42 protein-coding genes and 1 pseudogene are annotated in these 46,480 nt (G+C 72.9%); 17 read left to right on the forward strand and 26 right to left on the reverse strand.

Features of this window, described 5'->3' with window-relative positions:
• Positions 1–85: 85 nt before the first annotated feature.
• The 7 genes from HYE82_RS06320 to HYE82_RS06350 form a co-directional block, all read right to left on the reverse strand.
• A complete protein-coding gene (locus HYE82_RS06320) occupies positions 86–1,309 on the reverse strand; it encodes an arginine deiminase (protein ID WP_179172933.1) in 1,224 nt (407 codons plus the stop codon).
• A 772-nt stretch (positions 1,310–2,081) separates the two neighbouring features.
• Positions 2,082–2,828 (reverse strand): pyruvate formate-lyase-activating protein, encoded by a 747-nt coding sequence (pflA, locus tag HYE82_RS06325; protein ID WP_179172934.1) that lies wholly within the window; start codon positions 2,826–2,828, stop codon positions 2,082–2,084.
• Entirely contained in the window at positions 2,825–5,086 is a 2,262-nt protein-coding gene (gene pflB / locus HYE82_RS06330; protein WP_179172935.1) for a formate C-acetyltransferase, read from the reverse strand. Before pflB ends, pflA begins: the two co-directional genes overlap by 4 nt.
• 345 nt (positions 5,087–5,431) lie before the next feature.
• Entirely contained in the window at positions 5,432–6,412 is a 981-nt protein-coding gene (locus HYE82_RS06335) for a nitroreductase family protein (protein ID WP_179172936.1), read from the reverse strand.
• 610 nt (positions 6,413–7,022) lie between these two features.
• Positions 7,023–7,982 carry a sigma-70 family RNA polymerase sigma factor gene (locus HYE82_RS06340; RefSeq protein WP_179172937.1) on the reverse strand — a complete coding sequence of 320 codons (960 nt, stop codon included), beginning with the start codon at positions 7,980–7,982 and terminating at the stop codon, positions 7,023–7,025.
• A 125-nt stretch (positions 7,983–8,107) separates the two neighbouring features.
• Positions 8,108–9,127: a hypothetical protein gene (locus tag HYE82_RS06345; RefSeq protein ID WP_179172938.1), complete on the reverse strand. Its 1,020-nt coding sequence runs from the start codon at positions 9,125–9,127 to the stop codon at positions 8,108–8,110.
• Between the two features lie 186 nt (positions 9,128–9,313).
• On the reverse strand, positions 9,314–10,516 hold the full coding sequence (locus tag HYE82_RS06350) for an NAD(P)/FAD-dependent oxidoreductase (RefSeq protein WP_179172939.1): 1,203 nt from the start codon (positions 10,514–10,516) through the stop codon (positions 9,314–9,316).
• Positions 10,517–11,127: 611 nt separating this feature from the next.
• Here HYE82_RS06350 and HYE82_RS06355 point away from each other — a divergent pair.
• From HYE82_RS06355 to HYE82_RS06375, 5 genes and pseudogenes are all read left to right on the forward strand, one after another.
• A complete protein-coding gene (locus tag HYE82_RS06355; RefSeq protein WP_179172940.1) occupies positions 11,128–11,610 on the forward strand; it encodes a VTT domain-containing protein in 483 nt (160 codons plus the stop codon).
• An 18-nt stretch (positions 11,611–11,628) separates the two neighbouring features.
• A complete protein-coding gene (locus tag HYE82_RS06360) occupies positions 11,629–11,838 on the forward strand; it encodes a hypothetical protein (RefSeq protein WP_179172941.1) in 210 nt (69 codons plus the stop codon).
• Between the two features lie 171 nt (positions 11,839–12,009).
• Positions 12,010–12,393, forward strand: coding sequence for a VOC family protein (locus HYE82_RS06365; protein WP_179172942.1), 384 nt, complete (start codon positions 12,010–12,012; stop codon positions 12,391–12,393).
• Between the two features lie 163 nt (positions 12,394–12,556).
• Positions 12,557–13,048: pseudogene (locus HYE82_RS06370) on the forward strand (flotillin domain-containing protein); the annotation flags it as partial.
• 168 nt (positions 13,049–13,216) lie between these two features.
• Positions 13,217–13,861: a CBS domain-containing protein gene (locus tag HYE82_RS06375; protein WP_179172943.1), complete on the forward strand. Its 645-nt coding sequence runs from the start codon at positions 13,217–13,219 to the stop codon at positions 13,859–13,861.
• Between the two features lie 26 nt (positions 13,862–13,887).
• On the opposite strand, the gene HYE82_RS06380 is transcribed toward HYE82_RS06375, so the two are convergent.
• The 4 genes from HYE82_RS06380 to HYE82_RS06395 all read right to left on the reverse strand — a co-directional run bounded on the left by HYE82_RS06380 (position 13,888) and on the right by HYE82_RS06395 (position 19,244).
• A complete protein-coding gene (locus HYE82_RS06380) occupies positions 13,888–16,554 on the reverse strand; it encodes a cation-transporting P-type ATPase (protein ID WP_179172944.1) in 2,667 nt (888 codons plus the stop codon).
• Positions 16,547–17,146, reverse strand: coding sequence for a hypothetical protein (locus HYE82_RS06385; protein WP_179172945.1), 600 nt, complete (start codon positions 17,144–17,146; stop codon positions 16,547–16,549). The genes HYE82_RS06380 and HYE82_RS06385 overlap by 8 nt, the downstream gene beginning before the upstream one ends.
• A gap of 44 nt (positions 17,147–17,190) precedes the next feature.
• Entirely contained in the window at positions 17,191–17,691 is a 501-nt protein-coding gene (locus tag HYE82_RS06390; RefSeq protein WP_179172946.1) for a flavodoxin domain-containing protein, read from the reverse strand.
• A 1,133-nt stretch (positions 17,692–18,824) separates the two neighbouring features.
• Positions 18,825–19,244: a CBS domain-containing protein gene (locus tag HYE82_RS06395; RefSeq protein ID WP_179172947.1), complete on the reverse strand. Its 420-nt coding sequence runs from the start codon at positions 19,242–19,244 to the stop codon at positions 18,825–18,827.
• Positions 19,245–20,304: 1,060 nt separating this feature from the next.
• Here HYE82_RS06395 and HYE82_RS06400 point away from each other — a divergent pair.
• Complete coding sequence (locus HYE82_RS06400; RefSeq protein ID WP_179172948.1) at positions 20,305–22,452, forward strand: YbdK family carboxylate-amine ligase; 2,148 nt, start codon at positions 20,305–20,307, stop codon at positions 22,450–22,452.
• Positions 22,453–22,611: 159 nt separating this feature from the next.
• Here HYE82_RS06400 and HYE82_RS06405 read toward each other — a convergent pair whose 3' ends face one another.
• Positions 22,612–24,198 (reverse strand): FMN-binding glutamate synthase family protein, encoded by a 1,587-nt coding sequence (locus tag HYE82_RS06405; protein ID WP_309144218.1) that lies wholly within the window; start codon positions 24,196–24,198, stop codon positions 22,612–22,614.
• Positions 24,199–24,830: 632 nt separating this feature from the next.
• Between HYE82_RS06405 and HYE82_RS06410 the strand changes: the two genes are divergently transcribed.
• Together HYE82_RS06410 and HYE82_RS06415 are read left to right on the forward strand one after the other, a co-directional pair.
• Positions 24,831–25,259, forward strand: coding sequence for an Hsp20/alpha crystallin family protein (locus HYE82_RS06410; RefSeq protein WP_179172950.1), 429 nt, complete (start codon positions 24,831–24,833; stop codon positions 25,257–25,259).
• A 229-nt stretch (positions 25,260–25,488) separates the two neighbouring features.
• Positions 25,489–25,929, forward strand: a complete 441-nt coding sequence (locus tag HYE82_RS06415) for a DUF2267 domain-containing protein (RefSeq protein WP_179172951.1) — start codon at positions 25,489–25,491, stop codon at positions 25,927–25,929.
• A gap of 61 nt (positions 25,930–25,990) precedes the next feature.
• Here the strand turns inward: HYE82_RS06415 and HYE82_RS06420 are convergent, their stop codons facing one another.
• From HYE82_RS06420 to HYE82_RS06435, 4 genes are read right to left on the reverse strand one after another with little or no spacing between them, the layout of a single operon-like run.
• Complete coding sequence (locus tag HYE82_RS06420; protein WP_179172952.1) at positions 25,991–26,989, reverse strand: DUF5914 domain-containing protein; 999 nt, start codon at positions 26,987–26,989, stop codon at positions 25,991–25,993.
• Complete coding sequence (locus HYE82_RS06425; protein ID WP_179172953.1) at positions 26,986–28,029, reverse strand: phytoene/squalene synthase family protein; 1,044 nt, start codon at positions 28,027–28,029, stop codon at positions 26,986–26,988. The genes HYE82_RS06420 and HYE82_RS06425 overlap by 4 nt, the downstream gene beginning before the upstream one ends.
• Positions 28,026–29,567: a phytoene desaturase family protein gene (crtI, locus tag HYE82_RS06430; protein ID WP_179172954.1), complete on the reverse strand. Its 1,542-nt coding sequence runs from the start codon at positions 29,565–29,567 to the stop codon at positions 28,026–28,028. Before crtI ends, HYE82_RS06425 begins: the two co-directional genes overlap by 4 nt.
• On the reverse strand, positions 29,564–30,982 hold the full coding sequence (locus HYE82_RS06435; RefSeq protein WP_256986961.1) for a polyprenyl synthetase family protein: 1,419 nt from the start codon (positions 30,980–30,982) through the stop codon (positions 29,564–29,566). Before HYE82_RS06435 ends, crtI begins: the two co-directional genes overlap by 4 nt.
• Positions 30,983–31,196: 214 nt before the next feature.
• Between HYE82_RS06435 and HYE82_RS06440 the strand changes: the two genes are divergently transcribed.
• The 3 genes from HYE82_RS06440 to HYE82_RS06450 are packed head-to-tail and all read left to right on the forward strand — an operon-like array spanning position 31,197 to position 34,841.
• Entirely contained in the window at positions 31,197–32,393 is a 1,197-nt protein-coding gene (locus HYE82_RS06440) for a lycopene cyclase family protein (protein WP_179172955.1), read from the forward strand.
• A 22-nt stretch (positions 32,394–32,415) separates the two neighbouring features.
• Positions 32,416–33,282, forward strand: a complete 867-nt coding sequence (locus tag HYE82_RS06445) for a methyltransferase domain-containing protein (RefSeq protein ID WP_179172956.1) — start codon at positions 32,416–32,418, stop codon at positions 33,280–33,282.
• Positions 33,279–34,841, forward strand: a complete 1,563-nt coding sequence (locus HYE82_RS06450; RefSeq protein ID WP_179172957.1) for an NAD(P)/FAD-dependent oxidoreductase — start codon at positions 33,279–33,281, stop codon at positions 34,839–34,841. The genes HYE82_RS06445 and HYE82_RS06450 overlap by 4 nt, the downstream gene beginning before the upstream one ends.
• A 99-nt stretch (positions 34,842–34,940) precedes the next feature.
• Here HYE82_RS06450 and HYE82_RS06455 read toward each other — a convergent pair whose 3' ends face one another.
• The 6 genes from HYE82_RS06455 to HYE82_RS06480 form a co-directional block, all read right to left on the reverse strand.
• A complete protein-coding gene (locus HYE82_RS06455; protein WP_179172958.1) occupies positions 34,941–36,491 on the reverse strand; it encodes an FAD-dependent oxidoreductase in 1,551 nt (516 codons plus the stop codon).
• Positions 36,492–36,758: 267 nt separating this feature from the next.
• Positions 36,759–37,361, reverse strand: coding sequence for an alkaline shock response membrane anchor protein AmaP (locus HYE82_RS06460; RefSeq protein WP_179172959.1), 603 nt, complete (start codon positions 37,359–37,361; stop codon positions 36,759–36,761).
• 48 nt (positions 37,362–37,409) lie between these two features.
• Positions 37,410–38,072, reverse strand: coding sequence for a DUF6286 domain-containing protein (locus tag HYE82_RS06465; RefSeq protein WP_179172960.1), 663 nt, complete (start codon positions 38,070–38,072; stop codon positions 37,410–37,412).
• Positions 38,073–38,108: 36 nt separating this feature from the next.
• Positions 38,109–38,411, reverse strand: coding sequence for a hypothetical protein (locus HYE82_RS06470; protein ID WP_218782315.1), 303 nt, complete (start codon positions 38,409–38,411; stop codon positions 38,109–38,111).
• A gap of 107 nt (positions 38,412–38,518) precedes the next feature.
• Positions 38,519–38,698, reverse strand: coding sequence for a hypothetical protein (locus tag HYE82_RS06475; protein ID WP_179172974.1), 180 nt, complete (start codon positions 38,696–38,698; stop codon positions 38,519–38,521).
• A 62-nt stretch (positions 38,699–38,760) separates the two neighbouring features.
• A complete protein-coding gene (locus tag HYE82_RS06480) occupies positions 38,761–39,237 on the reverse strand; it encodes an Asp23/Gls24 family envelope stress response protein (RefSeq protein WP_179172962.1) in 477 nt (158 codons plus the stop codon).
• 166 nt (positions 39,238–39,403) lie between these two features.
• On the opposite strand from HYE82_RS06480, the gene HYE82_RS06485 reads away from it, so the two are divergent.
• From HYE82_RS06485 to HYE82_RS06500, 4 genes are all read left to right on the forward strand, one after another.
• The gene (locus tag HYE82_RS06485) at positions 39,404–40,048 is read left to right on the forward strand and encodes an RNA polymerase sigma factor (RefSeq protein ID WP_179172975.1); all 645 of its coding nucleotides are present in this window, start codon (positions 39,404–39,406) and stop codon (positions 40,046–40,048) included.
• Positions 40,039–40,719: a hypothetical protein gene (locus HYE82_RS06490; RefSeq protein WP_179172963.1), complete on the forward strand. Its 681-nt coding sequence runs from the start codon at positions 40,039–40,041 to the stop codon at positions 40,717–40,719. The genes HYE82_RS06485 and HYE82_RS06490 overlap by 10 nt, the downstream gene beginning before the upstream one ends.
• A complete protein-coding gene (locus HYE82_RS06495) occupies positions 40,716–41,081 on the forward strand; it encodes a hypothetical protein (protein WP_179172964.1) in 366 nt (121 codons plus the stop codon). Before HYE82_RS06490 ends, HYE82_RS06495 begins: the two co-directional genes overlap by 4 nt.
• A gap of 309 nt (positions 41,082–41,390) precedes the next feature.
• Positions 41,391–42,320 carry an SDR family oxidoreductase gene (locus HYE82_RS06500; protein ID WP_179172965.1) on the forward strand — a complete coding sequence of 310 codons (930 nt, stop codon included), beginning with the start codon at positions 41,391–41,393 and terminating at the stop codon, positions 42,318–42,320.
• A gap of 159 nt (positions 42,321–42,479) precedes the next feature.
• On the opposite strand, the gene HYE82_RS06505 is transcribed toward HYE82_RS06500, so the two are convergent.
• From HYE82_RS06505 to HYE82_RS39210, 4 genes are all read right to left on the reverse strand, one after another.
• On the reverse strand, positions 42,480–42,758 hold the full coding sequence (locus tag HYE82_RS06505; RefSeq protein WP_179172966.1) for a GlsB/YeaQ/YmgE family stress response membrane protein: 279 nt from the start codon (positions 42,756–42,758) through the stop codon (positions 42,480–42,482).
• Positions 42,759–43,449: 691 nt separating this feature from the next.
• Entirely contained in the window at positions 43,450–43,638 is a 189-nt protein-coding gene (locus tag HYE82_RS06510; RefSeq protein WP_179172967.1) for a DUF6381 family protein, read from the reverse strand.
• A 664-nt stretch (positions 43,639–44,302) separates the two neighbouring features.
• On the reverse strand, positions 44,303–44,506 hold the full coding sequence (locus HYE82_RS06515; RefSeq protein WP_179172968.1) for a CsbD family protein: 204 nt from the start codon (positions 44,504–44,506) through the stop codon (positions 44,303–44,305).
• Between the two features lie 205 nt (positions 44,507–44,711).
• On the reverse strand, positions 44,712–45,050 hold the full coding sequence (locus HYE82_RS39210; RefSeq protein ID WP_309144219.1) for a WhiB family transcriptional regulator: 339 nt from the start codon (positions 45,048–45,050) through the stop codon (positions 44,712–44,714).
• Positions 45,051–45,642: 592 nt separating this feature from the next.
• Here HYE82_RS39210 and HYE82_RS06525 point away from each other — a divergent pair.
• Both HYE82_RS06525 and HYE82_RS06530 read left to right on the forward strand, forming a co-directional pair.
• Entirely contained in the window at positions 45,643–46,032 is a 390-nt protein-coding gene (locus tag HYE82_RS06525; RefSeq protein ID WP_179172970.1) for an STAS domain-containing protein, read from the forward strand.
• Positions 46,029–46,480, forward strand: a 452-nt coding sequence (locus tag HYE82_RS06530) for an ATP-binding protein (RefSeq protein ID WP_179172971.1), incomplete at its 3' end; no start/stop codon positions are given. The genes HYE82_RS06525 and HYE82_RS06530, both read left to right, overlap by 4 nt.

A 46,480-nucleotide genomic window follows, 5' to 3' on the forward strand; every position in this document is an offset into this window, starting at 1 on the left:
CGGGTGAACAGGTGGTTGGGCAGGTGGGCGGTTGGCGGGCGGGTGGAACGGAGGGATGGAGGGGTGGATGGGCCGTCCTGGGCGGTCAGGCGGCCTCTCGCTCGATGGGGCAGGTCATGCAGCGCGGACCGCCGCGACCGCGGCCGAGTTCGCTGCCGCGCACGGTGATGACCTCGATCCCGCTGCGGCGCAGGTGGGTGTTGGTGGTCACGTTGCGCTCGTAGGCGACGACCACGCCGGGTTCGACCGCCAGTACGTTGCAGCCGTCGTCCCACTGCTCCCGCTCGGCGGAACGGATGTCCTGGGTCGGGGTGAGGACCGTGACGGCGGGCAGCCCCAGGGCGTCGGCGATGACCTCGTCGAGGGAGCCGGGGGCGTGATCGGTGACTTTCAGGCCCTGGCCGCCGGCGCCCGGTTCGATCGTGGAGGACGAGAGCGTGCCGAGGCCGGCGTAGCGGGTGAAGGTGTCCGCACTAACCATGGTCATGACAGTGTCGAGGTGCATGAAGCTGCGGCTCTTCGGGAGGTTGACAGCCACCACCCGCCGGGCGGAACCGGCCGCGAACAGGCGCAGGGCGAGGTTCTCCACGGCCTGCGCAGTGGTGCGCTCGCTCATGCCGACGAGCACCGCGCCGTTCCCGATGACGAGGACGTCACCGCCCTCGATGGTGGCGGGATAGGCGTCCTGCCCGTCCGTCCACCGGTGGAACTCGCCCTTCTCGAAAAGGGGATGGTGCCGGTAGACGGCCTCGAAGTGGACCGTCTCACGGCGGCGTGCCCGCTTGTTCATCGGATTGACGCTCACGCCGTCGTACACCCAGCAGGAGGTGTCACGGGTGAACAGGTGGTTGGGCAGGGGCGCGAGCAGGAAGTCGTCCGGGGCCATGGCGTGGAGCCGTACGCTCGGTATCGTCCCGATGCGTGCGAGCAGCTCCGCCTTGGTGACGCCACCGATGAGGCAGGCGGTCAGAGCCGCCGGCTCCAGGGAGTCGAAGTACGCGCGGAGCCGGTCGGTGCCGAGGACCCCGAACTCCCGCTCGTCGAAGACGCGGTCCAGGACGAGCCGGCGCGCGTCGAGGGCGGCCAGGGTCTCGGTGAGCAGGTCCGCGAGGAGGTGTACGCGGACCCCGCGGTCGCGCAGGGCGTCGGCGAAGGCGTCGTGTTCCTCGCGGGCGCGCTTGACCCACAGCACGTCGTCGAAGAGGAGGACGTCCTTGTTGCTGGGGGTGAGGCGTGTCAGTTCGAGGTCCGGCCGGTGCAGGATGACCTGCTTCAGCCGGCCGGTCTCGGAGTCGACGTGGAAGGGCATGGAGCCACCAGGAGGCGAGAAGGGACGTGCGCGCAGAGGACGGCACGGGGACGGCGCTCGACCGGGCGGCCCAGTGGGGCGCCTCGGGAGCCAGGGAAACTCTGTCACCCGTCTCCCGGCCGCACCGGTCGGCAACGGTCCCTGGCGGCGGGCCGTTCGGCTCCTCGCGGACGGCCCCCTCGGCCGTGCCCCAGGGACTTTCGGCCCCGGCGCACTGGCCGGGGTGCGCCCGAGCGCGTCAGGCGTCCTCGTGCGGCACCACGACCACCGGGGCCGCCCCCCGCTCACGTCGGCCCTGCGGCCGAACCGTGCTCGTCCGCTGCGCCGGGCGTGCTCGGCCAACAGCACGGTGCAGGCGGTGGCCAGGCATACGGCCCCCTGCACGGGACCGAGCGGGAAGGTGCCGGCCACCGCGGAGCGGGTGATCTCGATGCCGGGCGCGACAGCCTGCGCCCGCTCCTCGGCCCGGGCCCGTACGCCTTCCGCCATCTGCTCCGGACCGCGTCCGGCCGCGCTCCACGGTGCGGCACCCGTCGGCAGGTGCGCGGAGGGGCGGCCGAAGGCGTGCACGACACGCAGCGGCGCCCCGCGCGGCCCGTGCCACTCCGTCCCCGGGGCGGCCGCCCACGGCAGGGCCCATCGGGGCGCCCGAGGGCCCGCTCGGTCCTGCCGGCGCGTCTCCGAGCACAGCGGCCCCGGCAGTGGACCGCGGTGCGCGTCGGGTCCGCGGCCCCGCCTCCCGTCGCGGAGGCGCCGGACGGCTCGTCGGCGCTCACAGGGCCCGCAGGCCGTGTTCCCTGAACTGTTCGCGGACGCGTTCGACCAGCTTCGGGCCCGGGGTGGGGTTGTCGCGCAGGCGGAAGGGGATGCCGAGCGCGTCGTACTTGTGGGCGCCGAGCTTGTGGAAGGGCAGGACGTCGACCCGATCGACGTTGCCCAGCCCGGCGAGGAATCCGCCGAGGCCGTCGACGGCGGCCGGGTCGTCGGTCCAGCCGGGGACGAGGACGTAGCGGATCCACACGGGGACGCCGAGGCGGTCCAGGCGGGTGGCGAAGCCGAGGGTGGGGGCGAGGTCTCCGCCGGTCAACCTGCGGTGGGTGCGGCCGTCGAACGACTTGACGTCCAGCAGCACCAGATCGGTGTCGGCGAGCAGGGCGTCGCTCGCGCGGGCGCCGAGGAAGCCGGAGGTGTCCAGGGCGGTGTGCAGACCGAGCTCCTTGCAGCGGCGGAAGACCGCAGCCGTGAAGGCTGGTTGGAGGAGGGCCTCACCGCCGGTGAGGGTGACGCCTCCACCGGCGGTGGTGACGAACGCCCGGTACTTCCCGATCTCGGCCATCACCTCGTCGACGGTGGCCGGTGTCCCGTCGCGCATGTGCCAGGTGTCCGGGTTCGCGCAGTACAGGCAGCGCAGCGGGCAGCCGCTGAGGAACAGGACGAACCGGGTCCCGGGACCGTCCACTCCCGTGGAAAGGTCCCAGGAGTGGACCCGGCCCACCACCGGCTCGACCGTGGTGCTCACAGCGATCCGTGGAAGGTGCGGCTGATCACGTCGAGCTGCTGCTCACGGGTCAGCCGGACGAAGTTGACCGCGTATCCGGAGACGCGGACGGTCAACTCCGGGTACTTCTCGGGGTGTTCCATGGCGTCCTCCAGGGTCGCCCGGTCCAGGACGTTGACGTTCATGTGGAAGCCGCCGGAGGCCGTGTAGGCGTCCAGGATGCCCACGAGGTGGCCGGCGCGCTCCGCCGGGTCGTGGCCCAGCCCCTCGGGTGTGATCGTCGTGGTCAGCGAGATCCCGTCGCGGGCCTGCTCGTACGGCAGCTTGGCCACCGAGAGGGCCGAGGCGGCCACACCGTGCCGGTCACGGCCGTTCATCGGGTTGGCGCCCGGCGCGAACGGGGTTCCGGCTCGGCGCCCGTCGGGCGTGTTCCCGGTGTGCTCGCCGTACACCACGTTCGAGGTGATGGTCAGCACCGATTGCGTGTGCTCGGCGTCGCGGTACGTCGGGTGCTTGCGCAGCTTCGCCATGAACGACTTCACCAGGTCGGCCGCGATGGTGTCCGCGCGGTCGTCGTTGTTGCCGTACGCCGGGTAGTCGCCCTCGGTCTCGTAGTCGACGGCCAGACCGGAGTCGTCCCGGACGACCTTCACGCGGCCGTGCCTGACGGCGGAGAGACTGTCGACGGCGACCGACAGACCGGCGATACCGCATGCCATGAAGCGGTGCACCGGGTGGTCGTGCAGCGCCATCTCGATGCGCTCGTAGGCGTACTTGTCGTGCATGTAGTGGATGACGTTCAGCGCGTCGACGTAGGTGGCCGCCAGCCACTCCAGCATGCGGTCGTACGCCGCGGACAGCTCCTCGTGGTCCAGGTAGTCACCCGTCAGTGCGGGCACCTCCGGGGCGACCTGCTCGCCGGTCATCTCGTCCCGGCCGCCGTTGATCGCGTACAGCAGCGCCTTGGCCAGGTTGACGCGCGCTCCGAAGAACTGCATCTGCCTGCCCACCGCCATCGCCGAGACGCAGCAGGCGATCGCGGTGTCGTCGCCGGTGCGCGGGCGCATCAGGTCGTCGGACTCGTACTGGATGGCACTGGTGTCGATGGACACCTGCGCGCAGAACCGCTTGAAGCCCTCGGGCAGCCGCGGCGACCACAGGACGGTCAGGTTGGGCTCGGGGGCCGGGCCGAGGTTGTAGAGGGTCTGCAGGAAGCGGAAGGAGGTGCGGGTGACCAGCGGGCGGCCGTCGGTACCGATACCTCCGATGGACTCCGTGACCCATGTGGGGTCACCGGAGAACAGGGCGTCGTACTCGGGGGTGCGCAGGAAGCGGACGATCCGCAGCTTGATCACGAAGTCGTCGATCAGCTCCTGGGCGCGCATCTCGTCGATGAGGCCCGCGTCGAGGTCCCGCTGGAGGTAGACGTCCAGGAAGGTGGAGGTGCGGCCCAGCGACATCGCGGCGCCGTTCTGCTCCTTCACCGCGGCCAGGAAGCCCAGGTAGAGCCATTGCACGGCCTCGTGGGCGGTCGCCGCGGGGCGGGTGATGTCGCAGCCGTACGCGGCTGCCATGCCGGCCAGTTCCCCCAGCGCCCGGATCTGCTCGGCGAGCTCCTCGCGGTCCCGGATCGCGTCGGAGGTGGAGGGTTGCGCGTCCAGAAGGGCCCGCTCGGCACGTTTGGCCTCGATGAGCCGGTCGGTGCCGTACAGCGCGACGCGCCGGTAGTCGCCGATGATCCGGCCCCGGCCGTACGCATCGGGCAGGCCGGTGATGACGCCCGCTTTGCGGGCGGCCCGCATCTGCGGGGTGTAGGCGTCGAAGACGCCTTCGTTGTGGGTCTTGCGGTAGGTGCCGAAGACCTTGGTCACGAACGGGTCGGGCTCGTAGCCGTACGCTTTGAGCCCGTTCTCCACCATCCGCAAACCGCCGTTGGGCATGATCGCGCGCCTGAGAGGGGCGTCGGTCTGCAGGCCGACGATCAGCTCGCGGTCACGGTCGATCCAGCCCGGCGCGTGCGAGGTGATGGTGGACGGCGTGGTGGTGTCGACGTCGAGCACCCCCCTGCGCCGCTCCTCCGGGAACAGGGCACTGACCTTGCGCCATACCGTGAGCGTGCGCTCGGTCGGTCCGGCCAGGAACCGCCCGTCGCCCTCGTACGGCGTGTAATTGGCCTGGATGAAGTCGCGCACGTCGATGTGCCCCCGCCAACGTGTGCCGGCGAAGCCCCGCCATGCTCCGGTCGGCGTCCGGGGCCCAGCTGTCACCGTTGCCGTCATCGCCGTCTCTCCCTCGTGGTGCGCGTGAAGTGTCTGCACTTGGATGGTCGCCGCCTGCCATGGCCCCGAAGAGGGTCTGTCGGCGCACCGCCGACGGGCCACCGGTCCCGGTCCGCCCCGGGCCGTTGGGCCCGGTCGAGCCGCCGGGGGAAGGAACGAGGGGGCGCGTCCGGGCAGCCGCTGTGACGCCGCGGCCGCCGGTCCCCGATGTGCAGACCGGCCGGGTGCGGATGTTCGACACCGGCGGAACACCTGCAGCGATGTCGGGAGCGGAATTCCGGGAGTGGGGCCGGCAGCGCACCCGGACGAGGCGTCGCCGGCGCTCCGTGGAAGCCCGCTACCGGCTCACACCACGTCCAGTACGTCGCTCACCGGCCGGCGCGGGGTCGGGGGCACGCCCGGGCCGTAGCCCAGCCGGATCAGCATCTGCGGGTGGCCGGTCGGCGAGAGGGGATCGCGCATCGCCCAGCGCAGTTCCGGCCATTCGAGGGCCTGCGAATTGAGGGACGTGGAGAGCCCGTCCAGCGTCGCCTGCAGCAGCACGCGTTCCATCGCCTGCCCGGCCCGCAGCCAGTCCTGCGGCCCGTCATCGCGGGTGCCGAGAACGGCCAGGCAGGGTGAGTGCTCGAAGACGGCGTAACCGCGCCCTTCGACGGGGCGGTCACCGGCGAAGTCGCGCACGGGCGCCCGGCCGCCGTAGCGGACCGGACCGAACGCCGAGGACGGCACTCCCTGGTGCGTCGTGTCCTCGGTTCCCGTCCCGGTCCACCGGGCGACCTCGGCCCGTGCCTCGGGCGACAGCGTCTCCGCGTACGCGGCGTCCCGCACCAGGTCGAGCATCGCCTGCACCTGCCAGGCACCGGGAAAGCTCAGGTGCGCGCCTTCGATCCGTGCGGCGCCGATCAATCCGTCGAGAACGGCCTGGGGTACCGCCTCCTGTGAGAACGGCTCCCTGCTCGTACGGCGTCTGCTGATCGCCGGGTACAGGGCGCCGAGGCCGTCCCCGGTGTCGGCGAGGGCGAAGGTGACCGCGGCCAGTGCCTTCGGGTCGGCCGGGTCGGGCAAGAGGTCGGCCCGCGCCTCCCAGCCCGCGTGGGCAGCCGCGACGCGCAGGTTGAGCAGCGCGGCGCCACAGCCGACGTGCAGGCCTCGGGTCGAGGGGTCGGTCTGCGGCATGGCCCGCGACAGGTCCATCGTCAGCAGCAGTTCGCCGCTGTCGCGCGTGAAGCGGAACAACCAGGGCTGGGCGTTGTGCATGGACGGCGCCGCGGTGGCATCGGCCACCCAGGACGTCACTGAGTCCGTGTCCGGTGTACGGGTGGACATGGCGGGTCACTTTCCGGGGAGCAGGGCTGCCGGCATCGGGTGGGGGCACCGCGAGGCGAGGTGATCGCCGGCATTCTGCCGCAGCCGGCGCCGCTCGGCGTGGGCGGTGTCCATCCGGTGATGCTGCCCGGGGCGGTCATCGGGTACGCGCATTGGTGAGGGCGGGTGAGGGTCTGCGCCACAGCGCTCCGGAGCCCGGCGGGGAGCAGGATCCGCCGCCACTGTGCGTGACGGGCCACTGCGGTGCGTGGCCTACGTTCCGTTCCCCCTCCCCCGGCTCCGCACAGCGGGCGGCCCACCCCACCGCAGCGATCGGTTCCGCGAGCCGTCGGCCCCGTGGTCGTGGTGGGTCTGCTTGGCATGACCGTCTCCGAAAGGCGAGGGATGCGCCGTGTGCTCCCACGTCCAGCATCCACCCGCCGCAGGGAACCGGCAGGAGCCCGCTGCTCTTCGTCGGGCGCCGAACGCCGCAGACGCGGGGTGCGACCGGTGTCTCGTCATCCCGGCCCGGGCAGTCCTGGCCTGCGACGTATGGGCCGAGGCCGCCACGACCTCCACGACCGCCACGGGACAGCCCGCATGGTGCAGGGCGTGGGCGACCGACCCGGGGTCACCACAGGGGGACGAGCGGCGCGTCCGGTTCCTGCTGCCGCCAGGCTTCGGTGATGCGGGCGAGGCGGGTGGGGGCGGCGACGCCGCGCACGGTTGCGATCTTGCCGCCTGTGATGTCGAACGTCGCCGCGCCGACAACCCGGGCATTGACCACGAAGAGGATGGCGGGGGCTCCGTTGACGAGCGCGTAGTGGATGGCGGGCGTGCCGCCGGCCAGTCGCCGCTTCGCGGGTGTGGGTTTGAAGCCGGCCCGTACGACGGCGGCGATGCGCCGCGGGCCCTCGTACTGCAGCAGCTTCTCGGCCAGGCCGCCGGCGCCGTCGGAGATCGCGGTCGCGTCGTCCGTGAGCAGCGCCACCAGCCGTTCGGTACGGCCCGAGGAGGCAGCGGCGAGGAACTCCTCGACGATCCGGCGGGCGGATGCCGGGGCGACTTCGCCGCCGTCGCCGCGGCGCGCGGCGGCGATGCGGCGCCGGGCCCGGTGGAGGTGCTGCTGGCTCGCGGACTCGGTGATGCCGAGGATCTCGGCGATCTCGGCGTGGCCGTGGGAGAACGCCTCGCGCAGGACGTAGACGGCCCGCTCGAACGGGGACAGGCGCTCCATGAGCATCAGCACGGCCAAGGAGACCGACTCGCGCTGCTCGAAGGTGTCGGCCGGGCCGAGCATCGGGTCGCCGTCGAGGAGCGGTTCGGGCAGCCAGGCGCCGGCGGTGCGTTCGCGGCGGGCCTGCGCCGAACGCAGCCGGTCGAGGCACAGGTTGGTGACGACCTTGGTCAGCCATGCCTCCGGAACCTTGATCCGCTGCCGGTCGGCGGCCTGCCAGTGCAGGAACGCGTCCTGCACGGCGTCTTCGGCGTCGGTGGCGGAGCCCAGCAGTCGGTAGGCCAGCGAGGCCAGCCGGGTCCGACCGGCCTCGAACCGGCTTGTGTCGAAGCGATCGATGGCGGTGCTGTCCACGCGGACCACCCTAAGCGTGTTTCAGAAGAGGATCGAGGGCGGGCTGTACCGAGGTGCCGGCTGTCGTGGGTCGACGACGGAAGAGATCCGGGGGTGATGCCCGCAGGCTCTGTCTCGACCGTTCGTCAAGGACCGGTCGACGGCAGGTCCTCGTGCGGTGGGTGCTGTGGGCGGCGGCGCAGGCCGCCGGCCAGGCACAGCACCATGCCGAGCATGAGCCACGTCGTCAGGACGGTGGCGGAGCCGATGGCGCCGTGACCCTCGAAGAAGGCGGTGGAGCGCAGCAGTTGGCCGCCGGCCCCGGGCGGTAGCAGTCGGCCGAGGGTGCCGGACCAGCCGGGCAGCATCTCGGGGGCGCTCGCGGTGCCCGACAGGGGGTTGCCGATGAGCATCATGGTGGCGGCGCCGAGGCCCAAGCCGACGTACCCGAGCAGTGACTCGAGACCGAGGATGGTCAGGGAGGTGGCCGCGATGGTCAGCGCGACGGCGCCGCTGTTGGCCCAGTAGGAGCCCTCGATTGAGCCGAACCAGAACTGCAGGATCGCCGCCACGGCGAGCCCGCCCGTGAGGGCGAAGGCGTACGCTCCGGTGACGCGGCGGACGCTGCCGCGGACGAGCCTGGTCAGCAGCAGGGCGGCGAGCAGGCCGCCCATGACCAGCGGCAGGGCTCCGGCGGCCAGTCCGGCGCCGCGCGGGTCGTCGGCCGGCAGCGGGACGAGGTCGCGGGTGGCAACCGCGGTTCCGGTCCTCTGCGCCTGGCCGAGGACGGTCGCGATGCCGTTCAGGCTCTGGGCGACGGCCGTGCTTCCGGCGGATGCGGTGATGACCTGTGGAGTTCCCGAGCCGAGGTCTATCGCCCCGTACACCTTGCGGTCGCGGATCAGTCGTTCGGCGGCGGCGTCGGCGACCTCCGTGACCTCGAAGCCATCGGGGATCCGCTGGTCGAGTACGAGCGTCAGCTGTTCGACGGCCGGGCCGGGCCCGGCGACGGCGATCGGCACACCGTGCACCGATGAGCGTACCGATGGCCAGGCGAAGGCGGTGAGCAGCAGGCTGATGCTCACCGTGAGCAAGGCGACCGCCATGGCCACGGTCGGCCAGGGTGAGGGCGACTCGTTGGCTGCGGGCGCGGCCGGAGTGGACATGTCTTCTCCTTCGGAGGAGGAAGTTCGTCGCCGGGTGGACGAGGGGCGGGCTCGGCACGGGCCGCCCTCCCGGATTGGGGACGGAGCGGAAAGCCGCTGATGCCGTCCCCTCCGGGTAAGACCGCCAAGGACGCCGTCGAGTCGGCCGGCGGCCTGGTCGCATGCCCGGTGAGCTGGGAGACCTGGCTACGCGACTGCCTTCTCGGCAGGCGCAACCTGCGCGGCGGCCAGGCGGTGCTTGCGCTTGGGCAGGCCGAAGGTCGGGTGCGAGGTGCCCCACAGCGACATCTTGACGATGCCCGCCTTGATCCGCGCGGCCTTTCGACCACCCACGTACTTCGGCTTTGCCTGCCCTTCGTCGTCGACCATCTGCAGGATCCCGTCCCGCCGCCCGAGACTGATGTGGTTGCCCACGTACTCCAGCTTGGTCTTCGCGATCTTACGGCCGGTCAGGCGCCCCACGATCGCGTCCACGGCCTGCCGGCCGGTGTAGCCCGCCGAAGCACAGGACATGGGCAGCGGCCGGCCGTTGTCGCCGAGGGCGTAGGCGCTGTCGCCGACGGCGTAGACGTCCGGGTGCGAAACCGACCGCATCATGCGGTCGACGACGATCCGGCCGCTCTCCGTGACCTCGAGACCGCCGGCGGCGGCGATGGGGCCGGCCGCGAACCCGGCCGTCCACACGGTCGCGTCGGAGGCCAGAGTGGTGCCGTCGGCACATGTCACCCGGCTCGCTTCGACGGCTTCGACACCGGTGTGCTCCAGGATGGTGATGCCCAGGCGGTGGCATGCCTCGCGCACGTGGCTGCGGGCTCCGGCGGAGAGCGGAGCGCCCAGCTCGCCGCGCGCGATCAGCGTCACCGCCAGGCCGGGCCGGGACTCGGCGATCTCGGCAGCGGTCTCGATGCCGGTCAACCCGTCGCCGACGACCAGCACGTTGCCGCCGCCGTCCCGCGCGCTCAGGCCGTCCAGGCGCTCGCGCAGGCGCAGCGCGGAGGGCCTGGCAGCGACGTCGAAGGCGTGCTCGGCCACGCCGGGAACACCGTGGTCAGCGCCGTGGCTTCCGAGTGCGTAGAGAAGCGTGTCGTAGCCGAGCTCGCCACCACCGCCCTCGGCGTCGGTCACGGCGACGGTCCGGCGCTCGGGGTCGACGGCGTTGACGTGGGCCAGTCGCAGCCGTATTCCCGTGCCCGCGAAGACGTCGGCGAGCTTCGGAGCCTCGATCTCCTGACCGGCCGCGAGCTGGTGCAACCGCAGCCGCTGGACGAAATCCGGCACGGCGTTGACCACGGTGATCTCGGTGTCCGCCGGGGACAGCCGGCGAGCCAGGGTCCCGGCCGCGAAGGCCCCTGCGTAGCCGGCGCCGAGGACGACGATGCGGTGCTTCATGTGATGCTCCTGTGCTCTGGTCGGTTCCCTTGGTCTCGGTGACTTGAGCGGGACAGCGTCCCGATTCCTGACAGGAGTCGTGTGTGACGTGGGTCACGGAGTCGGCGGTGGTGGCGCCCGACGGTGCTCTTGACGCCGAGACGGCCCAGACGCGGGCCGAGCCGAACGAGGTGAGGACGGCGAGCCTCCCGCCCACGCGCAGGCAACGGCCGGATTCGGCCCTGCGCTACGAGGACATCCGCCCGGCCCTCAAGAGGGGGAGAACCGCGAGGGACAGGCGATGGCAGTTCGTCTCAACCACAACGAACGCCTGGCCACCACGTAGCGAGCGGGGACACGCGGATTCACTGACCCGCCTGTCGTTCCTCCGGTGGCCCGGCGCCCTGTATTCCCGTATGCGCGTTCGGTTAGGCTGGCCTTGCTTGACGCGTGGGCGTGCCGGTTCGGGTGCCGGTGCCGCAGGTGGCGACCCATGGGACGGAACGGGCAGAGGCAGGGCGCAGGTGAGAGGTGGTGACCGGGCTTGTGCAGGTCGTGCGCCCGCTGGGGCGGGACGCCCGTGCGGGTGACGGGCACCCCGGATTCCGGCCCGGAACTCGGGACGATGCCCCGTGGATAAGATCGCGCTCGCGGCCGGAGCCCTGTACGTCATCGTCCTGCTCCGTGCCGGAGGGACGTTCGCCGTCGGGTGGCTCGCCGGCGCCGGTGCCCGGCGCAGCAGGTTCGCCGGGCGGATCTCCTCGGCGAAGTTCCGGCGCGCCGAACGGGCGATCCAGCGGTGGGGCGCGCCGGTGGTCGCCGTCTCCTTCCTGACCGTCGGTTTCCAGACCGCCGCCAACTTCCTCGCGGGCAGCATGCGCATGCCGTTGCCGCGCTACCTCCCCGCCCTGTTCGTGGGCGGAGCGGCCTGGGCGCTGATCTACGCGACGGCAGGTCTCGGCGTGCTCGAAGTGCTGGGAAGGCTCTTCGCCGAGCGGACGGCCCTCGGCGTGTCCGCGGTGGCCGTCCTCCTCCTCTCGGTGGGCGGGGTGGTGGTGTACCGCAGAAGAAGGGCGACCCTGCCCTGCGGTGACACCGCGGCCGAGGAACCGTGAGCCGCCGCCCTGCTCGCCGTGGCCGCCGTCGTCCACCGGCTGCAGCCCCGGCTGCGCACCCGCCGCCGGGGACTGGTCGCGGTCGAGGACCTCGGCCCGGCCTTCGGCAGCGCCGGCCTGCACGCCGAGCTGGATGAACGCCCGCGGCGCTGCGGACATACTGAGCCCGGACCGGTGCTCGCCCGGGGCCAGAACCCCAGGAACCGGCTCCGGCCGGTACGGAAGTGATCCGGCGTTCCGTGCCCGGAACAGGCCGCACCTTCACCGCGTCGTCACCCGGGCCTTCGTCCGGTCACCGCCCACCCCCTGTAGGCCGCACGCGCAGCATCGCCGCGAAGCCGCACGAGTCAGTGCTGATGGAGGACAGGAACTGACCTATATGGCGGCCACACTGTCCGCATGACGACGTTCCGTGGCCTCGCCACCATCCGCTACCACGCCGACGACCTGGCCGCCGCCCGCGCCTGGTACACCGAAGTCCTGGGCGTGGAGCCGTACTTCGCACGGCCCGACTACATCGAGTTCCGGCTCGGCGACCACCTGCAGGAGTTGGGCATCTCGCGTACCCCCTCCGCCCCGGCGGGCGTGGTCGCGTACTGGCACGTGGACGATGTCGACGCGGAGATGGCCCGGCTGCTCGGGCTCGGTGCGAAGGAGCACGAGCCGCTGCGCGACTACGGCGGCTTCCGGGCCGGAGCCGTGCTCGACCCGTTCGGCAACGTCCTCGGCGTGATGTACAACCCTCACTACCTGGAGGTCCTGGGCGCCCGCCGCCCCGGATGACCATCCTCGCAGGCGCCGGCACCGTCCGGGCACGGGTGCCGCGCCCCGTCGCATCCGTCCAGGGACCCCACCGACCGGCAGGACTGAGTGGTTCGCCGCCCCTGGCGCGCCGCCGAAGGTTGCGCATCGGGTGCTTGCAAAGCCCGCCGGCGCCCGCGGCTACGAGGCCGAGGCGGAGCGGCTTGCAGCGATCGCCGCCGCAGAGGCGGCAGCCGAGTGGGCTCGTCGGGCCGCCGTCGCCGACGCCGTGCGCCTGGAGGGCGACGCCGAGGCGGCCGCCATCGCCGCCAAGGGCACGGCCGAGGCCGCGGCCATGCAGGAGCGGGCCGACGCCTTCGAGCGGTACGGGGAGGCAGCCACGCTCCAGATGCTGGTCGAGGCACTGCCGCAGATCGTCGCCAAGGCGGCCGAACCACTCGGCGCCATCGACAAGATGACCGTCATCTCCACCGACGGTGCCACGAAGCCCACCCGCACTGTCACCGACAACGTCGCCCAGGGCGTGGAGCCGCTGGGCTCCACCACGGGCATCGACCGCAACAGGATGCTATGCGGGCTGACTGCCGAGAAGGCCGCGGCGAGATATGGACCCCTTGACCGCACGTGTCCTTCGCCGAGGGGCGGCCCGGCGAGCGAAGGTCCGATATCGGGGTAGGGCGGGGCCGGTCGATTTGGGGCCACTCGGTCCTCCGTCCTGGCCCACAGGGCCCTGCGCATGCACCTGCGCGAGTGTTCAGATGGAGGAAGGGTTCGCCCCTGCCTGCACGTCTCCCCGGGGCGGGCGGCAGGACCCATGGCCGAACACACGGCGAAGGAGCCGGTCATGCCCGCATCCCGCTACACCGTCAGCGACGTCATGACACACACCGCCATCGGCATAGGCCGCGAGGCGTCGTACAAGGAAATCGTCGAGCTCATGCAGGAATGGAAGGTGAGTGCGGTCCCCGTGCTGGAGGGTGAGGGCCGCGTGGTCGGCGTGGTCTCCGAGGCCGACCTGCTGCCCAAGGAGGAGTTCCGCCGCAAGGAGCCCCTCCTGCCGGACCAGCTGGAGGAAGCCTCCAAGGCCGGTGGCGTGCTCGCCGAGGACCTGATGTCCAGCCCGGCGGTCACCGTCCACCCGGACGCCACCCTTGCCGAGGCGGCCCGCATCATGGCCCACAAGCACGTCAAGCGCCTGCCGGTGGTGAACGGAATCGGCATGCTGGAAGGCGTCGTCAGCCGCAGTGACCTGCTGAAAGTCTTCCTGCGCCCGGACGGGGAACTGGAGGAGGAGATCCGACAGGACGTGCTGGCCGAACTCGCGCCGGACGTGTCCCTGGACTTCTCCGTGAAGGACGGTGTCGTCACCCTCCGAGGACCCCTGCACGACCGCGCTCTGGTCCCCCTGCTGGCTCGCGCCATCCGCGCCGTCGAGGGCGTCGTCGACGTGCGGATGGAACTCGACGGGGATGCCTCGGCCACTGCATAGGCTGCCGGCGTGGGCCGTCCGTGGGGTCAGGGGCGGTGGCGGCGGGCCCAGCGGCGGAGTTCGTCGGTGCCCCACACCAGCGGCGGGAAGGCCGCGATGAGGAGGACGACGTCCAGGGGGAGGGCCGCGGTGCCGAAGAGGTGCTGGAGCGGGGGCGCGTAGACGAGCGCCGCGGTGAAGGCGAGTTCGAAGGCGATGCCCGCAAGGAGCAGGGGGTTGGTGAACAGGCCGATGTCGTGCAGGGCCGCGTGGTCGGTGCGGGCGGCGAAGGCCGTCCCGACCTGGCAGGTGACGATGCCGGCGAAGGTGGCGGTGGTCGCGGTGAGGTAGGCGTGGTGCAGGGGTGTGCCCGGGCCGGTCGGGTCGCCGGGGTGCCATCCCGCGCGCCAGAGGACGTAGAAGAAGGCCGTCATGACGAGGGCTGCGGAGACGGTGCCGAGCCAGCCCCAGCTTCGGATCAGCATGTCCTTGTTGATCACGCCTTGGGAGCTGGGGCGCGGCGGGCGGCACATCACCCCCGGCTCGGCGCGCTCGCGGCCGAGGGCCAGGGCGGGGAGGGTCTCGGTGCCGAGGTCGATGGCGAGGATCTGGAGCACGGTCAGCGGCAGTGGAACGGCCCCGGCGGAGAGGGCGAAGACGAGGAAGGGAACGACTTCGGGGGTGAGGTGGGCGAAGATGTAGACGATGAACTTGCGGACGTTGTCGTAGACCCGGCGTCCGGATTCGATCGCGGTGACGATGGTGGCGAAGTTGTCGTCCGTCAGGACCATGGTCGAGGCCTCGCGGGCCACGTCCGTGCCCGATCGACCCATGGCCACGCCTATGTGGGCGCGGTGCAGGGCGGGGGCGTCGTTCACCCCGTCGCCGGTCATGGCGACGATCTGTCCGTGAACCCGCAGGGCGTCAGCCACCTTCAGCTTCGTCTCGGGCGAGGAGCGTGCGAAGACGATCTCGGTGTCGCCCTTCCGGAGGAGGCGGTCGAGCTGGTGGTCGTCGACCGCCTCGGACTGGGCGATCACGCGCAGCCCGGGTACGCCGATGCCCACGGCGCGGGCGATCGCGGCGGCCGTGGCGCCGCTGTCGCCGGTGACGATGTGCACGGTCAGGCCCGCCTCGTGGCAGCGCCGTACCGCTGCCGCGACTTCCGGCCGCGGCGGATCGTAGAGGCCGACCAGTCCGAGCAGGTGCAGGTCCCGCTCGGCCTCCTGACGCCGCTCCGGGCCGTCGGCACCGGCCGGCAGGTCCCGTACGGCGACGGCCAGCACCCTCATCCCGTCCGCGGCCAGGACCTCGGCGGCGTCCTGTGCCGGCCGGGCCGGCTCCCCGGCGGCCAGCAGCGACAGGACGGCTTCCGGGGCGCCCTTGACGATGATGCGGAGGCGGCCGTCGTCCGAGGCATGAACCACCGACATCCGGCGCAGGCGCGGGTCGAAGCGGAAGGAGGCCCGTCGGCGGGCGTCCCGGGCGGCCGGGTCCACGGGCGCGGCGTGCTGTGAGGCTCCGTCGCACAAGGCGATCTCGGTCGGGTCGCCGTGCAGCCGGCCGTCGGTCTCACGGGTCACGGTGGTGCACAGGGCGGCTGCACGGATGAGCTCGGCGCTCCAGGGCCCGGTCTCCGTGAGGTGTTCGGGCGTCCACAGGGCGTGCAGTCGCATCTCGTTCTGCGTGAGGGTGCCGGTCTTGTCGGTGCAGATGACGTTGGTGGATCCGAGGGTCTCCACGGCGCTCAGCCGCTTGATCACCGCGCCCTGCCGGGCCAGCACCCGGACGCCGACGGCCAGGGCGAGGGTGATGGTGGGCAGCAGCCCTTCGGGCACGTTGGCGACGAGCAGGCCGATCGCGAACATCAGCGAGTCGGTCAACGGCAGGCCGACCGCCACACCGGTCACGAGGAAGACCGCGCTCATGGCGACGGCGACCGCGGCGATGAGCCAGGCGACCTTCTTGACCTGCTTCTCCAGGGGGCTCGGCTCGCGGCGGGTGCGCTGGCTGAGGGCGGCGATCCGGCCGAGCTCGGTGTGGCTGCCGGTGGCGAAGACGATCGCCTGTGCCTGGCCTTCGGTGGCGGTGGTGCCGCTGAAGACGAGGTTGGGCTCCTGGAGCAGCGGCAGGCCCTGCAGCCCGGGACCGGCGAGGCGTTCCACGGGGGTGGACTCGCCGGTCAGCATGGACAGGTCCGCTTCGATGCCGCCCTCGGTCAGACGGGCGTCTGCAGGGACCCGCCCTCCCTCTTCCAGGACGATGAGGTCGCCGGGCACCAGGTCCCGGGCCGGGACGTGCTGGGGCCGCCCGTCGCGGACCACTTCTGCCTGTGCGGGAAGGTAGCGCGCCAGGGTCTCGACGGCCCTCTCGGCCTGCCGTTCCTGAACGAGGGCGAACCCGGCGTTGACAAGGACGACGGCGATGATCGCCCAGCCGAGCACGTCGACGGCGGCCGCGAACGCGAGGGCGGCGGCAGCCCACAAGAGCAGGGCCAGCGGGTGCACGAGCTGGCGCAGGAGTTCGCGCACGATGCTCGTGCGCGCTGTCCGGCGGACCTCGTTGGGGCCGTAGACGGCCAGGCGGCGTTCCGCCTCCCGGCTCGACAGGCCCAACGGACCGGTGTGCAGTTCGCGGCGGAGCAAGGGGAGGGGCTCCAGGGGGTCCGGCACGGTGTCACGTGCCCGGTCCGGGCCGGCGGCGGCCTCAGTCATCACCGGCTCCCTGACCGGGACGGAGGCGGCCGGACCAGAGGGGTTCGACCTCCTCCCACTCGGCTTCCCAGGCCCGGGCGCTGCGCGCGTCGACGATCCGGAGGCGTGCGAAGACCAGGGCGCCGACCACGAGCACGGTGCCGCAGAGCGCTCCCGTGCCCAGGCCCACCGCGTTCATCGCCAGGTCGTGGCTGCGGGGCGGGGCGGGAGCCATGTCGCCCCTGTCGTCCACCCACACGCGGACGGTGTCGCCCTTGCGCGTTTCGGCCGGGACGGGAACGGTCTGCGTGTGCGGGCGGTGGGCAGGGTAGTCCCAGGTGGCAGGGGCCACCGTGACCGGCGGCCTGCCCGGCTGCCGGGCATCGGCCAGGGAGGTGGTGTCGCCGACCGTGGTCGCCGTCGTGGAGTGCCGGTGGCGGGCGGTCTCCGCAGCGGCGCGGCCGCCGTCGGCCCACACGGCCCGCCCCACCGCGATCCCGCAGATCACGGCCAGCAGGCAGCCCAGCGCGAAGGCGACGTACAGGCGGGTGCGGGTGCGGTCGGCGTCCCGCCTGAGCGGGTTGGCTCCCGTCCCTGTCGTCCGGTGGTGCATGGCGCGCCTCCGCGTGGTCCTGCACGTGCCGGGCCGCCGCCCGTTCAGGCGGCGGCGAGCTCGGCGCTGATGTGGTGGGCCCACCCCTCGATCCGTCGGGGGTTGCGGTAGTCCCCGCCTTTGCCCTGGCGGAGCAGGGATCGGGCGAGCAATCCGGGGGTGCGGGCCGTGACGCTGCCGCCGAAGGTCTTGTGCTCCCGTGCGCCGATGAGCTGCATCTGCCGGGCGACGGCGGGGGTCGGGGGGACCTCCCGCTCCTCGGCGGAGCGGTCGAGCGGGCCGCTGCTGAACAGCCAGACCGGGCGGTGCCGCAGGGAGTCGGCGTTGCGTTCCGCGCAACGCATGGCTTTGCTGCTCCAACGCCCGGCGTAGAGGGCGCCGCCGAGAACGACGGCGTCGTAGTCACGGACGTCGTGGACATCGTTGGCGGGCAGTACGACAGCGTCGAGGCCGTCCTCGCGAAGGGTCCGGCCGATCTGCTCGGCGATGCCCTCGGTGCCTCCGTGCTTGGTGCCGTAGGCGACCAGGACACGCTTGGTGGTCATGACGGGCCTCCTTGTCTCCCCGTGCGGCCTGATGCCACTGTCACGCCGCCGGCGGCGTTTCCGCTTGGGTCGGACGGTTCCCGGCGGGGGCCATTCGGCCCTCCCGTCCCTGCGCTCCTCGGCCGCTTGCCGCTTGCCGCTTGCCGCGCGACGGCCCGTGAGCCGGACAGGAGTCAGCTTCATCCACCGGGTACGCGCGCCGGGTTCCAGCCCGTGGCGGACCCCCGTTACACCTCCGGCTCGATGCCGATCTCCGGCGGTTGCCGAAGCGTGGTGTGGACGGTGCAACGGGCGGCCACGGCCAGGGGGTCGGCCGCGGCGCGGCTCGGGCGGTCCGAGAGGTGGCACGATCACCATGCGCACGGCAGCGACGCGGGCCGGGCGGTCGGCCGCCACGGTGAACTCCGTACGCCCGCGCAGGCCCTTCCGTGGCAGGAAGGCGACGCACCTGGCCAGCGACGCGGCGAACAACTCGGTGGGTGTCGGCGCACGGTCCGTCCCGCCCGCGTCCACAGGCTGGTCGACCAGGAGCCGGTGCCCGCGGATGTCGACGGCGTGCCGGCGACGGGCCAGCGCGCGGTCGATTGCGGTCCGGGCGACGGAGCCCAGGCGTGGTGCCGGAAGCGGACGGTGTTTGCGCCGTCCGACGACCAGGAGTGCGGCTCCGCCGCGGCCCGTGCCGGGACCCTGGCGGGGCTTTCGAGGGCGACGAGCTCGCCGACGGCCGACAGCCCGGGGCAAGTCACCTGGAGCGCTGCCCGCGCTTCGTGCACGAGCTTCTTCGCCCAGTGGTTCTGGTCGAACTCCGAGGGAACGCGTGTCGGTTCGAGAGCCCGCATGGGCCCAGGCATGGAGCGGACGCAGCGTGTGCCGGCCGGTCGGCCTGTCGGCGGCCCAGCGGGCAGCGGGCAGCGGGCAGCGGGCAGCGGGCAGCGGGCAGCGGGCAGGCTCTCCGGCAAGTCGTCGGGCCCCACGGTCACGAAGGGTCCATGGCGCCGGTCTCCTCTCGCGACACCTCTGGAATCACAGTGCACGAATCGCCTGTCCAAGCGGAGCCGGCGCATCGGAACGGCCTGCCTTTGCGCGGCTGTACCCGGCGCCGGCCCAGGGCGATCGAGGAGTGCGCCGCGGGCTCACCGAGTGGCGCAGATCGCCTCCACGAAGTGGCCCACCTGGTCGTCGGAAAGGTGCCGGGCGAGATCGGCTTCGCTGATCATGCCGACGAGGCGGTGGTCTGCGATGACGGGCACACGCCGGATGCGGTGGTCCTGCATCGTGGCCAGGACCTGGTCCGCTCCTGCTTCGGCGTCGACCGTCACGGGCTTGCCCTGCGCGAGCTGCCCGGCCGTCATGTGGGCCGGGTCCTTCCCCTTGGCCAGGCACTTGAGGACGATGTCACGGTCGGTGATGATTCCGTGCAGACGGTCGTCGGGGCCACAGATGGGGAGCGCGCCGACATCCAGCTCGCTCATCCGTCGTGCCGCATCCATGAGCGTCTCGGTCTCCTGCACGCAAGCGGCGCCAGCGTGCATGATCTCCCGCGCGGTTTTCATGTCTGCCTCCTCACATCACCCCCTGTCCAGTCTGGCTTCGGATGCACCCGTCCCGCGCGTCGGGCAGGGTGCTCCTGTGTCCGGACCACCAAGACCGGCCCGAGCGAACGGCGCCCGCGTCTGGCAGGACGGTACGTGGGGCAGCGTCGGCCACGCCTCGCGGTGGAACCGCCTCCCCGCCGGTAACTGAACGGTCCCGACCATCACTTCCTGGTCGTCGGGATCCCCGGCGCGGGGACCCTGCAGCCGAACCCGTAGGCGCGCAGTGACGGGGTGTGTCGGTGGTGCACATCCGGTGATCGAAGGTCTCGTCCGGCATCCGGGCGGCCGTTCGGGCCGGTGAGGAAGCCGAGTTCTGCGACGACGTCCTCGTGGCGCACGTACGGGGCTGACGGGCGACCCGCCATGTTCGGTGTTCCTTCTGCGACGCCGGGACCGGTGGCCCCGAGGGTCTTGTCCGATCGCCGGATCGGACAAGACCCTCGGTGAGCCCGTCACCCTGGCCACCGCACCGGACAGTGCGGCCGAAGCGACCGGCGAGCCCGTCGAGCGTGGGGGCGTTTCCCGGGCCGTCCCGAAGGGCCGAACATCCCGACCCGGCGCGGATCTCGTCGGGGTAGCCGCCGTACCGGGTCCGCGAGGCTGCTCCCGGGCATCCACAGCCGTCGTTCCGTGCCGGCGCGGCGCCCGTGGCGCCCCGGGCCGGATCGCTCGGGGGCCGGTTCCCTGTGGGACCGCCGCGGCAGCGCCCCGAGATGCCGCCGATGCGGCGCTTCGTCGTTCCCGGTCCGGGAACGACGGGCTTCATGGCCGGACCGGCCGGACCGGCGTAGCGTCGTAAGCCCCGCGGTCGCGCAGGCCTCGATCCCTCGCCGAGGCACAGCCACGTGAACCACCGCTGATCGATCGAAGGGCCGGGATGCGATGCCGAGCAGCACGCCCCGCTGCCGCGCGCCGGCAGCCGCTGCGCGGCCGGTCGGCCCGCTGACCGTCGGGGTGGAGGAGGAATTCCTCCTCGTGGACCGCCGGACCAGAGCCCCCGGCAGGACGGGCGCCGGGCGTGCTCGCCGACGCACGGCACGCCCTGGGGGAACGCGCGCATGCCGAGTTCTTCACCGTGCAGGTGGAGGCCTGCACCATGCCGGCGACACGCCTGGCCGACCTGCGCGCCGACCTCGCCCGCTCGCGTCTGGTGACGGCCGACGCCGCAGCCGCCCACGGCTGCCTGCTGATCGCGTCGGGCACCTCACCCCTCGCCCCGCCCACCCCCCTCGTCGTATCGGAGGGTGACCGCTACCGGCGGATCTCCGAGCGCTACGCACCGATGCTCGCGGACCGACCGCAAGCTCTGTGCGGCTGCCACCTGCACGTGGGCGTGGACAGCCGCGGACAGGCCCTGGCGCTCGCCGGCCACATGGGCCCGTGGCTTCCCGTGATCGCCGCCCTCGCCGCGAACTCGCCGTACCTCGACGGCCGCGACACCGGCTACGCCAGCCGGCGTGCCGTGGAGAACACACGATGGCCGACGACGGGTCCCGCACCCCTCCCGGACGAGGCCGGCTACGAACGCACCGTCTCCGATCTGGTACGACGTGGCGTGCTCCTCGACCGCAGAATGCGCTACTGGTACGCCCGCCCCAGCGAGCACGTACCGACGCTGGAGATCCGCGTCGCGGGCTCCAACGCCGAGCTGGACACCGTCGTCCTGCTGGCAGCCCTCGTCCGCGGGCTCGCGGCGACCTTCCTGCCCCGTATCGACGCAGGGTTCCCCCCGCCCCACCCCGACGAGCCGCGGCTGCGGCACGCCTACGACACCGCGGCCCGGTACGGCCTGTCGGAGCCGACCCCGGCCGCCGCGGAGCCGGGCTGGGCCGGACGGTCCCGACTCGGCAGGCTGCTGGCCTCACCGCAACGGCCGAGGCCGCACACGGCGACCTGGCCTGGTGTACGGATGCCGTCGCCCGTTTGCTGGCCGAAGGCCCCGGTGCCGACGGGCAGCGGCGCGCGTACCGGGTCGGCGGCCGGGGTCTGGCCGGCGTCGTGGACCACCTCGCCTCGACCACGGCCGCCGTCGGCGGCTGAGCCGTCCGAGCCACCAGTGGCTCCCCGGTCACCTGGTCCACCCGGACACCGGCGAACCGCGCCCCGAAGGCATGCGGTGCGTACGGTGACCGCTGCTTCGCCGACGCCGTGGTGTCCTCGGAGAGGCCCCACGAACACCTCCCCGACGGCATCGACCACCGCAGCGGGACATGGCCGGCCGACCCACGTCAACGCCGCGACCGACTGCACTCCGACGACTCGCCGCGCTCAGCGACCTGGGAGTGCAATGGGCGCGGTAGGAATGCCAGGGAGGCAAGTCCTCCTCGTACGCCGTGCCATACACCTGCGAAACGACACGAGCCTGCACCGGGTCAAGGACGCGCTCGCAGATTTTCATGGAGTGACATTGACATCCTTCGAAACCCAGACGCCGCCACCTCCTGACGCACCTGCGCCCGCGCCCGCGCGGTGCACCCCGCTCGCCCTGGTCGTCGTCCACGAGTTCACGCTGACCACCGGCATGCTGTTCATCGTGGTCACCGCCGCGCGGTGGATGGCCGGGCCCGGCACGCCGCTGACCGGTCTGCTGCCCACCCTCACGTCCCGGCTGCTGGTGATGGGCCTGCTGGTCGGCGTCATCGTGACAGCCGTGCTCGGCCCGTCCATGCGCCACGAGACCGCCGGTCACCTCAACCCGGCCGTCAGCATCGGCCTGTGGATGCTGCATGTCTTCCCCGGCAAAGCGGTGTTGCCGTTCGTGGTGGCCCAGCTGGCCGGCTCGGTGGCCGGTGTGGCCTTGGCCGATCTGGTGTGGGGCGACGCCGCTGCGAAGGTCGGGTACGCGGCACTGGCGCCTGCCCGAGGATGGGGCTCGGGTGCCGTGTTCGCGCTGGAGGCCTCGGCCATGGCCGTGATCATGCTGATCGTGGCGTTCTTCGGGACCCGCCCCCCGCTCCTGCGGTTCCTGCCGCCGGTGATCGGCGCTTGTGTCACCGCCGTCATCGTCTTCCTCGGACCGCTGTCGGGCGGCGGCGGGAATCCCGCCCGGCAGTTGGGGCCGGCGGTGTTCTCGGGTTCCACCGGTCATCTGTGGGCGTACCTGCTCGCTCCCGTCGCCGGCGCCTCATCCGCAGCGGCGCTCGCCCCCCTCATGCGACGCCGCTGAGCGGCCGTACGCCCCGCGCTGCCCCCTTCGCCCTGCCCCGGCGCCCTCGCGGAGGACAGCCGCCGACGGCCTTGAAGGCGCGTTCCACGCCCGCTCCTTGCCACGCGTCGACGGTGACGGGCGACGGTTCGCGCCCTGGGCACACGCCGTTGGGCGGGTTCAAAGGGTGAAGCGGTCGGGATCGGCCGCTTCCCAGTCGGCTGCCCACGTTTCCGGCGCAGCCGCGAGGAGCTGTCCTGGTGCGAGCCACTCGTGCAGTTCGGCGTAGGAACGGACGGTGTGCGGGTCGACTCGTTGGAGCAGCATGTGGGGGCGCAGTCCCGCCGGGCCGTCAACGCCCATCGCCGCCATGATCTGCAGAGCGCTCCGGAGCGTCGCCTGCTGGTAGCGGCGTACGCGCAGTGCCTTGTCGGCGACGTCGAGGGCCCGGGCGCGCCGCGCGTCCTGGGTGGCGACGCCGACGGGGCAGGTGTTGGTGTGGCAGCGCTGAGCCTGTATGCAGCCGACGGCGAACATCATGGCGCGGGCGGCGTTGGTGTAGTCGGCGCCCTGGACGAGCCGGGAGACGAGATCGCTGCCGGTGGCGACTTTGCCGCTGGCCCCGATACGGATGCGGTCGCGCAGTCCGCTGCCCGAGAGCGCGTTGTGGACGGTCACCAGTCCTTCGCCGAGCGGAAGGCCGACGACGTCAGCGAACTCCAGGGGAGCCGCGCCCGTTCCGCCCTCCGCGCCGTCGACGACGATGAAGTCCGGGGTGGTGTTCTCTTCCAGCATGGCCCGGCACACGGCGAGGAACTCCCGGCGCGAGCCGACGCACAGTTTGAATCCGACGGGCTTGCCCGCGGCCAGTTGCCGCATGCGGGCCAGGAAACGCACCAGCTCGCGCGGCGTGCTGTACACGCGGTGGTAGGGCGGGGAGATGACGGTCCGTCCCCGCGGCACGCCGCGCACCCTCGCGATCTCCGCGTTCACCTTGGCACCCGGCAGGACACCACCGATGCCCGGCTTGGCGCCTTGGCTGATCTTCAGGGACACCGCTTTGACGTGCGGATGTGCGGCCTTCCGGGCGAACTGCCGCTCGTCGAATCCGCCGTTGTGGGTGCGGCAGCCGAAATAGCCGGTGCCGATCTCCCATACGAGATCGCCGCCGGGTCGCAGGTGGTACTCCGACAGGCCGCCCTCGCCGGTGTCGTGGGCGAATCCGCCCAGAGCCGCTCCCGTGTTGAGCGCCAGTATCGCGTTGGCCGACAGGGAGCCGAAGCTCATCGCCGAGATATTGAGCAGAGCCATGTCGTACGGCTGGGCGCAGTCGGGGCCGCCCACGCGGACGCGGGGCGGATCGGTGCGCACCGGCCGCGGCGCCATCGAGGGGGCGAGGTACTCGCTGCCGGGCCGGTACAGGTCGCGTTCCGTGCCGAAGGGCTCCTCGGCGTCGGTGCCCTTGGCCCGCTCGTAGACGATGCTGCGGGTGTCGCGGTCGAAGGGGCGCCCGTCGAAGTTCCGCTCGACGAAGTACTGCTGGATCTCGGGGCGCACTGCCTCCATCGCGAAACGCAGGTGCCCGAGGACGGGGTAGTTGCGCAGTACGGAATGGCGGCGTTGCAGGATGTCGTACCCGGCCGTGAGGAGGGCGAGCACCAGGGGCGGGGCCACGATCCACCAGCCGGGTGAGACCGCGAGAGCGAGGGCGATCGCAGCACAGGCCCCTGCCGCGAGGGCCGACGGCAACAAGGATGTCTTCAGCACGATGCTCGTGTGTCCCCTGTACCGCTCTTTCATGCGACGCGGGCGCCGCGCCGGTCAGGGATGGACCGGTGGGCCGTGCCGGGCCTGACGTCCTTTCAGGGTGAGTGCGGACGTTTGGCGACGGACAGTCGGGTCACACGCGTGGATACGCAAGTACGCCCTCGTGCGGGCCGCTTGCGGAGCGGGCCGCGCCGTACGATGCCGTCCCTTCGGTTTCATGCGGCCGGTACGCGTGTACGACAGGCTGCCGCCCGGGTCCGGAACGGCACCCGAACGCCCCGCTTCCCGGTCTCCTCCCCGGCCGGAATCCGGCAGTGTCCGGCAAGCCCCCGGCGAAGGCGCTCAGACCGTCCTCCCCGGGAAGCGGACCCGCGGCCGCAGCCTGGCGCGCGCGGGCCGTCGACAACGGGGGCGCGCCGGGCTGTCCGGGTCCGGGCGCAGGCGTGTCGGTCACGGTGTCTCCGGTGGGCGGGGGCGGAGGCGGTGCCCCCGCCCATCGTCGGTCCACCAGCATTTCGACCATGTCGTCCATTCGATGCGCGCACGGCTTGTCATCTTCTCGACGACATGTTACAAGAGAGGTACCTGACGCGCACTGGCATCCGCTGCAGACACATCAGGAGGTGTTTTCCATGCTGATGCGCACCGACCCCTTCCGTGAGTTCGACCGCCTCACCCAGCAGCTGCTGGGCTCGGGTACCTGGTCGAAGCCGTCCGCGATGCCGATGGACGCCTACCGCGACGGCGACGCGTACGTGATCGCCTTCGACATCCCCGGCGTCGGCAGGGACGCCATCGACATCGACGTCGAACGGAACATGCTGACCGTCAAGGCCGAACGCCGGCCGGCCCCGAGGTCGGACCAGGCCCAGGTGGAGCTCTCCGAGCGCCCGCTGGGTGTGTTCTCCCGGCAGATCGCGCTGGCCGACACCCTCGACACCGAGCACATCGACGCCGACTACGAAGCCGGCGTGCTGACCCTGCGCATCCCGATCGCCGAGCGCGCCAAGCCCCGCAAGATCGCGATCGGTGACGGCACACGCAAGCAGCTCAGCAGCTGACCGCCCGGCCCCGCCGGATCTGCCTCCTCCCCCAGACGTGCCGAAGGACGGGAGGGCCCCTCTTTGCCTCCCGTCCTTCCCGCCCGTCCGTCGTCTCCGCACCGAGCGCACCGGCGCTGCGATCTGCCGTTCGACCGCCCACGCCCCGTCTGATCGGCCCTTGCAACCCGCCGCCGGCGCCGGCGCACAAGCCCGTCCGTCCTCCCTACCGAAACGAAAGGCACACCCCGTGTTCGACCAGCCCGTCATCCACCGGCCGGCCCCGGACATGACCTACGAGCAGATGCTGCAGGCCGTGCAGTACGAAGGCGCCTACGCCGACCCCGGCCGGACGGCCGAAGCCGTCCGCCGGGTACTCGCCGCCCTCGGCCGCCAGCTGACCGGCCGGGAACGCGCGGACCTGGCCGCCCGCCTCCCCATGGAGGCCGCAGTGTCCCTCACCGCCCAGATCCCCGAGTTCGACCGGCTCACCGGCTGGGGCTTCGTGAAGGACCTCGCCGCCCGCACCGGAACCAGCCCGGCCACCGCCCGCTGGGACACCGGCGCCGTGCTCGCCGTCGTGGCCCGCCTGGCCGGACCCGAACTCCTGGCCCGCATCCTGAAGTCCCTGCCCGACGGGTACGCCCTCCTTTTCGGACAGATCGACCTCACTGCGGCCCGGGCGTCATGACAGGCGGGTGAGGGCCGGGCCGGTCCTTGCCGTCGCCCGCCCGGTTCGGCACGGAGCGCGGTCAGCCCGGAAAGCGGCCCGAGGCGCGCAAGGCCCAGCGGCGTTCGGCGTAGGCCAGGTCGTCACGCCACAGTCGGCCGGCGGCTGCCCGCATCAGGGGCCGCAGGAGAGGGGCGGCTCGGCGGACCGCGGTGAAGCCGGGTCGGTCGGACGTGGCGACGACGGCCTCCACCACCGCCGTGCGGGGCCGGCCCAGGGCATCCGGCCCGAGCGGGGTGGCATGCGTCTCCACGACGGACCCCTCCCCCTCGCCGCCGGCGATCCGCATCACGACCGTGCGCGGCCCGGGCGCCGTGAAGACCGCGCGGACCGGGACGACCAGCCGCCCGGCGACCTTGAAGGAGACGTCCACCCAGAAGGAGTCGTCTTCGTCGGCCTCTTCGGGAGTGCGGACGACGGTGAGGTCCACGAAGGAGTGCGGATGGAACCAGGCCCCGTGCCAGGGGTCGAGGCGGTTGGCCACGACGTCCTCCGGCTCGCAGACGCCCACCGCGGTGTACACGGCGGCAAGCGCCCGGCCCCCCGTCGGACGCTCGGGCACCGGTGGACCCTCGCCGGGCTCCTGCGCGCCGCCGTCCAGGCGTACCCAGAGCAGTACGCCGTCGTCGTGGGCGGGCCAGGGCTCCCAGTCGGCGAACGGCCGTCCGGTCAGGGCCAGTCCGTGCCAGTGGCACACGAGGGTGCCGCAGTGTACGGGGCTGTCGGCCAGGGGGGCTCCCAGGTGGGGGCAGCTGCCCGGCCCGGCCGCGACGCTTCCTGCGGCGTTCCGCCACAGCACCACCTCGCGGCCGGCGACGGTACGGGCCAGCGGCCGGTCGGAGCGCAGGGCGCGGGAGTCCGCCACGGCGTACCAGTCGCCCCCGGGGCGGGCCTGGGCTCGCTTGAGGGCGTCGGCGATCAGGGTGGGCCGGGCCTCACGCCATGTGGGGCGCTGCCGCTCCCAGGCAACCGGGCTGCGGCGCAGGAGGAGCGGCAGGCGGGACCGCCGTGCGGGCTTCACGCCACCTCCCGGTGCGGCGAGGACGGCCGGACGGGGCCGTCGGTCCCCGACGGTTCGGCGGGGAGGGGCGGCCGTGCGGCGGGCGCGGGCGGGCCGCCGCGGGCGCGCCGGGCGGCCGTGCGGGCCGCGGCCGTTCTCAGCACGCCGTCCGCGGCCACGAGGGCGCGGCGCCGCCGGGGGACCACCGCACGCCGGTCGAGCACCGCGTAGCCGGTGGCGGCCACCGCGTCGAGGATGGCGCCGTACAGGACGAACGCCGTACGGATGCAGGGCCGGGAGACCGGGTGGAGCATGGCGAGGCCGGGTGCGGCCCGCCGGTAGGCGGCACGGGTCAGGCTCTCGAACGCCTTCAGCGCGGATGTGACCCGGTTGTCCGTGTGGCCGGTGTCCCGGCAGTGGCGGAGCAGGTCGTGGTGGACGCCGTGGGCTTCGAGGAGGTCCTGTGGAAGGTAGACCCGGCCGCGGTCGAGGTCCTCGCCCACGTCCCGCAGGAAATTGGTGAGCTGGAAGGCGACGCCGAGCTCGGCCGCGTGGGGTGCGGCCTCCTCGCGGAACGTCACGGTGCCGAGCACGGGCAGCATCTGCAGCCCGATCACCGCCGCCGAACCGTGCATGTAGCTGCGCAGGGCCTGGTAGTCCGCATACGAGCTGACGGTGAGGTCGCTGCGCATGGAGGCGAGGAAGTCGGTGAAGAGGCCGGGCTCGATGGCGTGGCAGCGGGCGGTGTGGGCGACTGCCTGCACCACCGGCTCGGTCCCGGCGTCGTCCGCCAGCCCGCGGGCGAGGTCGTCCTCCAGGCGGTCCAGGGCGAGGGCGCGTTCGGCCGGTCCGGCTTCGCTCCCCAGGCCGTCGACGATGTCGTCGGCCCGGCGGGCGAAGCCGTACAGGGCGTGCACTGCGGGCCGCCGGTCGGGGGTGAGCAGGCGGGTGGCGAGGAAGTAGGTGCGGCCGTGCCGGGCATTCAGCTCACGGCAACGGGCGTAGGCGGTCCGCAGTTCCGGATCGGTGATGCCTGCGGCGTCCAGTTCCCTGTGGGTCATGGACAGGCTCCTTGCGGGTGGGGCCGGGGGTTTCGGCCGGGGGACGCGGTCGTGCGGGCCGATCCGGTGATCCGGGCGGCGGCGAGCTTGCCCGAGAGCAGGACGGGAGGCACTCCGACGCCTGGGGTGGTACCGCAGCCGGCGAGAACGGCGTTCGCGGTGCCGCGCACCAGGTTGCGGGGGCGGAACGGGCCGGTCTGGGCGAAGGTGTGGGCCGCGGAGAACGGTGTGCCGGCGGCGTGGCCCCGTGCCGTCCAGTCGGCGGGTGTCACCAGGCATTCCTCCTCGATCGCCGAGGCGATCCCGCCCATTCCCCGGCGGTCCAGTACGCGCAGCAGTTCGTCGCGGTAGCGGGGGCCGAGGGAGTGCCAGTCGGCGGGACCGGGGCCGATGCCGGTGTGGGGGCAGGGCGCCAGGACGTAGTGCAGGTGGCGGCCCGGTGGGGCCAGGGCGGGGTCGGTCGCGGTGGGTCGGGTGATCAGCAGGGAAGGGTCGCGCATCAGCTCGCCGGTGCGGGTGAGCTCGTCGAAGGTGCGCCGCCAGGCATGTCCGAAGGAGAGGGTGTGGTGGGCCAGGTGCGGCCAGGTGCGGTCGCAGCCGGCGTGCAGGACGACGGCCGAAGGGGCGTACCGCAGCCGCACCGGGCGGCGTGGGGTACGGCCCAGGAGGCCGTAGGCCACCGGCAGGTCGGGGGTGAGGACGACGCAGTCACAGGGGATGCGCTCTTCGCCGGTGATGACCGCGGTGATGCGGTCGCCGGTGCGTTCGAGCCGGGTCACCGGGCGGCCGTAGTGGAAGACCGCTCCGGCGGCCTCGGCCGTCTCGGCCATGGCACGCGGCAGGGCGTACATGCCGCCGCGCGGGAAGTGGACGCCGGCGACGGTGTCCATGTAGGCGATCACTGCGTACGCGGCCAGGGCGCGTGCAGGGGGGACGCCCGCGTAGAGGGACTGGAAGGTGAACACGCGGCGCAGCCGCTCGTCGCGCAGGTGGCGGGCGATCTCGGTCTCCCAGCGGCCGAAGCCGCCGAGCAGGGCCAGCCGCAGGAGGCCGGGGCCGATCAGCTGCCGGGGCGAGTCGAAGTCGGCGTCGAGGAAGCGGTGCCGTTCCGCGCGGTACAGCTCGGTCAGCCAGTGCCGCAGTCGGCGGTAGCCGGCCGCTTCGGCGGGGCCGGCGAAGCGTTCCACCTCCGCCTCCATCGCGTCGGCGTCGGTGTGGACGTCCAGTGTGCCGCCGTCGGCGAAGCACGCCCGATAGGCGGGATGCAGGGGGACGAGCTCGACGCGGTCGCGCAGTGAGGAGCCGACCGCGGCGAACGCCTCGTCGGCGATCTCGGGCATCGTCAGCACGGTGGGGCCGGTGTCGATGTGGTAGCCGCCGCGGACCAGCCTGCCGGCGCGACCGCCGGGTCCGGAGTCCCGCTCGACGACCGTCACCCTGCGTCCGGCACCGAGCAGGTGCAGTGCGGCGGACAGACCGGCAAGGCCGGCCCCGACGACGACCACGTGGTCGGTCGGCCCCTTCAAGGTGCCCGTCACCGGCGGACCCCCATGGCTGCGGGGGCGGGCGTCGTGCCTCCGGGCGGGCCGTCGACCGGCTCGGGACGCCGGCCGGGCGCGCCGGCGGTCTCGGCGAGGAGGGCCTGCAGTATCGCCGCGGGGCCCGGCGGGAGGTCGGCTGCGGCGAGGTGGCTCCGCGCCCGGCAGAACAGCCGTTCGATCCTCTCCCGGACCAGGTCGCGGGTGCCGGTGGCGGTCAGGACGTCGCGGACGCGGTCCAATCCGCGCTCGGTGAGGTCTGCGCGGCCCGCCGACTCGTGCAGGACGCCGAGCACGGCTGTGTCACCGGCGACGACGGCGCGGGCCCGGGCCAGGGCCATGAGGTACGTGGGCTTGCCGGCGCGTACGTCGCCGCCGGACGGCTTGCCCGTGGCGTCGGGGTCCGCGAAGAGGTCGTCGAGGTCGTCCCGCAGCTGGAAGGCGAGGCCGGCGCAGCGGCCGGCGCGGCACAACGCCCGTGTGACCGCCGTGTCGGCCCCGGCGAGGGCGGCCCCGAGTTCGAGCGGGCGGGCCACCGTGTACAGGGCGCTCTTGAGGCAGGCCGCGTTGAGCGCGCGGGGGACCGTCAGCTGTGCGGTGGCCTGGCCGTGGACGTCGAGGTACTGCCCAGCGACCATCTCCGTCCGTGTGGCGCGCCAGAGGTCGCGGACGCGGTGCACGGCACCGGGAGGCAAGGTGCCGCCGTCCAGGAGGAGGTCCGTCATGACGTCGTCCGACCAGGCGAGCGCCAGATCACCGGCGAGCACGCCGGCCGCGTCGCCCAGCCGGCGCGCCCCGCCGCGGGGGGCGCCTGCGTACCGGGTGGCGCCGGCGTACTGGCGGGCGACGGCAACGTGGAGCGCCGGGCGGCCCCGGCGCGTGTGCGCGGCGTCCATCAGGTCGTCGTGGAGGAGCGCGCAGGTCTGCAGGAGCTCCATTGCCGCACCGGCCTGCAACGCCGCCCGGGTCTGGTCCCGGTCGCCGCCTCCGCAGGCGCGCAGCGCCCACCACAGCAGCCGGGGGCGGACGCGGTGTCCGCCGTGCAGGGTGAAGTCCGTGACGCGCCGGGCCAGGTCCTGGACGAAGAGGGCACCGCGCCCCTCGGCGTCCGCCAGCCGGGTGGCGAGCAGGTGCGCCAGGACCGTCCGGACCGCCATGGTGACGTCGGCGTCGACGGCGGCCGCATCGGGGCAGGCTCCACCGGTTCGAGAGGCGTCGTCGGCAGCCGCCGGGTGCGGGTGGTCTGCGGTCTCGCCGGCCGGCGGCCCGGCCTTTGCCATCGGTGGCCGAGGTGGCGGCGCGCCCGGCAGGCCTGCTGCTGCGGTGGGCGCGGCCGGGGCCGTCCGCAGGGCGCCCGCAGGGGGCGGCGCATGCCCGAAAGTCAGCTGGGTGGCGCTCATCCGGGTGGAGCTCATCGCAGATCCTCTCGGCCGACGGCGCATTGCTCGTCAACACACATTCCGCGCGGGGCACCGGACCGGATGCGCCGATCGGTTGACGAGTTCGCGGTGCCGGTGTGGTGCAGCGTGACGACACCGTGCGCCGCATCCGTTCGCCCTGTCCGGCCGGAACACTGGACGACAGCGGGTGACGTCCGGGAGAGCGGACCGGCAAGAGGGAGGAGCGGACGTGGAGTGCAAGGCCGATGTCGCCCTGGTGGGGGCTGGGGCAGCCGGTCTGTCCCTGGCGTTGCGGCTGGCCCGGCCGCCTGCGGGCGCCGCGCGACTGGAGACGGTGCTGTTCGCCGCCCCTCCGGGACCGGCCCGCGCCGCCCCGCGGACCTGGTGTTTCTGGGAGCCGGGTGGCGGCCCGTACGACGAGGCGCTCGCCGCGTCCTGGCAGCTGCTCCGTGTGCGCGGCGTCGACGGCACGGCGGTGACCTCGGCCATTGCGCCGCTGCGCTACAAGATGCTGCGTTCGGACGCTCTGGAGGAACTGACCGGGCGTGAGATCGCTGCGGGCGGCCGGGTGTCACGCGTGGAGGCTGCCGTCCACAGGATCACGCCGACGCCGGACGGCTCCCTGGTGGAGGCCCGCCGTGCCGATGGCGGCCGCATCGCCGTCCGCGCGCGATGGGTGTTCGACTCCCGTCCTGCCGACCGCCTCCCGCCCGCCCGGACGACGCTGCTGCAGCACTTCCGCGGCTGGTTCATCCGTACGGCGCGGCCGGTTTTCGACCCCTGCGCAGTGGAGCTGATGGATTTCCGCACACCGCAGCCCGCGCGCGGGCTCTCCTTCGGCTACGTGCTGCCCCTCGGCTCCTGCGAGGCTCTCGTCGAGTACACGGAGTTCTCCCGCCGGGTCCTCGGACGCGCCGAGTACGACCGGGCGCTGGGGCACTACGCGGAGCGGGTGCTCGGTATCGACGCCTATGAGGTCACCGCGTTCGAGCAGGGAGTGATCCCGATGACGGACGCCGACTTCGCCCGGCAGAGCGCGCCGGGCGTGTTCCGGATCGGGGCCTGCGCCGGCGCCACCCGACCGTCGACCGGGTACACCTTCAGCGGAGTGCAGCGGCAGACCGGCGCCGTGGCCGCCGCCCTGCACTCCGGGAGGCATCCGCTGCCGCCCCGGCCGTACTCCGCCCGCGCCCGCCTCATGGACGCGGTGCTGCTGCACGCTCTCGACAGCGGCCGGGTCGACGGCCCCGCCTTCTTCACCCGCCTGTTCGGCCGCGTCCCCGCACCGCGGCTGCTGCGGTTCCTGGACGGCCGTACCAGCCTGCCGGAGGACATCGGCATCGGAGCGCACGTACCCGTTGCCGCGATGCTCGCGTCCGCCGTCACCCTCCCCCTCGCCCCGCGCCGGCGCCTTCCCGCCGCCTGACCGACACCGGAGCCGAAGTCGTATGCCCCTCCTGCGTGACGCCGACCTGGCCGCCGCCTTCGACCACGCGGCCCGCAGCTACAACGCCCTGGTCGCGGCCAATCCCGGGTACCACGCCCACCTGCGCCGCTCGGCCCGGCGGCTCGGCCTTCCGCCGGACGGCAGGCGACTGCGGGTGCTGGATCTGGGGTGCGGCACGGGGGCGTCCACGGCTGCGTTGGCCGAGGTGCTGCCCCACGCGGACATCACGGCGGTCGACGCCTCCGCGGGCATGCTGCGGCGGGCGGCCGCCAGGTCGTGGGCGCGGCCGGTGCGGTTCGTGCACGCACCGGTGGAGCGGCTGGACGAGGCGGGGGTGAGCGGCCCGTTCGATGCGGTCTTCGCCGCGTACCTCCTGCGCAACGCCGCCGACCCGGACGCAGTGCTCGCCTGCGCCCGTCGGTTGCTCGCGCCGCACGGCCGCCTGGCGGTGCACGAGTACGCGCTGAGCGGGCGGGCCGCGCACCGGGCGGTGTGGAGCGCCGTGTGCGGGGGGCTCGTGCTGCCGGCGGCCACGCTGCTCGGCGACGGGCCCCTGTTCCGGCACCTGTGGCGCAGCGTCGTCACCTTCGACACCGCGGACTGCCTGGGCTCGCGGGTGGCGCGGGCCGGTTTCGAGCGGGTGCGGGTGCTGCCGCTGCCCGGCTGGCAGACCGGCATCACGCACACCGTGGTGGGCCGTCGGCCGGCATACGGGCCGGAGGCGGCCGGCAGCGGGAAGGAGGACGGCGAGGGGGCCGGGGCCCGGCCCCTCGGCGAGGGGCCGCAGAAGACGAGAGCCGGCAGTCCGACCGTCGGGAGGAACCCGGCGACAGGCACGGAGCCGAGGAGCGAGGAGGACCCGCGATGACGACCGGCACCCCGCGGCGCACGCCGCGCCCCGGCCGGGACCGGCTGGCGCGACCGGTGCCCGCGCCGCCCGGAGCTGCCCGCGCCGACCCCGCCACCGCACCGCACGCCGTGGTCGTCGGCGGCGGCATCGCCGGCCTCACCGCAGCCACGGCCTTGGCCGAGCGCGGGGTGCGGGTCACCCTGTTCGAACGCGAGGAGGTGCTCGGGGGCCGGCTGGCCGGCTGGCGCACCCGGCTCGCCGACGGGAGCACGGTGACGATGAGCCGGGGCTTCCACGCGTTCTTCCGCCAGTACTACAACCTGCGGGCCCTGCTGCGCCGCACCGACCCGGCCCTGACCCGGTTCACCGGCCTGCCCGACTACCCCCTGTGCCACGCGGGCGGCGGCCGCGACAGCTTCCGGCACGTACCGCGCACGCCGCCGCTGAGCGCGCTCGGCTTCGCCGCGCTGAGCCGCTCCTTCCGGCTGCGCGACCTGGCCCGTGTCAACGCCCGGGCGGCGATGCCGCTGCTCGACGTACGGGTGCCCGGCGTGTACGACCGGCTCGACGGCACGAGCGCCCACGACTTCCTGGAGGCGATCCGATTCCCGGCGCCCGCGCGGCACCTGGCCTTCGAGGTCTTCTCGCGCAGCTTCTTCGCCGACCCCCGCCGGCTGTCCGCGGCGGAAATGGCGCTGATGTTCCACATCTACTTCCTGGGCTCCTCCGAGGGGCTGCTCTTCGACGTGCCCGACGAGCCGTTCCCCCAGGCCCTGTGGGAGCCGCTCGCCGGCCACCTGACCCGTCGCGGGGCCGAGCTGCGTACCTCGACCGCGGTCGAGGCGGTCACGGCCCGGCCCGGCGGCGGCTTCACCGTGGCCGACGGCAGCTGCGAGCATCGATGCGACGCCGTGGTACTGGCCCTGGACACAGGGGGCCTTCGGGCCGTGGTGGACCGTTCGGGGACACTCGGTGACGGACTGTGGCGCGAGCAGGTGGCGCACCTGCAGTCCGCGCCTCCCTTCCTGGTCTCCCGACTGTGGCTGGACCGGCCCGTGCGCGGCGACCGGCCCGGCTTCCTGGGTACCGGCGGATACGGACCGCTGGACAACGTCAGCGTCCTGAACCGGTGGGAAGGGGAGGCCTCCCGCTGGGCCGCTCGGACGGGCGGATCGGTGGTGGAGCTGCACGCCTACGCCCTGTCGGGGGACACCGATCGAAAGGTGCGGCAGAAGGAGCTCTTGGGTCAACTGCACCGGATCTATCCGGAGACGCGGTCGGCTCGGGTGGTGGACGCCCGCCACGAGTGGCGTGCCGACTGCCCGCTCTTCCCGGTCGCCGGGTACCGCGACCGGCCCGGCGTACGCACCCCCACACCGGGCCTGGTGATGGCGGGCGACCACGTGCGCACCGGTCTGCCGGTCGCTTTGATGGAACGGTCCGCGACCAGCGGTTTCCTGGCCGCCAACGCCCTGCTGAGTGCCTGGGGCCTGCGCGGGCATCCGCTGTGGACGGTGCCGGACCGGGGCCGTGACGCCGTCCTGCGGTGGGCGGCGCGCAGGGCACACGGCCGATGACGCGGGCCGGTGCGCCCCCGCGGGGCGCCGGGCGCCGTGCCTGCGCTCGACGCCGTGGGACGGGCGGTGAGTACACCGCACCCGAGGGCGCCGGAGCTCTCAGCGGAGGGATTCGGGATCCGTCGGCTCCAGGTCCTCCAGGGCGGGGCCCTGGAGGACCGTGCCGTCGACCGCGAACCGCGAGCCGTGGCAGGGGCATTCCCAAGTCCGCTCCGCGTTGTTGAAGCAGACGAGGCACCCCATGTGGGTGCACACGGCAGACACGGCGTGCAGCTGTCCTCCGTCATCGCGGTGGACGGCGTACGGCCGCCCACCGGACCGGACCACCGTTCCCTCTCCGGGCCCCAGCCCGGCAACGGGACCGCGAGTGCCGTCGCCCAAGGTCCGCACCCGGTCCTGGAGGGCATGCCTGCCCACGTCCCACTGCGCCTTGAGGAAGGCCGCCGCTTCGCGCACGACCGGGCCGATCCGGCCCGGGTCGTAGAGACCGGCCCACGGCTCGGGGGAACCGCCGATGATCGAGGCGAGCAGCCGGCCGGACAGGACCCCGCCCGTCATGCCCCAGCCGCCGAAGCCGGTGGCCACGTACACCCGCTCGCCCGCGGCCGGCAGCGGACCGATCAGGGGGAGCGTGTCGGTCGAGGAGTTGTCCTGCGCCGCCCACCGGTGCGTGATCACCACACCGGGGAACCTGTCCTGCGTCCAGGCCTTCAACCGCCGGTACCGCACGCTGACATCGTCGTCCGAGCCGGGTGTGAAGGCTTCACCGGACACGATCAGGAGCCTCCGCCCGGCCTCGAACGGGGCGGTGCGCACGGAGCGGGTGCCGCTCTCGCCGGTGATGTACATGCCACCGGGATCGGCCTCCCGGGGCAGCAGGCCCGCCACGACGAGGTCGCGGTGCTGGGTGAGCCGTGTGGCCAGCAGGGCGTGGTCGAACAGCGGGTGGTGGGTGGCCACCACCACCGTGTCGGCCGTGACGGTCGCTCCGGAGGCAGTGGTCAGGTGGTGCGGTTCCCCCCGGCCGAGACCGGTGATCCTCGAGTGCTCGTAGATGCGGCCCCCTCGGGCGGTCAGGTCGGCGGCGAGGCCCAGCAGGTATTGCAGGGGGTGGAACTGCGCTTGTCCGGCAGCCTTCACCGCGCCCGCCACCGGGAAGGGCAGGCCCGTCTCCGTCACGAAGGACGCGTCGAGTCCGGCCGCCCGGGCGGCCTCCGCCTCGGCCCGCAGGTCCGCGACACCTGCCTCCTCCTCGCAATAGGTGAAGGCAGGGCGGTCTTCGAGGCCGCAGTCGAGCCCCAGCGCTTCGGCCGTGTCCCGGACGTGCACGAGGGCGGCGCTGTGTGACCGCGCGTACTGCGCCGCGGCAGCCTCGCCGTGGGTGTCGCGCAGCTTCGCGTACACCGTCGAGTGCAGGGCGGTGAGCTTTCCGGTCGTGTGGCCGGTGACGCCCGAAGCGGTCCGTCGTGCTTCGAGCACGATCACGCTGCGGCCGGTCCGGGCCAGCTCCCATGCGGTGCTGAGACCGGCGATACCGCTGCCGATGACGGCGACGTCCGCCTCGGCCCTCCCCTCAAGGGCGGGGCGGGGAGGCATCGGCGCCGTCTTCATCCAGTACGAGGCCCATTGCGCAGGGGCGTCATCGTTCATGTGCGGCGGCTGCCCGGAAGCGGCCGCCGCAATCGTGTCCGTGGGATCCGCAGCTGCCCGACCGGCCGAAAGCCACCGCGGCCCGCTCGGCGGGCGCCGGGGCCACTCGCGGCGTCCGGTGCGGCGTCGCGGGGCGGAGGGCCGCAGCTCGTACTCGGCCCTGGCGCTCCGCGGTCTCGGCCGCCGCCCTGCGGACCCCGTGCGGGGGCTGGGCCGCCGGTGCCGCGGAGTCACTGCCCGGGCAAACGCACGGCCCGGGCAAACGCTCTATTCGGCGCGGTGGGCTTTGTGCGGGGCTACCTGCAGTTGCGCCCATGCCGGGAGTCGGGTCCGGCCCGTCGACTGACGGGCGCGTTCCAGCGGACCGTCGCACAGCCCTTCCAGGACGGGGCCGGGCTCGCCGTCGGGATCGAGGGTGAGATGGAGGTGTGCCACCGGGTGCCCGGGGGAGCCGTCCATCCGTGCCCGGGCTCGTCGGACTCCGGGCTGTTGCCGGGCGTCGGCGGCCAGGACGTCTCCGAGGGCGCTCTCGCGCAGTTCCACACTCGCCAGGTCGGGTGGTCCTCCGAGCGGTATGCGGCCGGGGTGACGGCGGCGGAGCTGTGTCAGCAGCCACCACAGGGCGAGGAGGAGGACGATGGCGAGAGCGGCAATGACCGCAGGCCACCACCATCCTTCTCCGGTCCAGCGCGTGCGGTCGGCGTCGCGGAGGAGGACGTCGCGGGGAGTGGTCGGCCAGCCCTCTGCTGCTGTCAGGTGCCAGCGCCGGTACAGGTCGAAACCGCCGGCGAGGATCAGGAGGCCTGCTCCGAGCAGAACCGCTCCCGTCAGGGCGAGCAGGACCCGGTTGACTGCGGATTTCCTCTTCATGGGATCCGTTTCCTGTCTCTGCATGCCCGGCGAGGGCCCGCAGACGAGTCACTTCCGGCGTGCTCGGACGCGAACGGCAAGCGAAGGCCGGTGGGCGAGGGTGAGCCGGTCGAGTTCTTGCCCCAGCGCGGCCAAGAGGTCGGCTCTGACTCCGGAGGGGTCACGGAAGCGCACGTTCGCGCGTGCGCCGACGCGGTGCCGGCCCATCCGGATCCTGACGCCGCTGACGCCGGGGACCCGCATGGCGGCGTCCCTCAGAAGCAGAACCGCTGACTGGCGATCCAGCACGGCCCCCATCTGTGCGTCGGGAGTTCTGAGGGGCGTCCGGTGACGCAGGCCCGGCGTTGCCGCCAAGACGATCAGCCAGAGGCCGAGGACGGCGATGGCGGCGGCGCCGATCCGTATCCACGGGTCATCCAGCGGCCGGGTCGCCAGTTCGTCGGCGAGGCGGCTGCGCCAAGCGGCGGCGGGCAAACCGGCCCGGACCCTTGCGACGTCGTACAGGAGGATCCCGGAAGCGGCCCCGATGACCAGGGCCGTCAGCGCGGCAGGGATCCGTCGTGCAGACCATGGTCGACGCGTGAGGTGCGTGCCACGGGGGTGCGGCCCGCCCGAAGGCTGCTTCGTTACCTGTCCCACCGTGCGGGAAGTGACCTCGTCGGACCGGGGCGGCTGCTCCATATCGGCCGGGGGGGCTTGGTCACGCCTCATGTCGGCTCTCCTTTCGCGGTGGGACCGCCGTCGGGCTCAGTGCACACGTCGGTGCTCCAGCCCCTCGGAGAGGACCAGGTGCTCAATGGCGAGAGTGACCTCGGTGATGCGCATTCCGGTCAGTTGGGCCACTCGCTCGCCGACGTGGTTCTGCACGGCGCGGGAGGCATCGGCGAGGTTCGTCGGGTAGGGCAGGTCCAGGGTCAGGCCCAGCCGCGCCGTGCCGCCGCCGACCGTGGCCGAGGCGTGCGGAGGGGCGAGCTCTGCGTGGAGAGGTGAGGTGGCGGCGTGTTCGGCCAGAGCCTCCTGTGCGGCACGGACCGCGATGCGTGCCACCACCTTTTCGGGTATCACCGTGGCACCGCGTTCGGCCGCCGGTACGACCGGCGGGGTCGGCGGGGTCGGGGGTGCTGCTCCCGCAGGCGGAGCAGCGGCAGGCCGGGAGGTCACCGCCGGTCCCGGGAACCCGCAAAGTCGGACATCTTCAGGTCGCCCTGGAGCATGCGGCCGGCCACGAGGCCCGCGAGGCCCAAGAACATCACGAGCAGGAACGCCCAGAACCCGCCGAAGAATGCTGCGAAGCCCAGGGCCATGCCGGCAAGCAGGCCTGCGGTTGCTGCGCTCATCTCACTCACCTGTTTTTCACGTAGATCGCTGCTCGCCCGGGCGGTGCCGGGCAGGTTGCGGATCACTGCACGCGGCCCTCGCCCTCCTCTTCCTCTTCATCGGGAAGGTGGACGTCGCCGACGGCGATGTTCACTTCGACGACCTCCAGTCCGGTCATGCGCTCCACAGCCGTGATGACGCTGGTTCGGGTGTCGGCGGCGATGTCCACGATGGAAACGCCGTACTCGACGATCACGTCGAGATCAATGGCGGCTTGCCGTTCGCCCACCTCGACCTTCACACCGCGACTCACGCTGGGACGGCCGCCGGGGACCTTGTCCGTCACCGCACCGAGCGTGCGGGCCATACCGGAGCCGAGGCTGTAGATGCCCGGAACCTCGCGGGTGGCCATTCCTGCGATCTTCTCGACCACGCTGTCGGAAATGGTCGTCCGACCCCGGGTCTCGGGCGGCGTCCCCGCGTTGGTGCGGCTCTCGGGAGCCGTCCCCTCGGGGCGCGGCTCACTCCCCTCCCCGGTGGGGTTGATCGTGTCCGACATGAGGGCCTCCACAAGGTGTCCGTCCCGGGCGCCCGTAGCGGTGCCCAAAGCTTTAGACACACCCGCAGGGCATTCGTCACCCCGTGCGCGTCGACGCCCCTCGCATACCATCGAAGAATGCGTACGCGGGCCGCGACGACCGATGTCAGCAGAAAGCGAGCGGCGGATGCGCAACCGGACCGAGTCCCCGCCCCCGCACGGTGCCGGCCTCCCGCTGCGGCCGGAACAGCGGCCGCCCGTCCACGCCGAAACGAGCGGTGGCACGCCCGCTGACCTGGACGACGGCGTGCTGGCCGTGCGGGCTGCCGAAGGGGACGAAGACGCCTTTGCCGTCCTGGTCCGCCGGCACAGCAGTCGCCTGATCGCCTTGGCCCTGCATCTGCTCGGCAACCGGGCGGATGCCGAGGATGCCGTTCAGGACGCTTTCCTCAGCGCCTGGCGGCGGCTGCCGGAATTCCGTCACGGCGCCTCATTCGGCACGTGGATGTACCGCATCGTCACGAACCGTTGCCTCAACACCATGCGTCGTCGGCCTCGGCCTCTGCCCTTGGACAGCGTCCCCGAACCCGCCGCCGCGGACGCGCACAGCTCACCGCCCCGCGTGGCCGAGTCGGACGCGGCGGCAGCCGCCCTGGAGCGAGCACTCCGAGAACTCCAGCCCGATCTGCGCGCGTGCTGGGTCCTGCGGGAGCTGCACGGCCTGCATTACGACGAGATCGCCCATGTGGTGGGCGGCAGCGAACAAGCGGTACGAGGCAGACTCTTTCGCGCACGACGCGCTCTGATGGAGGCGATGCGCCCATGGCGCTAGACGATCCGCACCGCACCTCCGGCAATGGTCCTGAGACCGTGGTGGGCACGCAGGCCGAATCGTTCCCGCGCTCCGACGCAGAGATGCTCGCCGGCGCGGAGCTGCTGCCCTGCGGACGCCCCCTCGGCCGGGCCTGGGAGCACGCCCGCGACCCGGTCGGCGCGGCCGACCCGCACACCGCCCACTGCCCCTACTGCCGTGAAGCCGTCGAGGGGCTGGCAGTCCTGGACCGGGCCACCCGCGCTCTGCGCGCCGAGGAGGAACCGGACAGTCGAAGAGTCGTCAACCGGGTCATCGACGCCGTCCGGGCGGAGGTGCGACTCGGCGCCATGCTGCTGCTGGACGACCCCGGCCAGGACCTTCGCATCGCCGAGAGCGCCGCCGCGAAAGTGCTGCGCCGGGCCGCGGACAGCGTCCCGGGCACGCGCGCTGCCAGCTGCCGCCTCATCCCCGCCCGGGAGGGCCGTGCCGTCCACGTCGTTGCCATCACGATCGCAGCAGCGCTCGACCAACCGCTGCCGGAGCGGGCCGAAGAAGTACGCCGAGCCGTCCTCGACGCGGCCGAACACGTCCTCGGCCTCGCCGTCACAGCCGTCGATCTCGAGATCAACGGCGTGCTGGAGCTCGCCCACGTGCCGAGCAGTCGGCGGTTCGAGCTGAGCGAACGATGACCGCAGCCGCACTCAGGCACATCCAGGGGGCCGCAGCCGAGGCGGCCCTCGCCGTTCCCGGTGTGGCCGCACTCCAGCCGTCGCTCGCCGCCCGGCTGGCCCGTGCGGCCTCCCGCGTCCGGCAGCTTGCGCAAGCCGAGGGAACGCCCGGACAGCCCGAGGCGGCCGGTATCCGCTGCGGCCACACGCCGGAAGGGGGCTGGCAGGTGGAGGTGCGCTGCATCCTGCGCGCCGACCACCGTGTGGTCGATGTCGCCCGGCATGTCCGCGAAGACGTGCGAGCCGCCGTCACCGCGTGCCTCGATCCGGACGACACGACCGGAGCCGTGACTGTCCTGGTCACGGTCACCCACACCCTGTGACGGGGCCGGGTTGCGGTGCGGGCGGAGGCGGGAGAGCCACGGGCCGCGGACAGGAACGAGCCGCCACCCCCAGCCGCCTCCGCGCCACCCCGGCCCGCAGCGCCCCGCACCGCCATCCGGGCCGGACCCGGACCGCCGCTGATGTCGGACAGCGCGGAGGCGTGTCGCTCTGCGCCTGCCGGGCGGGCGGAGGAGACGATGCGGCGTGTACGGCCGTTCCTTCCCGTCGGCTGTGGCCCGCCTCTGACGGGGCGGCCTGCCGGAGCCCGGCCGGCGGCGCTCGGCCCGCACGGAGGAAAAGAGGACGGCATGCGCGACATCTCCTCTGCCGGTCGAAACCGCCACCCCGGCACGCCGCTGCGCGGGCGGGTCGCCGTCGTGACCGGAGCCGCGCGCGGAATCGGGGCGGCACTGGCACGGAACCTGTCCGGGGCCGGGATGCTCGTGGCACTGCTGGGCCGAGAGGAGGCGTCCCTGCGGGCCACGGCCGAGACGCTGCCGAACCGGAGCCTCTGCTTCGAAGCGGACGTCGCCGACAACGCGGCACTGCAGGCCGCCGCCCGGCATGTGGAGGAGAACCTGGGGTCCGCCAGCGTGGTCGCCGCCAACGCCGGCATCGCCGTCGGCGGACCCTTCGACCGTACGCCGGCCGACCTGTGGCAGCGGGTCATCGACGTCAACCTCACCGGGTCCGCCAACACCGCCAGGGCTTTCCTTCCCCAGCTGACCCGCACGCGAGGCTACTTCCTGCAGGTCGCCTCCACCGCGGCACTGGGCTCCGCACCCATGATGAGCGCGTACTGCGCCTCCAAAGCCGGCGTGGAGTCCTTCGCCCAGGCATTGCGGGGCGAGGTCGAGCCGGACGGCGTAGGCGTCGGCATCGCCTACGTCCACTGGACCGGAACCGACATGATCAGCGGCATCGACGACCATCCCGTACTGCGGGCCCTGCGCCGCCACCAGCCCCGCTTCGCCCGTCGGGTCCGTCCTCCCGAGCAGGTGGCCGCTTGGCTCGCCGACGGAATCAGGCGCCGCTCCCCCTACCTCTACGCGCCGCCCTGGCTGCGCTGGTGCCAACCGCTGCGACCGCTCTTCCCGGCGATCGTCGCCCGCATCGCCCGACGCGAACTGCGCGCGCAGGGGCCCGGTGAGCTGGCAGCCGACGTCGACGTCCTGGGCGCCGGAGGCCTCGCCGACTGGCACGCCCACCGGTCGGCCGGAGGCCCGAGTCGGTGGTGAGGCCGGGCGGCCGCAACCGGGCGGCCGGGCCCGGTGGCCACCCCACCGCCGCCCGTCCGGCCGGGGCGGACGCTCTGCGGGGGTGGTGCGGGCCGCGCCGTGAGCGGGGCCGCACCACCCCCGCTGACAGCAGTCGCGCGGGGGCGCTTCGTTCGTGCGTCAGACGTGCCGATGGCTCTGGCGGTTGCCGGTCACCGCACGGTAGAGGGCGAGGAGGATGACGGACCCGATGATCGCGGCGATCCAGGTGGACAGCTCGAAGAAACCGTCGATGGATTCCACGCCGAGGATCACCTTGCCCAGCCAGCCCCCGAGGAGACCACCGGCGATACCTATGACCATGGTGACGACGACTCCCCCGGGATCCCTGCCCGGCATGAGGGACTTGGCGATGGCGCCGGCGATGAGCCCGATGAGGATCCAAGCGATGAGTCCCATGATGCGATTGCCCTTTCTCGATGTCACAGCTTTCCTGTCCCGTATGTGCAACGGAACTCACTTCAAACGTCCGAGTGCGTCCCCCTGTACCGGCCGGCGTTGCTCGAAGGTGCCGCGGGGCGGGGGCGCCGGCCGGTGAGGCCGGTGCGTCGACCGGTGACGGCAGCCGGGCGCCGGTGCCCTCGCAGGAGGCGCGGTGCGGTGTGCCGGCGGATACGGAACCGGTGGTCATAGGCCGCCCGGCGCAGGGGCCGTCACCCGTACTCTCCGGACCTGCGCGCATCCGTCGCCGGTCGTAGGCGTCGGGGGGCCGGGTGCCGCGCGCAGGAGCCGGGGCGGCCCTGCCGGGCATGCTCCGCCACGCGTGATCGGCAGCCGTCCCGGCGAGGGCCGGCAGTCGGAGGCTCGCTTCCATGTCCCGTGTGGCCGCCGACATCGACGTACGGCCCACCGCCACAGGCCGTACAGCCGTGTCCCTCCATGCCCCGCCGGCCTACACCTCCACCGCCCCCTCGGCGTGACGAGAGGAGTTCTGCCGCGACACGCTGAGGCCAGGCGTGCCGGCTTTCCGACTGCCAGGCGCCGGCCGACGGACCACACCGGCCGTCGGGCAGGGTGCGTGCAGCCGCGGTAGGGCAACTCCCCTGTGCGGACGGCCCCCACGCCACCCGGAGGGGGTAACGGTGGTCGGCTACATGGGATCCATGGTTGCGCTCTCAGGGCCGTTGTCCTGTTCGATCTTCTCCCGGATCCGCAGTGCCTTCTCCGTCAGTCGCTGCCGTGCTTCGGGATCGGTGGCCCGCTGCGCCTCCAGCTCCAGTTCCTCTGCCTCTTCCCGCATGCGCCGGGCCTGCTCGCTCGGCTGGTTCCCGCTGCTCATGATCGATCCTCTGGTCCGCCGCTCAGTAGGGGTGACATGCACGTATGCGGTGAGGCCCGGCCGGGGAAGCGCCACCGCCGGGGTCCACCGCCTCACGTCGGACGGCCGAGCGGCTCCGCTTCCCCGGTGTGACCACACCCGGGGCCTTCGATCGCCCCGTGCCCTCATGTCCTCATCCACATATCCGGCTCATTTCCGCTCATTCCTCATCCATGCACTCTGCCGACCACGTGCCCGCCCATGCGTGCGTTCCCCCGGCAAAGGGGGCGGCAGGCGGGAGCCGGCCATTCGGGCCGCGCTGCCTGCCCATCCGACACGGGGATGACCACGAGTGGTTGGAGGGCGACTGGCCCGCGGCTGCGGGGAGCAGGCCACGGACCCCGACACCGAGGGCCGGGAAACCTCACCGGTGCGGCCGTGCCCTGGCCGAGCCCGCCGGTCCCGAGCCGCACCTGGGCGGCCTCGAACGGCCTCTGCCGGTCGGGAGCAGCCGACGGAATCCGGACCTGACGACCCTTGTGGGCCCGGATCAATCGGAGGAAGTCGGGGCAGCACCCTGCCTGTCGCTGCTGCCCAGGGGCGCCCGTCCGAGGTGATGGCGCGCAGCCGACGAGGGCGGCCCCCGGCGCCGCGCGTCGGGGGCCGCCCTCGGGGACGAGCGGGGTCAGGGCTTCTGGCGGCGGCCGCGCAGGGAGTCGTTCACTCCGCGGGCCTGCTCCTCGGCCTTGGCCGCCGTCTCCCGCGCCTTTCCTTTGATCTGGTCCATCTCGCCTTCGGCTTCCATCCGCTCGCTGCCGGTCACCTTGCCGGCTGCTTCCTTGGCCTTGCCCTTGGCCTGCTCCATCTTGCCCTTGGCCTTCTCAGCCATGAAGAGTCTCCTTTTCGAGGAATGCACTTATCGCCACAAACTATGTGAGTTCCGGAGGTTTCGCGCGTTGAAGCGGACACCCTCGCACGGGGAAGGGTGCGTGCCGGCGCGGGCTTGTCCACGGCGCCGGCCGGCCTTCGGGGGCGTCGTCCCGGATTGCCGGGCGGGGTCAGCGTGAAGGGGTTCTTGCGGCCGTAGCGGTCCGTCAGTCGGCCGAAGAACAGCGCCCCGGAGCAGGCACCCGCCACGCGGAGGGCGGAGCGGGCGAGGGGCCCACAAGCAGGACATGGCGCTCGTCTGCCGTCAGGCCGCCCCGCACGCCGTGGGGAATGCGGGCGGCAAGGGCGTGGCGGCGGCACGGGATACGGACCGGGCAGCTCCCACAGACGGCCTTGGCGGCCTCCTCTCGCGCCCGGGCGGCTGCCGCGGGCTCGTGCGCGACCCGGGCGAAGGCCGCGTCCGCGGTGCGGCACGCCCCGTCGAGCGGCCGGTCGCCGTGCCGGTCGAACGATCCGGACGTGGGCGAGGAGTCGATGTCGGCCACGGTGGCGGCTCCTTCCGGTGGAGGGCGGCCGTCCTGACCGCCCGGTCTCGTCCGTATCACCCGAACTCCTGCATCCATGCCCGGCACCTGGGAAGCGGCATGATCCGGGGCTTCTCCCGCCCCTGACGGGCGGGGTAGCCTCCGGATCCGTACCGGGCCCGCGTCGTGACCGAGGCCGGCGCCTGGAGGCCGACTCCGCGCGGGACGCGCAGGGATGAAGCCGGCCACTGACCGGACGTCCGGCGCAGGCGGCGTTCGAGGGCCGGCGCGACACCGCACGATGAACTGCGGAACTGCCCCCGGAGAGCCGGTGCCGGGGCTGCCCGGGCGCCGAGGCGGAGCTGCGGCTGCCGCTCGGCGGACAGGCCGAGGCCGAGGGCGCTCCGGCACTCGCGGCGGCTCACGGCATCGAGGGCGCGACCGGCATGGGACACGTGCCCCGTCGGCGTGTTCGTACGAGGAGGAGAAGGGAGGAACGTGCAGGTCCGCACGCCTCGACGCACGCTGCCGCGCAGGGGGTGTGGCCGTAGGTGTGGCCGTACGGGAACTGCTTGCGTAAGGTCGAACGGCGCTCTCCGGAAGGACGATGCCCATGTCGGCCGAGAACGAGCAGGGAGCCGGCGTGACCGCCGGGCAGCTGCAGGAGGCACCGCTCACGGTGCGGGCCCGTCTCGCACGGGTCGGGTTCTGCGATGCGTCCGGCTTGGACCTGCTTCTCAAGACACGTGCGGCAGCCCCGGCGGCGGGCATCGGCTTCCGGCTCGCCGCGATCGCCCCGCCGGTGATGCGCGTACTCGAACCCACCGGTGCGCAGGCCGACTTTTACCTCCACGATTCGGTCGACGCGGGCGTTCGTGGTGTGAGCGGCCCGTACGTCCGGGCGCGGAAGGGCATAATCCGAGCGCCCCGGGGCATCCGACCGGACGGACCGCATTGCGCCGTCCACGACGTCACGCCGACACCGGAGGGTACCCGCTCATGACGACCAGCCCGGGCACCCTGGATGACGGCAGCCCCGGCAGGAGTCCGCTCCCGGCGGACGGCCGGCGACGGTGCCTGCTGCTGGCCGGGCTGCCCACACCGGTGGCCCGCGCCCGGGCGTTCACCGCGCAGGCCCTCGACGACTGGTCCAGGTCCACCGTCGCGTACAGGGTGGACCAGCAGGTCACGGAAGACATCGTCCTCGTGGTGGCCGAGCTCGTGGCCAACGCCATGCTGCACGCCGGCGGACCCCTGGAACTGGCCCTCGACGCCTCCCGGTCCCGGCTGCGCGTCGAGGTCAGTGACCTGTCCCTTATACACATGTCCGAGCGCACGAGACCGGTCCGTATCTCGTATGCCGTCTTCTTCTTGAAAAAAATAATCCTGTCACCGTTTGGTTCGGAGATGTACAGCAGTGCCACGGTTCGTCTGCGCACCGAACGCTGGAA

This window comes from Streptomyces sp. BR123 (assembly GCF_013401435.1).
Lineage (GTDB): Bacteria > Actinomycetota > Actinomycetes > Streptomycetales > Streptomycetaceae > Streptomyces.

Bases quoted from the DNA above. Each gene is read 5' to 3' on its own strand.
- HYE82_RS06495 (WP_179172964.1), top strand. From the start codon at position 40,716: ATGACCGCAGCCGCACTCAGGCACATCCAGGGGGCCGCAGCCGAGGCG.
- HYE82_RS06435 (WP_256986961.1), bottom strand. From the start codon at position 30,982: ATGAGCTCCACCCGGATGAGCGCCACCCAGCTGACTTTCGGGCATGCG.
- HYE82_RS06500 (WP_179172965.1), top strand. From the start codon at position 41,391: ATGCGCGACATCTCCTCTGCCGGTCGAAACCGCCACCCCGGCACGCCG.
- HYE82_RS06395 (WP_179172947.1), bottom strand. From the start codon at position 19,244: ATGAAAACCGCGCGGGAGATCATGCACGCTGGCGCCGCTTGCGTGCAG.
- HYE82_RS06475 (WP_179172974.1), bottom strand. From the start codon at position 38,698: ATGAGCGCAGCAACCGCAGGCCTGCTTGCCGGCATGGCCCTGGGCTTC.
- HYE82_RS06390 (WP_179172946.1), bottom strand. From the start codon at position 17,691: ATGACCACCAAGCGTGTCCTGGTCGCCTACGGCACCAAGCACGGAGGC.
- HYE82_RS06320 (WP_179172933.1), bottom strand. From the start codon at position 1,309: ATGCCCTTCCACGTCGACTCCGAGACCGGCCGGCTGAAGCAGGTCATC.
- HYE82_RS06335 (WP_179172936.1), bottom strand. From the start codon at position 6,412: ATGTCCACCCGTACACCGGACACGGACTCAGTGACGTCCTGGGTGGCC.
- HYE82_RS06375 (WP_179172943.1), top strand. From the start codon at position 13,217: ATGCCCGCATCCCGCTACACCGTCAGCGACGTCATGACACACACCGCC.
- HYE82_RS06450 (WP_179172957.1), top strand. From the start codon at position 33,279: ATGACGACCGGCACCCCGCGGCGCACGCCGCGCCCCGGCCGGGACCGG.
- HYE82_RS06350 (WP_179172939.1), bottom strand. From the start codon at position 10,516: ATGAAGCACCGCATCGTCGTCCTCGGCGCCGGCTACGCAGGGGCCTTC.
- HYE82_RS06380 (WP_179172944.1), bottom strand. From the start codon at position 16,554: ATGACTGAGGCCGCCGCCGGCCCGGACCGGGCACGTGACACCGTGCCG.
- HYE82_RS06345 (WP_179172938.1), bottom strand. From the start codon at position 9,127: ATGTCCACTCCGGCCGCGCCCGCAGCCAACGAGTCGCCCTCACCCTGG.
- HYE82_RS06365 (WP_179172942.1), top strand. From the start codon at position 12,010: ATGACGACGTTCCGTGGCCTCGCCACCATCCGCTACCACGCCGACGAC.
- HYE82_RS06490 (WP_179172963.1), top strand. From the start codon at position 40,039: ATGGCGCTAGACGATCCGCACCGCACCTCCGGCAATGGTCCTGAGACC.
- HYE82_RS06480 (WP_179172962.1), bottom strand. From the start codon at position 39,237: ATGTCGGACACGATCAACCCCACCGGGGAGGGGAGTGAGCCGCGCCCC.
- HYE82_RS06525 (WP_179172970.1), top strand. From the start codon at position 45,643: ATGTCGGCCGAGAACGAGCAGGGAGCCGGCGTGACCGCCGGGCAGCTG.
- HYE82_RS06385 (WP_179172945.1), bottom strand. From the start codon at position 17,146: ATGCACCACCGGACGACAGGGACGGGAGCCAACCCGCTCAGGCGGGAC.
- HYE82_RS06460 (WP_179172959.1), bottom strand. From the start codon at position 37,361: ATGAAGAGGAAATCCGCAGTCAACCGGGTCCTGCTCGCCCTGACGGGA.
- HYE82_RS06485 (WP_179172975.1), top strand. From the start codon at position 39,404: ATGCGCAACCGGACCGAGTCCCCGCCCCCGCACGGTGCCGGCCTCCCG.
- HYE82_RS06510 (WP_179172967.1), bottom strand. From the start codon at position 43,638: ATGAGCAGCGGGAACCAGCCGAGCGAGCAGGCCCGGCGCATGCGGGAA.
- HYE82_RS06445 (WP_179172956.1), top strand. From the start codon at position 32,416: ATGCCCCTCCTGCGTGACGCCGACCTGGCCGCCGCCTTCGACCACGCG.
- HYE82_RS06425 (WP_179172953.1), bottom strand. From the start codon at position 28,029: ATGACCCACAGGGAACTGGACGCCGCAGGCATCACCGATCCGGAACTG.
- HYE82_RS06465 (WP_179172960.1), bottom strand. From the start codon at position 38,072: ATGAGGCGTGACCAAGCCCCCCCGGCCGATATGGAGCAGCCGCCCCGG.
- HYE82_RS06410 (WP_179172950.1), top strand. From the start codon at position 24,831: ATGCTGATGCGCACCGACCCCTTCCGTGAGTTCGACCGCCTCACCCAG.
- pflB (WP_179172935.1), bottom strand. From the start codon at position 5,086: ATGACGGCAACGGTGACAGCTGGGCCCCGGACGCCGACCGGAGCATGG.
- HYE82_RS06455 (WP_179172958.1), bottom strand. From the start codon at position 36,491: ATGAACGATGACGCCCCTGCGCAATGGGCCTCGTACTGGATGAAGACG.
- HYE82_RS06505 (WP_179172966.1), bottom strand. From the start codon at position 42,758: ATGGGACTCATCGCTTGGATCCTCATCGGGCTCATCGCCGGCGCCATC.
- HYE82_RS06515 (WP_179172968.1), bottom strand. From the start codon at position 44,506: ATGGCTGAGAAGGCCAAGGGCAAGATGGAGCAGGCCAAGGGCAAGGCC.